The sequence below is a fragment of the Shewanella insulae genome, assembly GCF_009831655.1.
Taxonomy (GTDB): Bacteria; Pseudomonadota; Gammaproteobacteria; order Enterobacterales; family Shewanellaceae; genus Shewanella; species Shewanella insulae.
This window is the reverse complement of sequence record NZ_WRPA01000002.1, coordinates 288,357-340,558: the sequence shown is the minus strand read 5'-3', so window position 1 is coordinate 340,558 and position 52,202 is coordinate 288,357. Positions and strand designations below refer to the sequence as shown.

The 52,202-nt window shown below is 51.8% G+C and carries 36 protein-coding genes and 2 rRNA genes (1 of these 38 only partly in view); 19 read left to right on the top strand and 19 right to left on the bottom strand.

The features are described 5' to 3' along the window. Nucleotides 1–333: ribosomal RNA gene (locus GNT65_RS04415) — 23S ribosomal RNA — on the top strand; the annotation flags it as partial. A gap of 180 nt (nt 334–513) precedes the next feature. Beyond that, nucleotides 514–629 (top strand): 5S ribosomal RNA (rrf, locus tag GNT65_RS04410). A gap of 671 nt (nt 630–1,300) precedes the next feature. Here rrf and mutT read toward each other — a convergent pair. From mutT to pilB, 7 genes are read right to left on the bottom strand one after another with little or no spacing between them, the layout of a single operon-like run. After that, entirely contained in the window at nt 1,301–1,690 is a 390-nt protein-coding gene (gene mutT, locus GNT65_RS04405) for an 8-oxo-dGTP diphosphatase MutT (protein WP_160793891.1), read from the bottom strand. Continuing rightward, nucleotides 1,691–1,903 carry a DNA gyrase inhibitor YacG gene (gene yacG, locus GNT65_RS04400; protein WP_160793890.1) on the bottom strand — a complete coding sequence of 71 codons (213 nt, stop codon included), beginning with the start codon at nt 1,901–1,903 and terminating at the stop codon, nt 1,691–1,693. Between the two features lie 48 nt (nt 1,904–1,951). Next, the gene (gene zapD / locus GNT65_RS04395) at nt 1,952–2,686 is read right to left on the bottom strand and encodes a cell division protein ZapD (RefSeq protein ID WP_160793889.1); all 735 of its coding nucleotides are present in this window, start codon (nt 2,684–2,686) and stop codon (nt 1,952–1,954) included. Between the two features lie 7 nt (nt 2,687–2,693). Further along, entirely contained in the window at nt 2,694–3,299 is a 606-nt protein-coding gene (coaE, locus tag GNT65_RS04390) for a dephospho-CoA kinase (protein WP_160793888.1), read from the bottom strand. A gap of 20 nt (nt 3,300–3,319) precedes the next feature. Further along, nucleotides 3,320–4,231, bottom strand: coding sequence for a prepilin peptidase (locus GNT65_RS04385; protein WP_160793887.1), 912 nt, complete (start codon nt 4,229–4,231; stop codon nt 3,320–3,322). A 33-nt stretch (nt 4,232–4,264) separates the two neighbouring features. Further along, nucleotides 4,265–5,530, bottom strand: a complete 1,266-nt coding sequence (locus tag GNT65_RS04380) for a type II secretion system F family protein (protein WP_160793886.1) — start codon at nt 5,528–5,530, stop codon at nt 4,265–4,267. 35 nt (nt 5,531–5,565) lie between these two features. Then, a complete protein-coding gene (gene pilB, locus GNT65_RS04375) occupies nt 5,566–7,275 on the bottom strand; it encodes a type IV-A pilus assembly ATPase PilB (protein WP_160793885.1) in 1,710 nt (569 codons plus the stop codon). A 331-nt stretch (nt 7,276–7,606) separates the two neighbouring features. On the opposite strand from pilB, the gene GNT65_RS04370 reads away from it, so the two are divergent. After that, the gene (locus GNT65_RS04370) at nt 7,607–8,977 is read left to right on the top strand and encodes an O-antigen ligase family protein (protein WP_160793884.1); all 1,371 of its coding nucleotides are present in this window, start codon (nt 7,607–7,609) and stop codon (nt 8,975–8,977) included. A 167-nt stretch (nt 8,978–9,144) separates the two neighbouring features. Here GNT65_RS04370 and GNT65_RS20690 read toward each other — a convergent pair whose 3' ends face one another. Together GNT65_RS20690 and nadC are read right to left on the bottom strand one after the other, a co-directional pair. Then, nucleotides 9,145–9,498 carry a type IV pilin protein gene (locus tag GNT65_RS20690; RefSeq protein WP_160793883.1) on the bottom strand — a complete coding sequence of 118 codons (354 nt, stop codon included), beginning with the start codon at nt 9,496–9,498 and terminating at the stop codon, nt 9,145–9,147. Between the two features lie 900 nt (nt 9,499–10,398). After that, entirely contained in the window at nt 10,399–11,280 is an 882-nt protein-coding gene (gene nadC / locus GNT65_RS04360; RefSeq protein ID WP_160793882.1) for a carboxylating nicotinate-nucleotide diphosphorylase, read from the bottom strand. Nucleotides 11,281–11,565: 285 nt separating this feature from the next. Between nadC and ampD the strand changes: the two genes are divergently transcribed. The 9 genes from ampD to GNT65_RS04315 all read left to right on the top strand — a co-directional run bounded on the left by ampD (nt 11,566) and on the right by GNT65_RS04315 (nt 29,662). After that, nucleotides 11,566–12,111 carry a 1,6-anhydro-N-acetylmuramyl-L-alanine amidase AmpD gene (ampD, locus tag GNT65_RS04355; RefSeq protein ID WP_160793881.1) on the top strand — a complete coding sequence of 182 codons (546 nt, stop codon included), beginning with the start codon at nt 11,566–11,568 and terminating at the stop codon, nt 12,109–12,111. Nucleotides 12,112–12,174: 63 nt separating this feature from the next. Next, complete coding sequence (gene ampE / locus GNT65_RS04350) at nt 12,175–13,026, top strand: beta-lactamase regulator AmpE (RefSeq protein WP_160793880.1); 852 nt, start codon at nt 12,175–12,177, stop codon at nt 13,024–13,026. A 238-nt stretch (nt 13,027–13,264) separates the two neighbouring features. Continuing rightward, nucleotides 13,265–14,017, top strand: a complete 753-nt coding sequence (gene pdhR, locus GNT65_RS04345) for a pyruvate dehydrogenase complex transcriptional repressor PdhR (RefSeq protein WP_160793879.1) — start codon at nt 13,265–13,267, stop codon at nt 14,015–14,017. Nucleotides 14,018–14,087: 70 nt separating this feature from the next. Beyond that, entirely contained in the window at nt 14,088–16,754 is a 2,667-nt protein-coding gene (gene aceE, locus GNT65_RS04340; RefSeq protein ID WP_160793878.1) for a pyruvate dehydrogenase (acetyl-transferring), homodimeric type, read from the top strand. Nucleotides 16,755–16,765: 11 nt separating this feature from the next. After that, a complete protein-coding gene (aceF, locus tag GNT65_RS04335; RefSeq protein ID WP_160793877.1) occupies nt 16,766–18,727 on the top strand; it encodes a pyruvate dehydrogenase complex dihydrolipoyllysine-residue acetyltransferase in 1,962 nt (653 codons plus the stop codon). Nucleotides 18,728–18,880: 153 nt separating this feature from the next. After that, on the top strand, nt 18,881–20,308 hold the full coding sequence (gene lpdA / locus GNT65_RS04330) for a dihydrolipoyl dehydrogenase (RefSeq protein WP_160793876.1): 1,428 nt from the start codon (nt 18,881–18,883) through the stop codon (nt 20,306–20,308). A 142-nt stretch (nt 20,309–20,450) separates the two neighbouring features. Then, nucleotides 20,451–24,905, top strand: coding sequence for an EAL domain-containing protein (locus tag GNT65_RS04325; RefSeq protein ID WP_160793875.1), 4,455 nt, complete (start codon nt 20,451–20,453; stop codon nt 24,903–24,905). A gap of 359 nt (nt 24,906–25,264) precedes the next feature. Then, nucleotides 25,265–27,478, top strand: coding sequence for a patatin-like phospholipase family protein (locus tag GNT65_RS04320; RefSeq protein WP_160793874.1), 2,214 nt, complete (start codon nt 25,265–25,267; stop codon nt 27,476–27,478). A 129-nt stretch (nt 27,479–27,607) separates the two neighbouring features. Next, the gene (locus GNT65_RS04315; RefSeq protein WP_160793873.1) at nt 27,608–29,662 is read left to right on the top strand and encodes a M13 family metallopeptidase; all 2,055 of its coding nucleotides are present in this window, start codon (nt 27,608–27,610) and stop codon (nt 29,660–29,662) included. Between the two features lie 94 nt (nt 29,663–29,756). On the opposite strand, the gene hxpB is transcribed toward GNT65_RS04315, so the two are convergent. Next, a complete protein-coding gene (gene hxpB / locus GNT65_RS04310; RefSeq protein ID WP_160793872.1) occupies nt 29,757–30,416 on the bottom strand; it encodes a hexitol phosphatase HxpB in 660 nt (219 codons plus the stop codon). A 413-nt stretch (nt 30,417–30,829) separates the two neighbouring features. On the opposite strand from hxpB, the gene acnB reads away from it, so the two are divergent. Next, complete coding sequence (gene acnB / locus GNT65_RS04305; protein ID WP_160793871.1) at nt 30,830–33,427, top strand: bifunctional aconitate hydratase 2/2-methylisocitrate dehydratase; 2,598 nt, start codon at nt 30,830–30,832, stop codon at nt 33,425–33,427. Between the two features lie 98 nt (nt 33,428–33,525). Here acnB and rsd read toward each other — a convergent pair whose 3' ends face one another. After that, nucleotides 33,526–33,993, bottom strand: a complete 468-nt coding sequence (gene rsd, locus GNT65_RS04300) for a sigma D regulator (protein WP_181006147.1) — start codon at nt 33,991–33,993, stop codon at nt 33,526–33,528. Between the two features lie 479 nt (nt 33,994–34,472). Between rsd and hemE the strand changes: the two genes are divergently transcribed. After that, entirely contained in the window at nt 34,473–35,537 is a 1,065-nt protein-coding gene (gene hemE / locus GNT65_RS04295) for a uroporphyrinogen decarboxylase (RefSeq protein ID WP_041509832.1), read from the top strand. Nucleotides 35,538–35,710: 173 nt separating this feature from the next. Then, nucleotides 35,711–35,926: a hypothetical protein gene (locus GNT65_RS04290; protein ID WP_160793869.1), complete on the top strand. Its 216-nt coding sequence runs from the start codon at nt 35,711–35,713 to the stop codon at nt 35,924–35,926. A gap of 8 nt (nt 35,927–35,934) precedes the next feature. On the opposite strand, the gene GNT65_RS04285 is transcribed toward GNT65_RS04290, so the two are convergent. From GNT65_RS04285 to GNT65_RS04270, 4 genes are all read right to left on the bottom strand, one after another. Continuing rightward, a complete protein-coding gene (locus tag GNT65_RS04285) occupies nt 35,935–37,407 on the bottom strand; it encodes a sensor histidine kinase (protein ID WP_160793868.1) in 1,473 nt (490 codons plus the stop codon). A 2-nt stretch (nt 37,408–37,409) separates the two neighbouring features. Next, nucleotides 37,410–38,138: a response regulator transcription factor gene (locus tag GNT65_RS04280; protein WP_160793867.1), complete on the bottom strand. Its 729-nt coding sequence runs from the start codon at nt 38,136–38,138 to the stop codon at nt 37,410–37,412. An 84-nt stretch (nt 38,139–38,222) separates the two neighbouring features. Continuing rightward, the gene (locus tag GNT65_RS04275) at nt 38,223–38,954 is read right to left on the bottom strand and encodes a spondin domain-containing protein (protein ID WP_420853493.1); all 732 of its coding nucleotides are present in this window, start codon (nt 38,952–38,954) and stop codon (nt 38,223–38,225) included. A gap of 6 nt (nt 38,955–38,960) precedes the next feature. Continuing rightward, a complete protein-coding gene (locus GNT65_RS04270; RefSeq protein WP_160793866.1) occupies nt 38,961–39,662 on the bottom strand; it encodes a spondin domain-containing protein in 702 nt (233 codons plus the stop codon). Between the two features lie 322 nt (nt 39,663–39,984). On the opposite strand from GNT65_RS04270, the gene GNT65_RS04265 reads away from it, so the two are divergent. Both GNT65_RS04265 and GNT65_RS04260 read left to right on the top strand, forming a co-directional pair. Further along, nucleotides 39,985–42,558 (top strand): sensor domain-containing protein, encoded by a 2,574-nt coding sequence (locus GNT65_RS04265; protein ID WP_160793865.1) that lies wholly within the window; start codon nt 39,985–39,987, stop codon nt 42,556–42,558. Between the two features lie 102 nt (nt 42,559–42,660). Further along, entirely contained in the window at nt 42,661–43,467 is an 807-nt protein-coding gene (locus GNT65_RS04260) for an SDR family oxidoreductase (RefSeq protein ID WP_160793864.1), read from the top strand. 99 nt (nt 43,468–43,566) lie between these two features. Here GNT65_RS04260 and GNT65_RS04255 read toward each other — a convergent pair whose 3' ends face one another. From GNT65_RS04255 to purH, 3 genes are all read right to left on the bottom strand, one after another. Beyond that, nucleotides 43,567–46,569: a hypothetical protein gene (locus GNT65_RS04255; protein ID WP_160793863.1), complete on the bottom strand. Its 3,003-nt coding sequence runs from the start codon at nt 46,567–46,569 to the stop codon at nt 43,567–43,569. Between the two features lie 288 nt (nt 46,570–46,857). Next, on the bottom strand, nt 46,858–48,159 hold the full coding sequence (gene purD, locus GNT65_RS04250) for a phosphoribosylamine--glycine ligase (RefSeq protein WP_160793862.1): 1,302 nt from the start codon (nt 48,157–48,159) through the stop codon (nt 46,858–46,860). A gap of 51 nt (nt 48,160–48,210) precedes the next feature. Continuing rightward, nucleotides 48,211–49,824, bottom strand: a complete 1,614-nt coding sequence (purH, locus tag GNT65_RS04245) for a bifunctional phosphoribosylaminoimidazolecarboxamide formyltransferase/IMP cyclohydrolase (protein WP_160793861.1) — start codon at nt 49,822–49,824, stop codon at nt 48,211–48,213. Nucleotides 49,825–50,123: 299 nt separating this feature from the next. Here purH and zntR point away from each other — a divergent pair, with 299 nt between their 5' ends. Together zntR and GNT65_RS04235 are read left to right on the top strand one after the other, a co-directional pair. Next, complete coding sequence (zntR, locus tag GNT65_RS04240) at nt 50,124–50,600, top strand: Zn(2+)-responsive transcriptional regulator (RefSeq protein ID WP_160793860.1); 477 nt, start codon at nt 50,124–50,126, stop codon at nt 50,598–50,600. A 3-nt stretch (nt 50,601–50,603) separates the two neighbouring features. Beyond that, a complete protein-coding gene (locus GNT65_RS04235; RefSeq protein WP_160793859.1) occupies nt 50,604–52,052 on the top strand; it encodes an SO_0444 family Cu/Zn efflux transporter in 1,449 nt (482 codons plus the stop codon). 98 nt (nt 52,053–52,150) lie between these two features. Here the strand turns inward: GNT65_RS04235 and GNT65_RS04230 are convergent, their stop codons facing one another. Beyond that, nucleotides 52,151–52,202, bottom strand: the final stretch of a protein-coding gene (locus GNT65_RS04230; protein WP_160793858.1) for a DUF4382 domain-containing protein. 980 nt of this gene lie beyond the right edge of the window; 52 of the gene's 1,032 nt are visible here — the last part of the coding sequence; its start codon lies off the right edge, out of view; it ends in the stop codon at nt 52,151–52,153.

Genomic DNA, 52,202 nt, shown 5'->3' with positions numbered 1-52,202 from the left:
ACGCGAGCTGGGTTCAGAACGTCGTGAGACAGTTCGGTCCCTATCTGCCGTGGGCGTTGGATGATTGAAGGGAGCTGCTCCTAGTACGAGAGGACCGGAGTGGACGAACCGCTGGTGTTCGGGTTGTCATGCCAATGGCATTGCCCGGTAGCTACGTTCGGAATCGATAACCGCTGAAAGCATCTAAGCGGGAAGCGAGCCCTAAGATGAGTCATCCCTAGACCTTTAAGGTCTCTAAAGAGCCGTCCGAGACTAGGACGTTGATAGGCAGGGTGTGTAAGCGTTGTGAGGCGTTGAGCTAACCTGTACTAATGACTCGTGAGGCTTAACCATACAACCCAAAAGGGTTTTTACTGCAAAGTAAGTAATGGTTACTGAATCAGAAGAATACAAAGTACTTGATTGAAGTGTGGTCATAAATTGCTCCTGCATTTATGACATACAGTACATCCGTGTACTAAAACTCAAATTGACTCTTAGATAAGAGTACAGCTTTCCGAATTTCCAATTTTGTCTGGAAACCATAGCATTGTGGTACCACCTGATCCCATCCCGAACTCAGAAGTGAAACGCAATTGCGCCGATGGTAGTGTGGGGTCTCCCCATGTGAGAGTAGGTCATTTCCAGGCGCCTAATAAACGAAGAATCCCCAGCACCTAGTGTTGGGGATTTTTTCGTTTAACAGCTTTTGAAATATCAACTCGAACATGGGGAATATAAAGAGCCCGAACGTAGTGAGGTACATTTCCATGTGATTGGTCGATAATTGCATCCTGCATAATCGACACTTCCACCGTCCGTGGTGGTCGTATGGTGAAGCACTTGCGTTTATCAAACGAAGTTTGATGCAAGGGATGAACGCGGAGAGCTTTGCTCGAAGCTGGCCATGACAGGCGCATAATAAGACTCTACATGCAGCCAAAAGCTATTCATGCAGTGTGGCAGTTGAGTGCTCCATTCATTAACTGCATTTCCGCCATCCAGGCGGTCAGGCCCCTCAGCTCGCAGCTTAGCTACTTCGCGCTCCAGTCATCCATCAAGCTTCGCCTGATAAATGGATGCCTTACGCCCCCATATTAGAGCTGATTGATTGCTGAAATTAACTTAAGCAGGCCGAATAGTAAGATTTTTATCAGTCGATAATGTAAATGCTTAAGTCTTAAGGCCGTGATAGGTCGTTCATATCGCTATCAAACATATCTAGCCGATAAGATTTATGTTCGGGAGTTGGGGCAATGAAAGCGATGGATATCGGAGGGAGGGAAAGCCCGAGCTAATTTTCGGGCTTTCGGATTCGTTGTTATAAAGAGAGGAGCTTTTTTATGATGGGTGTATTGGCTTCTGGAAAGTCATAGTCTTTGAGCTCGTCGAGTCTAGCCCATTGAATCTCTTGTCCTTCAAGCCCTTGAGCTTCACCAGAAAAGGATTTTACTGTGTGGATGTCAAGATACACCTGTTTATCTGGATAATCGTGGGAAATTGCCATTAAGGGGCTTGTGGAGCTAACCTTTATTGCAACCTCCTCCCTTAACTCTCTTATCAGCGCTTCGGAGGTTGTTTCACCAGATTCGACCTTGCCACCAGGAAATTCCCACTTTCCACCTTGGTGTAGATGATCTGGGCGTTTGGCAAGTAAGATCTGCTCCTGTTCATCGAATACTATACCTACCGCGACGTGCACACGTTTCATTTACTGATCCTTAAAAAAGTCAGTTTCTTCGTAACCTAGAGAATCTAGTGTTTCTGGATCAAATTCGGGTTTTACCGGGATGGCATGCTTTTCTGATGCCCAATCGCCTAAGTCGATGAGTTTGCATCTTTCACTGCAAAATGGCTTGAATTGAGACTCTTTAGACCAAAGCACTTCTTTTTGGCAGGTAGGGCACTTAACTGTAGTTGGCATGATCATTCCCATGGGCCGATTTATAACAGTCGACTATGGTAAACCACTTTAGGTGCAGGTTGCCAACATAAAGTCTATCGATCTGTCTGAGTGTTTTTGTTGGTCAAAGAGTACGAAATGTATGGCGTAGCGGTTACGATTACCACTAATGGTTGGATAACACCCCTGAGCGGGATCAATCTTCACTCGTATTAATGAGAGGGCCTGAGTGCTTGTGCCTTGATAAAAGCCGGCGTTGGCGGTCGCTGGATTATAGACAGTTGTCTTTCGGGTCAGGTCAAGTAACAACTTGATTGGCGTAAGCAGACACTCAAATTGCTCTGTCCAGGCCTTATATTCTTGCTGGCGTATTTCCCATGGCTTCGCTAACCAGTAATGCAGCTGTGGGAGGTCGAAGTTGCAGCACGCACCAGGCATACCAAATCGCTGGCGTAAGGCGGAGAGAAATCTATCTTGTTTAAGTTTTTGCCCTGGCCGTTCACAGCGAATGAGTTTAGCTCTTGCCTCTTGCATTTGGCTTATATAGCTCTCGACCTGTTGTTCGTCGATATGGGGAAGGTGTTGCCACTTTTTCAGATTGATTAGTTGTTTGTCGATATCTTTTATGATCTCGCCGCGATAATCGCAACGTTCGGTAAGTTCACAGAGAGAAAATAGGGGATAGAAACAACGGTGTTGATGATCTTGATCTAAATTACTTTGTACCTGATTAGCAAGGTACTCGAGCCTGAGATAGCTCCGAGTCTTCTCGTTTAGAGGTTGTTCATAGATCAATTCATTCATGACGTAATTAGGTCTGTGCGGCTAATTTTATATATTTATTATGTAAAGCAGCGACCTTGTCTCTTAAGGCCGATATGTCGCCTTGATTGTCGATAACATCATCGGCTTTGGATAACTTTTCGTCTCTGCTTGCCTGGCTAGCTATTATGTTTTTTACTTGCTGAGCATCCACAGCATCTCTTTCAGTGGTTCGTTTTATTTGTAACTCTGGCGAAATATCAACCACTAAAGTGCAATTGACTAAGCTATCTAAACCGTTCTCAAATAGCAAGGGAACAACTAAAATTGCGTAGGCAGAGGTCGCATTTTGCAGTTGTGTTAACATTTCGGCACGAATTAACGGGTGGAGTAGGCCATTGAGCCATTTTCTCTCTGAAGGAGTGTTGAAAATCTTATCTCTTAAAATGGCGCGATTGAGCTCACCGTTTTCAAGTAGGGCACTAGAACCGAAATGTTCTACGATTGCCGCTAAACCTTCTGTTCCTTTTGCGACAACTTCTCTACTAACGACATCTGCGTCAACAAGATCAATTCCTAGTTCAGCAAACAAGTTGGCGACCGTGGTTTTACCACTTCCTATGCCGCCTGTGAGACCTACAACAAATTTTGACATGATGTTTTATGAATAGATGGTCATAAGGTAGATAGATACCAGTTTACTATTTTTTCGCCCCAAATCATGGCGATCCAGCCCGCTAGGGCGATATAAGGGCCAAATGGTATTGGATTACCCGAATTGATCTTCTTATTGACGATGAGCAGCAAACCAACGACGGCGCCAACAATGGAGGATAACAGGATGATTAGGGGCAGTAGTTGCCAGCCAAACCAGGCGCCAAATACGGCTAATAACTTAAAGTCGCCATAACCCATACCTTCTTTGCCGGTTAATATTTTGAATCCCCAGAATACGCTCCAAAGGCTCATATAGCCTGCTGAAGCGCCAATGACAGCATCGGTAATAGAAACGAAGGTACTGTCTAAGTTGATCAACAGGCCTAGCCATAGCAGTGGCAGTGTGATCTGGTCAGGCAACAGCATCTCATCGAGATCTATCCCTGTTAAGGCTACCAGACCAAAGGTTAGTATGGTTGCAAAGGCGAATTGCCAGCTTGGACCGAAGTGATAGGCTAAATAGGCCACCGCCAATCCAGTTATGGCTTCGATGGCTGGGTATCTGGCCGAGATGCTAGTTTTGCAATGATCGCATTTACCTCCAAGCATTAACCATCCCAGTATGGGGAGGTTATGCCAAGGCTTTATGCTGGTTTTACACTTAGGGCAGGATGAACCTGGAATGATAAGGTTGTATTTTTTCGGAAAGTCATCGATAGGCTGGGTTAGCTTATCTCTAATTCCCGAAACTACATCGTTATGGTATTCGTCGAGATATTGGTTACATTCTAGCTGCCATTCTCTTTTCATCATCACGGGAAGGCGATGAACGACTACATTTAAAAAGCTGCCAATTACGGCGGCAAAGACGAAAGAAATTGCGGCAAACAGTAAAGGGTACTGAGCCATTAATTGGATAAATTCAGTCATTGATAAAGCTTATTTATTATTTGATAGAGTCGGTTAGCCGACGACGTTACCCATTTGAAAGATCGGGAGGTACATACCAATGATTAGACCTCCAACTAACGTACCTATAACCACCATCATCATGGGTTCAATTAGGCTTGATAGGCCATCTACGGCGTCATCTACTTGCATTTCGTATATGTTCGCAATTTTATTCAGCATATCATCGAGGCCACCAGACTCTTCTCCAATCATCACCATTTGAATGAGCATATCGGGGAAAAGACCGGTGGTTCTCATCGCTACGTTCATTTGCATACCAGACATAACCTCGGTACGCACTTTTATTAATGCGCTCCGGTAGACATAGTTACCTGAGGCTCCCGCAGCAGATTCTAAACCATCTATTAGCGGTACGCCGGCAGCAAAGGTTGTTGCAAGAGTGCGAGCAAATCTTGCCATAGCGGCTTTGTGTAGAATCTCACCAATAATTGGTACTTTAAGTACTAGTTCATCTACTTTATTGCGGAACGCCTCAGATTTTAGATGAGCTCTTTTAAATGACCAAATAAATATAATGATACCGATTACAAAAAGATACCAAGAAGATTGGAGCCAGCGTGAGATGCCTACAATCATTTGTGTAAAAGCGGGAAGTTCTGCACCAAAACCTGCAAATATGTCTTCAAACTGGGGAACAACAAAAAGTAATAGTAGAGTTGTAACGGCTATAGCAACAACGACAACCGCCGCAGGATAGAACATTGCTTTTTTGATCTTGGATTTTAATGCTTCAGCCTTTTCTCTGTAGGTTGCAATTCTATCAAATACAGCATCTAAGGACCCTGAATGTTCTCCTGCGCCTACTAAATCAACATACAGGTCATCAAAGTATTGTTTATGAGGCCTTAGGGAGTCTGATAGTGGGATACCCGCTTGAACATCTGCCACAATGGTTCCAAGTAGTTCACGCATTTTGGGCTTTTCATGACCACGGCCCAACATTTCGAGAGTGGTAACAATTGGTACGCCTGCTGCCAGCATAGTCGCTATTTGACGAGTGATCATGGCGATATCCATCGCCTTGATTTTAGGATCACTCTTAAACAGAGGCTCTGCTTTCTTTTTGACAACTTTCGGGTTGACGCCTTGTGATTTTAGTTGCGCTTTAATTTCGGCTGATGACGTCCCTCTTAATTCTCCAGAGGTCTTTTTTCCGTCGCGGTTCGTTCCCTTCCATTCGAAAGTGACCACTTTCGGTTGTGATTTGGCTGCTTTTTGCTTTTTAGTTGAAGTTTTAGCAAGAGATGCAGTAGCCATTATAGTGTCCTTTATTAATCTAGTTTAACTAAGTTTTAGAAGCTAGTTACACGATTTATTTCGGCAATACTAGTTACCCCGGCAATAACCTTTCTGAGGCCGGATTGCCTAAGATCTCTCATTCCTTGCTCTTTAGCCTGATTGGCAATTTGCAAAGAATTTCCTCCTTCCATAATAGTACGGGCAATCTCATCTGACATTTTCATTACTTCATAAATCCCCACCCGGCCTTTGTACCCGCCGGAACATAGGTCACAACCAACAGGTTTATAGACGGTAAAACCCTGGTCAATTTGAGCTTGTGAAAAACCTAAGTTGAACAACTCATGTTCTGGAATATCCTCAGGCTGTCGACATTCGGTACAGAGACGCCGAGCAAGACGCTGTGCAATAATCAGGTTTACAGAACTGGCTATGTTATACCCAGGAACCCCCATATTAATAAGGCGGGTTAGGGTTTCTGCAGCAGAGTTTGTATGCAGAGTTGATAATACTAAGTGACCAGTTTGCGCTGCTTTAATCGCGATTTCAGCCGTTTCTAAATCGCGAATTTCACCTACCATTACGACATCGGGGTCCTGGCGCAGAAAGGAACGAAGCGCTGAGGCAAAAGTGAGACCAGCCTTGAGATTAATATGAACTTGGTTAATGCCTTCCAAGTTGATTTCTACAGGGTCTTCAGCGGTAGATATGTTACGTTCTTGGGTATTGAGTATGTTTAATCCTGTGTATAGAGAGACTGTTTTACCCGAACCTGTTGGACCGGTAACCAAGATCATGCCTTGAGGTTTGGCAAGCATCTCTTCGTATAGTGCTCTTTGATCTTCTTCATAACCCAGTTTTTCAATACCTAACTGGGCTGATGAGGAGTCCAAGATACGCATTACAATCTTCTCGCCCCAGATGGTGGGGAGAGTACTAACACGAAAATCAATAGACTTAGAGCGTGAAAGTTTCATCTTTATCCGGCCATCTTGGGGAACTCGACGTTCAGCTATATCAAGTTTTGACATGACCTTTAGACGTGCTGATATTCGTCCCGACAAGTTAACTGGAGGCTCGGAAACTTCATGTAAAATACCATCGATACGAAAACGAATACGGTAGCGTTTTTCGTAAGGTTCGAAATGTAAGTCAGATGCGCCTTTTCTTATAGCATCGGTAAGAATTTTATTGATATAGATGACGATGGGGGCATCGTCACTTGCATCACTAGCCTGATCCTCTTGACGTTTGTCTGTATCTGTTATTTCAATTCCAGACAACGAGTCTTCATCAATGCCGTCTAGATCCAATGCTGAAATATCTTCTTCGAGGACTTTTTCAAGAGCTTGGCTGAGTTTATCATCCTCAACAAGAATTGCTTCTGCATGTAATCCAGCACTGAATTGGAAGTCTTCTAGAGCGGCGATGTTCGTAGGATCGGATGTTCCTATATAAAGACGATTACCACGTTTGAATAGCGGTAAGCACTTGTGTTTTTCAATTAGCTTCTTATTCAGGAATGCTTCCGGAATGCTGGTGATATCAAACTCATTTAAGTCTAATAAAGGTGTGCCATACTCCTCGTAGCAGAGCTCTGCCACTTCCCTAGCAGAAAGCACTTTGGTGGCAATTAAGGTGCTGACCAGTGGTTGTTTGTTTTTACGGGATAGAGCTACGGCTTCTGACAACCGCTCTTCGCTAAGTAGTCCTTTGCGAATAAAAAGGGTCGATAATCCCAAATGTAGACCGGTTGAAGGCATGAGTGCTCCAAATGAACAGAAGTTCTAAAATAATAACGCTTTTTTAGAGACTTGTCATTTTTGTTAATATGGGAAAATGCTTTTGTCGGGATGAGTTTAGTAAAGGGCTTAGCTGTTTTCTTATTTGACAAAATTTTGACGATTGTGGCTTGTTAGTCAAGAAGTATTTCTATCTAGTAGTGCTACGATTGTAATACCTCTCTTTAGTTTTTGGCTATTTGAAATTCATATAGAACCTTAGGAGAATAAATTTAATAAAAAGCAATGGTTACTCGTTGGTTTTTCTGTATGCTAATGTCTATGCAGGTGATGTGCTATTTTAGGTAGGGAAATGACAGTAAGGGTATATGCGTTAGGAGTGTTGGTTGGTCTATTGGCCATTTTTGTTTCAGGAACACTTTTTTCCTATGACTTATATTTTTTGCTAGGGCTTGGGAATGAATATGATCTGAAAAGGTTTTTTGTTGTCGGATTCATATGGTTGTGTTCGTTAGCGCTGTGCTTTGTTAAGCAAGAACAGAATGTTTATGGATCTTATCTTGTCATTGTTGGAGTCGCTTTCTTTGTTTTATTGTCATTGGTATCTGCATTTTTTAGTAAGCATCAGTTCTGGGCATTTGTTGATGTAGTCAATATTTTCATGTTAATGATGGCGGTTTATTTCTTTGTGGTGTCATTAAGGAGTTTGCATGAAAAAGCCTTGTGCGCCATGTTGTTTTTTTGTGCATTATTCTTTTCACTATTAACTCTTTTTAAGTATTCTCTTTTTTTGATTTTCTCCTATGTTGACATTAATAGTTTCGATATTCATGGTTTGATTTCTGGTTATACCAATGTAAGATTATTCAATCAATTGCAGGTTATGATTGTTCCGTTGTTATATATTCCTGTCTGCTGCAAAGATTTAAGAAAATTTAAGGGCCTCTCTGCTGTTGCTGTGACACTGCACTGGGTAGCGCTTTTTCAATCTGAAGCCCGCGGTGCAGTTTTATCACTTTCCCTTGTTTTTATTCTGTTCTTTTTTAACTTGGAAAGAGGAAAGCGAGTTGGTTTTCTCAATGAAGTGTTGCGGCCATTGGCTTTTGGTATCTTACTGTGGTTGTTATTTATTAAGATAATTCCTTATTACCTTTTCGATAATGTAACATTTCAACTCAGAACGACTAGCTCAGGTCGATTGGATTTTTGGTTGTTTATATTAAAGGCTATTCCTGATTCTCCTTGGTTGGGGTTTGGTCCGATGAGTTTTTCATGGGCAGAAGGAAAGCCCTTACCTCATGCACACCCTCACAATATCACTATGCAAGTTTTATATGAAAATGGTGTATTGGCTTGTTTGATTTTTGTTGTGTCAGCATTGCATGTTGTATTTAAAGTTTTGAAGTCGGTAGGGGCAAACGAATCTTTTTCAAAGTTTCCATTTTATTTCTCTTTGTTGTCAGGGTTGTGTTATTCACAGTTGAGTGGGGTACTAGTCATGCCTTTTTCTCAATTATTGTTTTCTCTCGTTTTAGCTTTATCTATATCTAGCCCACAGAAAAATAACTGTGTGGATTATTATCGCATTAAACGTTGGATTATAATAATGCAGTTCTTAGTCGTTACGTTTTTTTCGGTGGTAATGTTTATTTCATACAATCATGAAGGACTCTCTGCTGCCTTCTTTCCTCGGATATGGTTAAGAGGAAATGTAATTAATTAAGTTTTTTAAAGGTGAAAGAATTGAGTTGTTTTTTTAGGTTTCATATAGATTTTTGTACCATGCAATTATTTTGCAGAGTAAAATTAAAATGGATTAGCTGAGAATTGAAAAGATTGACACAGTAAAAAAAGGCCGCGTAAGCGGCCTTTTTGACAGAGCTTTATACATTAAGATGCTTTACAGGTAGCCGTTGGCCAGTCACAAACAATAGCAGTGGTGTTTTCGTCTTGCGCGTTAGTAGTTGCTGTACCTGTCAGAGAGGCCAGATCTGTAGGCTTAGTAATAGCCCCAGAGCAAGAGGTTGGAGCGAAATCGGGAATTGTGGTTTCACCAATTACCGCAGCAGATGCAGCTTTAACATAGGCAGTCGCTTCGCCTAGGCAGGCATTGATCTTACCTTTGTTTACATACTCTTTGTAAGCAGGTAGTGCAATTGCGGCGAGAATACCGATGATTGCAACAACGATCATTAATTCAATCAGGGTGAAACCCTTAGCGTTAGTCTTCTTGATACCTTTCATTTTTACTCTCTCCGTTTGACAGAACTCTGACTCGACTCATCTCGATATTGAACAGATGGTGTGGCTGCACAATGATTCTAATACCAACTTTCTCGTTATAGTGAAAATTGTCGTGAAACACTATAACTTGGGTTACTTGCTTAGAACTAAGGTGCCAAGACCTACTGCTTAACTTGCTCCTGCGTAACTTAAGACGTCGTCCCTGGTCAAATCGTTATTGCTATCAACTAGTATTTTATGAATTCCTGAGTGAGATGAACATGACGGTTTTGTTTATCATGGTCTGCTTATCACTCTCGGTTTTCACTCTAAGTTTGATTAATCTTCAATCGGCAAACTGCACCATTTGGCAATTTAGTTTGTTGAAATCATTTGGTTACAATCAACTTGAGGTTTCTATAACTAGTTAGCCCATGGCTCTTACCTGTCCAGATAACCGTTCTTGATTAACATAGCAATGTTAACAAGGTGTTGCCTTTGACTGGTTGCTAGTCGATAAAATTCTCTGTTAACTATAATTAATGCTTTCGACTTACTAAGTCGGTCTACCTTCATGGTAAGCTGGCCGAAAGGGCCATCTCGCCTACAGCCAAAGTTAGTACAAAGTTAACAAAAAGGGAACCGTAAATCGCATCAAAGTACTAATTTAATGGTGAATTTGTCTAACAAACTTCTTTTTTTGTAATAAAAGTTATAGCGTAATTATGACTTTGACTGAAAATTTGGCGATCGGGGTAGAAGTGTCAATTTTATAGCGGTTAAAAGCCCGCCTCTGGCTGGTTGATTTATGTACAAGCTTTAGTGTTGGCTTAATTTGTTGTGCAAATGTTGCTCAATCTGGTTGGGCTCCTGTACCAGACTGAGCATTTAAGCCTTCGCCAAATTTTTCATTAAGGAAAATTAATCTTTAAGCCGTAACGACAAGTCTAACGCTTTGACATGTTTAGTGAGGGCGCCTACCGAAATATAGTCTATGCCTGTCTTGGCGAAGTCAGAGATAGTATCTAGGGTCACGTTGCCCGATACCTCGAGCTTTACCCGCTGGTTTTCGTTATAGCTGTTATTTAGCTCTACGGCCTCAATCATCATGGTGACGTCAAAATTGTCGAGCATGACGATATCGGCACCCGCATCGAGGGCCTGCTTCAGCTCATCAATACTCTCGACCTCGACTTCCACTAGCTTGTCGCTGGCTAGCTGACGGGCGGCTTTGATGGCAGAGGCGATAGAGCCACAGGCCATGATGTGATTTTCCTTGATGAGGAAGGCGTCGAATAAACCTATGCGATGGTTTTTACCGCCGCCGCAGGTAACGGCGTATTTTTGCGCCGTGCGCAGACCTGGAATGGTCTTGCGGGTGTCTAATAGCCTGCATTGGGTGCCTGCGAGCCTGTCAACATAGTGTTTGGTTAAGGTGGCAACGCCAGATAGGGTCTGAATAAAGTTCATCGCGGTACGCTCACCGGTGAGGATGGCTCGTGCCGAGCCTGACATTTCGCACAGGACTTGATTGGGGAGTACGAGGTCACCATCGTCTACATGCCAGTGCAGGGCGACTTCGCCACCTAGCTGGTTAAACACCTGCTCAGCCCAGGCCTTACCACAAAAGACGCCTTCTTCACGGGTGATCAGTGTTGCCTGTGCATATTTATCGCTAGGAATAAGCTGTGCTGTAATATCCAGGCTCAATTTTTCTTCGGCGGTAAGATTGGTGTCGGCCTGAAAACCTAAGTCTTCTTCTAGTGCGACCTTGACGGCTAATCTAATGTCATTTTCCAGCATCTTTCTATCCTCATGGCTGCTTGCAGCGCTCCGTGAGTTTATCTCAAGTGGATCGATAGTATTATCGTTTGTGTTTCTATGGCCGCAAGCACTTAGCTATATGCCGTTAATAGTAACAAATCCCAGATTGAAAAAGCAGGTATATTTGGCTGACTTAGCCGATCATCAGACCTATTTGTGCCGATTTGTATTCATTTGTTTTGCATGACTGGCGACAGTCAACCGAATTAGGTTAAAGTGCTAACAGCTTGATATTGTTTGGAGGTAGTTAGGCTCGTGGCTAACATGAGGTTGCATAAAGGGTGGATTCAAGAGTGTCGGCAGTGTGTCTCGCCGCATTTTAATGCCCGTCCCAACAATGAAGTTAGTCTATTGGTGATACACAACATCAGCCTTCCCGCTGGTCAGTTTGGCTTGCCCTATATAGATCAGCTTTTTCAGGGCTGTTTGGATGTTCAGGCTGACGAGAGTTTTTGCGACCTGCAAGGGCTAGAGGTGTCCGCTCATTTTCTGATCCGGCGAGATGGTGAGCTGGTGCAATATGTGAGCTGCGATGACCGCGCCTGGCATGCGGGGATCTCTACATTTGAGGGGCGAACGGGTTGCAATGATTTTGCTATCGGCATAGAACTGGAAGGTACGGATACTACTGATTATACCGATGCCCAATATGAGCGGCTGAAGCAATTAACCTTGGCCTTGTTTGACGCATATCCTATGCTCAATAGAAATCTTATCGTCGGCCATAGTGATATTGCGCCAGGGCGTAAGACAGACCCGGGTGAGAGTTTCGACTGGGACAGATATCGCGCGAGTTTGGATGAAGCGTAACTTACCTAAAAGCTTGGTTTACCATTAAACACAATAATTAGATGGATGTGAGAGGGGAGTGAGATGGCACTGTTTTCCTTATTGATGGCGATCATGATAGAGCGCCTCAAGCTATTACCCCAGGCATGGCAGCTGGAAACCTTATTAGCTCTATACGCCAAGAGCTTCTTTGGCCGTAAGCAGTTAACCAATGATCTTATGATGGCGGTCGCGCTGATCTTGCCGGCGATAGCCGTGCAGATCTTGGCCTGGTTTGTGGTCGGCATGTTTTGGGGGCTGTTGAGCCTCGCACTCTGGGTTGGGGTGTCGATTCTCTGTTTTAGCCACCTCAAACAGCGGCAGATCTTCAAGCAATATATTCAGGCCGCTTGTCGCGGCGATGCTCAGGCTTGCTATCATTTTGCCGACGAGCTCGATCCCTACGTTTCACTCAATGCCGTATCGGAGCAGGAACTTGGTGAGAAGGTTGGCCAGGCGGTTGCGTGGCTCAATTACCGCTTCTATGGTGCTGTGGCCTTATACCTTATCTTCTTCGGGCCAGCCGGGGCTGTGCTCTACTGTACCGTGCGCTATTTCTCTGACGATGCCAAGAGCCGAGGGGTAGAGCTTCCGCTAGTAGACACCGCCTTGATGTTGTTGGACTGGCTACCGAGCCGCCTGATCGCCCTGGGCTATGTGCTCAGCGGTCATTTTTCGCTGGCATTTGCTCGTTGGCGACAACAGGCTTTGTGCTGGCGTTGCCCGGCAAGGGAGGTGATCTCAGAGGTTGCGTTGGCGGCGGAGACCATAGAATTTAGTTCCCCGGCACCTATTTGCGTCCAATCAACCATCTCTTTGCTACAGTTGAGTAAGCGAAACTTTATCTTACTCGTGATCGGTCTCTCTTTGCTGACGATCTTCGGGGTAGTAGTGTAGGAGCTTGGTGAAGCCGGTGGTTATTTTGTGGTTTACTCGTCTAGTTTCCTCTACTCAAGGCTAGCCCTGAGGGTCTGGTGCAATGGTCAGACCCCTTAGTCATAAATATAAGCTATTCTCACAAATCGTGAGTTTACATGAAGCAGATCACGAACTGGACATCTGAAATGTGATTTGATAAAGTGCGCTCAGTCAATTAAATTGGTAAGACCAATTTACAATAGGAGCTGAGGGCCATATGGCTTATAGCAAAATCAACCAGCCAAAAATTTCTGACGTGATCATGAATCAGCTGGAGCAGATGATCCTAGAGGGGAGTCTGCAACCGGGTCAGAAGTTACCACCAGAGCGTGAATTGGCACTGCAATTCGAAGTCTCTCGACCATCTCTTCGTGAAGCAATTCAAAAGTTAGAAGCAAAAGGCCTGCTGCTGCGTCGTCAAGGCGGTGGTACCTATGTCAAAGAGCAACTTTGGCAGAGCCTTGCCGATCCTATTGTGGAGCTGATGCACAGCGATTCCGAGAGTCAATATGATCTCCTCGAGTTTCGTCACGCCACTGAAGGCATGATGGCTTATTTTGCGGCGCTTCGGGGTACCGATGCCGACATGCAAAACATCAAAGAAAAAATCCAAGCGGTAGAAGCTGCGTCTGACATTGAGGCGAAAGCTGAGGCGATCGTGTGCTTTTATCGCGCCATTGCGGAAGCCTCACACAACGTGGCTATGCTGCACTTGGTACTGAGTTTATCTCCAGTGCTACATGAGAATGTGGCGCAAAACTTAGAGTTGCTAAAGCGCAGAGCTGATGCCTCTAAGATGGCAAACGAGCATAGGCAAGATCTTCTTGCCGCCATCGTGCGTCGTGACCCTGAAGCAGCAAGAGAAGCCTCAAACGAGCATCTAAGCTACATTGAGGAAGTGATGTTGTCTGTGAGGGAAGAAGATAGCCGGTTGCAGCGTAGTCTGCGCCGATTGAAGAGTGGCGCATAGGCAGTCTGTCTAGTCGCCACTTTTTATTATTCAATTCATACAATTAATGTATATAGGGAAGGACTGCGAAATGTCTGAACATATGCTGCAAGATTTAGATCCGTTAGAGACTCAAGAGTGGGTCGATTCATTACAAGCCGTATTAGAGCAAGAAGGTCCGGAACGTGCTCATTTTCTTCTTGAGAAACTAATCGACAAGGCTCGTCGTAACGGTACTCATCTGCCTTATAAGGCGACCACCGCCTACCTCAACACGATTCCTGCCGGTCAGGAACCTCATATGCCTGGTAACCAAGAGATGGAGCGTCGCATTCGCGCCATCATTCGTTGGAATGCCCTGGCCATGGTGCTGCGTGGTTCGAAGAAAGATCTTGAGCTGGGTGGTCACATTTCCAGTTTCGCTTCAAGCGCAACCATTTATGATGTTTGCTTTAACCACTTCTTCCGTGCGCCAAACGAGAAGGATGGCGGCGACCTGGTTTACTTCCAGGGTCATATCGCACCAGGTATCTATGCGCGCTCTTTCCTCGAAGGTCGTCTAACTGAAGAGCAACTGGCTAACTTCCGTCAGGAAGTGGACGGTAAGGGGCTATCTTCTTACCCACACCCTAAGTTGATGCCAGACTACTGGCAGTTCCCAACGGTTTCTATGGGTCTGGGCCCTATCCAGGCTATCTATCAGGCGCGTTTCCTGAAATACCTGACCGACCGTGGTTTGAAAGATTGCTCTGAGCAAACCGTATACTGTTTCCTGGGTGACGGTGAGTGTGACGAGCCAGAAACCCTAGGTGCTATCGGTCTGGCCGCTCGTGAAGAGTTGGACAACCTAGTCTTCATCGTTAACTGTAACCTGCAGCGTCTTGATGGTCCTGTACGTGGTAACGGCAAGATCATTCAAGAACTTGAAGGTGAATTCCGCGGCGCAGGCTGGGAAGTGGCTAAGGTTATCTGGGGTCGCTACTGGGATCCGCTATTGGCTCGCGACACCAGCGGTAAGCTGCTGCAGCTGATGGAAGAAACCGTCGATGGTGAATACCAAAACTGTAAGGCCAAAGGTGGCGCTTACACCCGTGAGCACTTCTTCGGTAAGTACCCTGAGACGGCCGAGATGGTGGCCAACATGTCCGACGATGACATCTGGCGCCTCAACCGTGGTGGTCACGATCCAGTGAAGATCTATGCCGCGCTGCAACATGCTAAGAACACTAAGGGCCGTCCAACCGTTATCCTGGCCAAGACAGTTAAAGGTTATGGCCTTGGTGATGCCGGTGAAGGTAAGAACATCGCGCACAACGTTAAGAAGATGGACATCAGCGCCGTACGTTACTTCCGCGATCGCTTCAATATCCCGATCCCTGACGACAAGCTAGAAGAGATTCCTTTCTATCACCCAGGTCCAGATTCGGAAGAGGTGAAGTACCTTCAGGAACGCCGCGCCGCGCTGCACGGTTCTATGCCGGCTCGCCGTCAGAAGTTCTCTGAAGATCTTGAAGTGCCATCACTGAAGATCTTCGACTCTATCCTCAAGGGCTCTAATGGCCGTGAGATCTCGAGCACCATGGCGTTTGTCCGTATTCTGACTGCGCTGCTGAAAGATAAGAAGATAGGTAAGAACATCGTGCCTATCATCCCGGATGAGGCGCGTACCTTCGGTATGGAAGGTCTGTTCCGTCAGGTGGGTATCTATGCTCACGAAGGACAGAAGTATGTGCCACAAGACTCGGATCAGGTGGCTTACTACCGTGAAGACAAGTCAGGCCAGGTACTGCAAGAAGGTATCAACGAGCTTGGCGCCATGTCTTCTTGGGTATCTGCGGCGACCAGCTACTCGGTTAACGATACGCCAATGATTCCATTCTACATCTACTACTCTATGTTCGGTTTCCAGCGTATTGGCGACATGGCATGGGCGGCAGGTGATATGCGTGCTCGCGGCTTCATGGTCGGTGGCACCTCGGGCCGTACCACCCTGAACGGTGAAGGTCTGCAGCATCAGGATGGTCACAGCCATGTATTGGCGAACACGATTCCAAACTGTATCTCTTACGACCCAACCTATGGTTATGAGATTGCGGTAATCGTTCAAGACGGTATCCGTCGCATGTATGGCGACAATCAGGAAGATATCTTCTACTACCTGACGACTATGAACGAAAACTATGTTCAGCCTGAGATGCCAGAGGGTGCCGAGGAAGGTATCGTCAAGGGCATCTACAAGCTGGAATCTGTCTCTGGCAGCGGCAAGGGTAAGGTACAGCTAATGGGCTGTGGCACCATCCTAGAACAAGTTCGCAAGGCTGCGCAGGCGCTGGCGAAAGACTTCGGTATCTCGTCTGACGTATTTAGCGTGACAAGCTTCAACGAGCTGACTCGCGACGGTCAGGCGGCAGAGCGTTACAACATGCTCAACCCAACCGAGGCGCCTAAGCAGGCTTATATCAGCCAGGTGCTGTCTAGCGATTCACCGGCCATCGTAGCGACCGACTATATGAAGATATATGGCGAGCAGCTGCGTGCCTATGTTCCTACCGACTACAAGGTGCTGGGTACCGACGGTTTCGGCCGCAGTGACAGCCGCGAGAACCTGCGTCATCACTTCGAAGTGGACGCTAAGTTCATTGTGATCGCCGCACTGAAGTCGCTGGTTGACCGCAACGAGTTGCCTGTTGAAGTGCTTACGCAAGCGATTGCCGAGTACGGCATCGATGCCGACAAGATCAACCCACAGTTCGCGTAAGGGGATAGAGAATGGCTGAATTAAAAGAAGTTTTAGTCCCCGATATCGGTGGGGATGAAGTACAGGTTATCGAGATCTGTGCTGCGGCGGGCGATACTCTGGCCGCCGAAGAATCGATCATTACCGTTGAAAGCGACAAGGCGACCATGGATATTCCTGCGCCTTTCGCCGGTAAACTTGCCGAGATCAAGGTCGCCGTGGGCGATACCGTGTCTGAAGGCACACTTATCGCAATGATGGAAGCGGGTGAGGCGCAAGCTGCCGAGCCTGCACCAGCAACCGAAGCGACTTCTGCAGCGGCTCCGGCTGCGCCAGTAGAGACCGCACCAGTTGCCGCTGCGCCAGCGTCTGCACAAGTCATCGAAGTGACAGTACCAGATATCGGTGATGCCTCAGATGTCGACGTTATCGAGGTGCTGGTGGCCGTGGGCGACAGCATAGATGTCGACACAGGGCTTATCACCCTTGAAACCGACAAGGCAACCATGGAAGTTCCAGCTCCGGCTGCGGGCGTGGTGAAAGAGATGAAAGTGGCCGTTGGCGACAAGGTCTCTCAAGGATCTCTGGTATTGATGCTTGAGGTGAGCGGCGGTGAAGCCGCGGCTCCTGCACCGACAGCAGCCCCTGCGGCGAGCGCGCCTGTAGCAGAAGCTGCGCCAGCGACAGCTGCCAGCATCGAAGTGAAAGAGATTAGCGTACCCGATATCGGCGACGCGTCTGACGTCGATGTTATCGAGGTCTTGGTTGCTGCCGGTGATGTGATCGAGGCCGACCAAGGCCTGATCACCCTAGAAACCGACAAGGCCACCATGGAAGTACCAGCACCGTTTGCCGGTAAGCTGGTTTCTGTAACCGTTAAGGTGGGCGACAAGGTATCTCAAGGCAGCGTCATCGCGACCATAGAAACACAGTCGAGCGCCCCAGCGGCGGCTCCTGCTCCGGCAGCTGCTGCTCCCGAGCCTGCCGCACAAGCCAGTGCGCCTGCACCTGCGGCGAAGCCGCCAGTGCCACATCATCCGAGTGCCGGTAGTAAGCCTGCTACAGGTGCCGTGCACGCCTCGCCAGCGGTTCGCCGTATGGCCCGTGAGTTTGGTGCAGATCTGACACAGGTAACGGGTAGTGGCCGTAAGGGACGTATTCTGAAGGAAGACGTTCAGGCCTTTATCAAGTATGAGATGTCTCGTCCTAAAGCCTCTGCGGCCACTAGCGTGGGCGCCGGTGAAGGTGGTCTGCAGGTGATTGCTGCGCCTAAGGTTGATTTCGCTAAGTTTGGTGAAGTGGAAGAGGTGCCGCTGAGCCGTATCCAGAAGATCTCTGGACCTAACCTGCACCGTAACTGGGTTACCATTCCACACGTGACTCAGTTCGATGAAGCGGACATCACGGAGATGGAAGCCTTCCGTAAGCAGCAAAATGAGCTTGCGGCTAAGCAGAAGTCTGGCGTGAAGATCACTCCTCTGGTCTTCATGATGAAGGCGGTTGCCAAGACACTGCAGCAGTTCCCGGTGTTTAACGCCAGCCTGAGTGCCGACGGTGAGTCACTGATCAAGAAGAAGTACTACCACATTGGTGTGGCGGTCGATACGCCAAACGGCCTGGTAGTGCCTGTGGTGCGTGACGTCGACAAGAAAGGCATCATAGAGCTGTCAGCCGAGCTGATGGAGATCTCGGTTAAGGCACGTGAAGGCAAGCTTAAGGCGGCCGACATGCAGGGCAGCTGTTTCACCATCTCTAGTCTGGGTGGCATAGGCGGTACGGCATTTACGCCTATCGTCAACTACCCTGACGTGGCGATCTTAGGGGTTTCCAAGTCTGAAATTAAACCTAAGTGGAATGGTAAAGAGTTCGAACCTAAGTTAATGTTGCCGCTCTCTTTATCTTACGACCACCGTGTGATCGATGGCGCCATGGCGGCACGCTTCAGCGTGACCCTGTCAAGTATGCTGTCCGACATACGCACACTTATTTTGTAATGATGAAGGCTACTCAACATGAGTAGCCTTTTGTTTAACTCCTTGAAAGGTTAAAATGCGGCCACCTTACAAGAACTAACGTTCAAAAAGCTGGCGTCATAATGGGTTGGGCCGGAATTCCTCCCAACACAATGAGAAAGAATAGAGGAAAACATGAGTAACGAAATCAAAACTCAGGTAGTGGTTTTAGGTGCAGGCCCTGCAGGTTATTCAGCAGCATTCCGTGCTGCCGACTTAGGTCTGGAGACCGTTATCGTAGAACGTTTCAGCACCCTAGGTGGTGTGTGTCTGAACGTGGGTTGTATCCCATCTAAGGCACTGCTGCACGTGTCGAAAGTGATTGAAGAAGCTAAGGCCATCTCTAGCCACGGTGTGGTATTTGGCGAGCCACAGATCGATCTCGATAAGCTACGTGAGTTTAAGCAGAGTGTTATTAGCCAGCTGACTGGCGGTCTTGGCGGCATGTCTAAGATGCGTAAAGTGAACGTGGTTAACGGTCTGGGTAAGTTTACCGGTCCAAACACCATCGAAGTCGCCGGTGAAGATGGCGTGAAAGTGGTTCACTTCGAGCAGGCGATCATTGCTGCGGGTTCTCGCCCAATTCAACTGCCTTTCATTCCTCATGAAGATCCACGTATCTGGGATTCGACCGATGCACTTGAGCTGAAAGAAGTTCCTGGCAAGTTGCTGGTAATGGGCGGCGGTATTATCGGTCTTGAGATGGGTACTGTGTACTCGTCACTAGGAAGTGAGATCGACGTGGTTGAGATGTTCGACCAGGTGATCCCTGCTGCCGATAAAGATATCGTTCGTGTCTACACCAAGAAGATCAAGAAGAAGTTCAACCTGATCCTAGAGACCAAGGTGACTGCCGTTGAAGCGAAAGAAGACGGTATCTATGTTTCTATGGAAGGCAAGAAGGCACCGACCGAGCCAGTACGCTATGACGCCGTATTGGTTGCCATCGGCCGTACGCCAAACGGTAAGCTGATCGACGCCGACAAGGCTGGCGTAAACATCGATGAGCGCGGCTTCATCAATGTCGACAAGCAGATGCGCACCAATGTGCCACACATCTATGCAATCGGTGACATAGTGGGCCAGCCAATGCTGGCGCACAAAGGCGTGCATGAAGGCCACGTTGCTGCCGAGGTGATTGCGGGCATGAAGCATTACTTCGATCCTAAGGTGATCCCATCAATCGCCTACACAGATCCTGAAGTGGCTTGGGTTGGTCTGACCGAGAAAGAAGCTAAAGAGCAAGGCATTGCCTACGAAACGGCAACCTTCCCATGGGCTGCAAGTGGTCGTGCTATCGCCTCTGACTGTTCAGACGGTATGACTAAGCTGATCTTCGACAAGGAAACTCATCGTGTGATCGGTGGTGCCATCGTGGGTGTTAACGGTGGTGAACTACTAGGCGAGATCGGCTTAGCCATCGAGATGGGCTGTGATGCCGAAGATCTGGCGCTAACTGTTCATGCTCACCCGACGTTACATGAGTCTGTCGGTCTTGCGGCTGAGATCTACGAAGGTTCAATTACCGATCTGCCAAACCCTAAGGCAAAGAAGAAAAAGTAATTCCTTCTCAAATCAGAAAAAGCGCTCATTGAGCGCTTTTTTTTTGGTTGGCTAACTTATATATTATATTTTTGTAACAATTATAAGTTTTCCGCGCTATGCCCGAACCTCGTTGTGCTGTTTGTCTGAGATGGGATCCTCTATGAGCTTTGCCAAGGCGTTACGTTTACTAAGCCTTTTCGTGCTGATGTTCGGTTTTACCTTTCCGAGCGTGGCAGGCGATCTGGTGCAGAGGGTCTTTAGTGCTCGGGATGGCCTTAACAATGCCACGGTAAACGATATCAGCTTCGACGAATACGGTTATACCTGGCTCTCCACCGAGCAGGGACTTTACCGCATCAGCGATACCAAGGCCCGGCGCATAGATAAAGACGCCAATCATATTCGTCTCTCCGATGAGTATATCTACCTTGCCGAGTCTCTAAGCAAGCAACATCTCTTGGTCAGCAGCTACGCCAACACTTACCTGTATGACATAGTCAAAGATGAGTTCGTTCAGCTGGGGGGGCCGGCACTGTTTCCCGAGTTTAATCCCAGCGGACTACAGGCGGTCACCCGGCAAAAAGATGGTAGCTATGTGCTGCTCAGCTATTTTGGCGAACTGTATCGGCTCGACTATGAGGCGATGTCGCTTACCTTCATCAGCGCCCTGCCAAGCGATCCCGATATGCCCTGGTTTGTGTTGTCGCAATTTGGCGATGCCCAGCTGATAGTGGGTAAGAGTTATGAGTTACAGCTCAGAGACAGCCTAGGTATGCTCAGAGGCCTCTTTCCTTGGAGCGAGGAACAGGGACAGATCAAGAGCCTGTTCGAAGACAGGGCGGGGCGCTTGTGGCTGGGCTCGAGCAATGGCTTGTATCGTGTCTATCCCGACTCCCTGACTCTGGAGAAGGTGGAGCAGATCCCCTTCTATGTCACTCAGATGGCTCAGGACAAGCTAGGTTTTCTCTGGCTGTCGGGGCGAGAAGGCCTGATCAAATGGAACCCAGACACCCTGGAGATTAAACGCTTCACCAATGAGCTTAAGTTGGCGGCGGATCTGGATTATATCTACGATCTGGCGGTGGATGACAACGACTTGGTCTGGGTCGGTGGTTCGGGAGACGGTCTGGCGATCATCGCCGACGATCCCGATTTCGTGCTGGATAATTTTACGCGCAATGCCCCCTACCGCCTGAGCGATGAGATGATATGGAGTATCTTTGCCGACCAAAATTATCTTTGGCTAGGTACAGATAAGGGCCTTATCGAGGTCGAACGAATGGCCCAGAAGAGTCAGACCTATCTGCCCGATGAGATGGAAGTCAACGATAGCGTCTATACGGTGAGTGAGCTTGACCCGCAGCGCCTGTTGGTTGGCACCACTAATGGCTTATTTGTCTATGACAGGCAAACGCGTGAGATGCAGCGCTTCAACGAGTTTACAGGTGGGCGCACCTCGCTCGAAAATAAGATGGTCTATTTCAGCTATAAGGACCCCTTGATCACCTCTCGCTGGTGGTTTGTTACCGCAACTGGTCTGTTTTACTGGGACAAGGGCAGCCTGGAGCCGAGCCGTATGCAGGTCAAGGGGGTAGATGGCACCTTGCATCAAATCCCGCTGCGTTCAATTTACCGTGCGGCCGATGGCAAGCTGTGGATCGGCGGCGAAAATCTATTTGGTTATATCGATAGCAAGGGGCGCTTCTATTCCCGCATCGATATCTTTGCCGATGACCATATATCTATCGATGTCAGTTATATCAAGGAAGTGGATTCTGGTGTGCTCTGGTTGGGTACCTCTCCCAAGGGCCTAGTGGAATATCACCCCAAGACGGGACTGACCTATTTTCTCACCGACAACTGGCAGGTGGAGTGTAGCTCTGTCTATTTCATCGAGCAGCTCCCCGGCTATCGTGTGCTCGGCTGTGCCAACTCTCTGGTGAGGCAAGATCTCACCACAGGTGGGATCACGGTTATTGAGAAGCAAGATGGGCTTATCAGCCACGAGCTCAACGATGGCGCCTCCTTCTATCAACCCGGTACCGGACTGTTTGTCGGTAGCCCAGATGGGGTTTCCCTGGTGGATGTGCCTCAGATGCGTAATCGCCTGGCGGAAGATGGCATCATGATGGAGTCTGTCTCTGTATTCTATGAGGACAACACCGAAACCAAGCTGGTACCTGAGGCGGGCATGTTGATCGAACCCGGTGCGCGCCTTATCAGTTTCCAGCTGACCAGCCTCGACTATCTGACCGACATTCCGTTTCAGCTGCAGTATCGTCTGCGTCGCGGCAAGGCCTCTCAGGAGAGCAAGTACTTACAGCTGATGGGCCAGTCTCAGGTAAACGTCTCCGGTCTCAAGGAGGGTCATTACACCTTAGACATTCTCAGTGAGGAAAACGGTGTCTGGTCGCAGACCCCTTATTCATTCAACTTCGTGGTCGAGGATTACTGGTGGAACTACGACTGGTTCAGAGGCTTGCTGCTGCTTTCGCTCTTACTGGTGGGGCTCTACTTCCTGCTGCTGCGTCAGAAGCAGATAGGCGCCTTCAGACGGGTCAACAAGAAGCTCAAGGAGAGCGAGGACAGGCTGCGACAATCACTGCGGGGAAGTGACTCAGAGTTGTGGGAGTGGCATAGCGAGAGCGAAACCTTCCTGTTGGAAAACCGGGGTCGCTACTTCCCGGACAAGGGCGATGCCTTCGAGCTCAAGATGGAGGAGTTCCCCATATTTGCCGATGACCAGGATAAGGTCTTCACCGCCTGGAAACGTCTGCTTTCCAAGCAGGATGACAGGTTGGATGTGGATTATCGTTACCGCCGCCCCGACGAATCCTGGGGCTGGACCCGGGTGCGCGGCCGTGCATTGGAGTTCGACCCGATCAGCGGCCGGGTGAAGAAGGTCGCCGGTATCTACACCGACATCACCACCCAGCGAATGCTGGAAGATGACGTTAAGCTGCTGGCCCAGGCGTTTGCCAACACCTCCGAAGGGGTGCTTATCTTAGACGCCGATGAGCGGGTGAGGGTCTCCAATAAGGCGGCGCAGAGCATCTTGGGGATGACGGCCGAAGAGTTGAAAGACAGATACTTTGCCCAGCTAGTTCACAGCAGCGAAGACAGAAGCGATGAGATTAACATTTTGCTGGAACAGGGGATCACCTGGACCGGTGAGCATGAGTTTCAGTGTAGTGAGGGGCTTATCTGTCCCGTGTGGCTCAACCTGTCGACCATGAGAGATGAACGCGGCGCCATCAGCCATTATGTGGCGGTATTCTCCGATATCACAGAGCGTAAACAGACAGAGGCGGATCTACGTCGTCTGGCCAACTATGATGTGCTCACCGGCCTGCCGAATCGCTCCCTGTTTGCCTCGCGTCTGGCCAAGTGTATCCACCGCGCCGAGCAGACCCAGGATAAGCTGGCATTAATCTTCCTCGATCTGGATCGTTTCAAGAACGTCAACGACTCCTATGGTCACTCCATGGGGGACGCCTTGCTGGTAGAGGCCGCCAGCCGCTTGCAGTCCTGTGTGAGTGAGAACCATACGCTCTGCCGTTTCGGTGGCGACGAGTTTGTGATCCTGATGCGAGACATGGTCGATATCGATGAAGTTAATCATCTGTGCGAGGCATTGATCCGCCAGATAGAGAAGCCATTCGAGCTCTATGGCCGCGAGTTTTTCATCTCCACCAGTATCGGGGTCAGCCTGTGGCCCGACGATGCCAAGGAGCCGGAGGTGCTGATTAAGAACGCCGATCAGGCCATGTACCATGCCAAGGAAGAGGGCCGGGGTAACTTCCAGTACTTCTCTGCCGAGCGTAATGCCGAGGCCCTGTATCACCTTAAGCTGGAGGCCGAGCTGCGTAGGGCGATGGACCGACAGGAGTTTGAGCTCTACTTCCAGCCGCAGATCGATATACTTAAAGACGACAAGGTGGTTGGGATGGAGGCATTGCTGCGCTGGCATCATCCCAAGGAGGGTTACATACGTCCCGATATCTTTATCAGGGTGGCCGAGTCCTGTGGTCTGATCATCGATATCGATCGTTGGGTGATCAACCAGGCATGTATACAGGGCGCCAAGTGGGCCAAGCATTTCGGCGATGATCTCAAGCTGTCGGTTAACGTCTCGGCGGTGCATTTCAGACAACCCGATTTTATCCAAGATGTACAGCAGGCGCTCAAAGAATCTGGCATGCCGGCCAAGATGTTAGGACTTGAGATCACCGAAGGCGTCTTGATGAAGGAGCTGCATGTGGCCAAGGATCACCTAAAGGCGCTGCGGGAGATAGGTATAGAGGTGGCCATCGATGACTTCGGTACAGGCTATTCGTCGCTCGCCTATCTGCGCAGCTTCGATGTGAGCACCCTCAAGATCGACCGCTCCTTCCTGATCGATATTGCCAACAACGAGGCGGATCAGGCTATCGCCAGCAGTATCATAGAGCTGGCCCGTAACCTTAAGCTCAAGGTGGTGGCCGAAGGCGTCGAGACCCAGGAGCAGTTAGAACAGGTCTTCAGCCGCGGCTGTTACGTCATACAGGGCTACTATTTTGCCAAGCCGATGGGCATAGATGAGTTCGAGAAATATCTCTATATTCAGTCTCAATAGCCGCCTTGTCATCGCGTGATAGTGCAAACTTTCTTGTTTGCTAGGGTCTGTTTATCTTTCTGGTTTTATTTTTGTTCAATTTAAACGCGTTATGCGCTAGGCGTGAGCGTTGAAGCATAGTGCACTATGTGAATTGTGAACAACATAGGGCAGGGCGCGTTTAGATGAACCCTTTGGGCAGCGTTTGTAGGCCATTTCTACTGCGTTATCGCCAGTTTGTGTAGAATCACTACACGACACAGGCTCGGCCTTGTATAAATCACCTGCAAACTGCTGCAAAAACAAACAGGAAAGGTCAACAGGCCCTAGAAGTTTGCTAGAATATCTTGTCCCTTTTTTCATAGGAAGAAAAACCGCCGATGATCAAGCCTTTTCTACTCTCTTTGCTGTTGGTAAGCTTTACCTTCGCTGCCGCGAGCGAGGAACGTCCCAAGATCGGTCTGGCCCTCAGTGGCGGCGGCGCCAAAGGGGCGGCCCATATTGCCGTGCTCAAGGCGTTGGAGGCGGAACACGTGCCCGTCGACTATATTGCCGGTACCAGCATAGGTGCCTATGTGGGCGGCATGTATGCCCTAGGCTATAGCGCCGAAGAGATCGAAGAGATCATGATGGGTTCCAACTGGAACGCCGGCTATTCAGATACCATTCCCCGTGCGGCCCTAAGCTATCGTGGCAAGCAGCAGCGGGACAGATTCAATATTCCCATCAACATAGGTTACAGCGACAAAGAGGTGAAAGTCCCTAACGGCCTGCTGCGCGGCCAGTCCATGTCTATGTTGCTGCAACACTCTACGGATCTGGTGCATAAGTTCGAACATTTCGATGAACTGCCAATTCCCTATCGTGCCGTGGCGACCGATCTCGAGACCAGTGGCGCCGTAGTGATCGACAGCGGCAGTTTGGTGGATGCCATGCAGGCCTCGGCCACGGTTCCCGGAGCGTTGCAGGCGGCCCAGTACAAGGGACGTATTATCGTCGATGGTGGCATCGCCAACAACATGCCGGTCGATGTGGTCAAGGCCATGGGCGCCGATATCGTCATCGCCGTGGATATCGGCTCCTCTCTGGTGAAGCGGGATCAATTGGAGAGTACGGTAGCCGTGCTCAATCAGCTATCGACCATGCTGACCAATGCCAGTACCGAGCGGCAGAAACAGCTGCTCACCGAACAAGATATCCTGATCCGTCCCGAGGTGGGGGAGCTCAGTACCACAGATTTTGCCATCATGCCGGAGGCCTACCGTCTGGGTGAGGTGGCGGTAAAGGGAAAGCTGGATAGGCTTAAACGGCTCGCCGTGACCAATGAGCAGTATGCTGCCTATCAGGCCCATAAAGATGCCGTCAGTGTCGGTTGGCTCTACAACCTGTCTCGCCCCGTAGTGGCCATACGTTTTGACAACAACTCTAAGGTGAGCGAGAAGCTACTGGCGGAGACTCTGGGCATAGAGCCTGGTGAGGTGGTCGATAGGGCTAAGCTGGAGCAGGGAATCAATAATGTCTACGCCTTGGATAAGTTCGAGCGGGTCAACGCCGAGTTTATCGACACAGATGAGGGGCGGATACTGATTTTGCAGACCCGAGCCAAGTCCTGGGGGCCAAACTATTTCCAACTCGGCTTTAGCTGGGAAGATGACTTTACCTTAGACTCTGTGGTGGCGTTGGATATGGCCTACACCATGACAGACCTCACCGCTTACGGCGGCGAGTGGCGTAATGAGCTACGTCTGGGCTATGAGAAGCTACTCTCTTCCGAGTTGTATCTACCCATGGACAGCGACCAGCGCTTCTTTTCCCGCGCCCAGATAGGCTATGAGAAGAAAGATTGGACCCTGTACGAGGAGAATAATCGTTTCTTAGAGCTCAATCAGGTTAAGTATCGTACCGAGCTGGGCGTTGGCTTTAACTACATTAAGGAAGGGCTGGTGGAGCTTGGGGTGATGGGGGAGACCGGCTATCTCGAAAATGCCGCGCTAGAGGGGCAGGCGGATTTTAGCTCCTATGGCGCCTACCTCAAGTTTGGCTTCGATGACCTGGACAGCATCAGTTTTCCGACCTCGGGTAACCGTGTCACTGTCAACATGTACTATCGTCATGAGCAATCTCCCGACATCTTGGGCGAAGATCCTTCCGAGACCTCCTTTCAGATCACGGCCGATTGGCGCGGTGCCCTGAGTGTGGGCAACCATGCCTTCGTAGGAAAGGCCTCGCTGGCGACCGTGGATAAGGAGCAGGGCTTCAGCGTGAATGTCTCCGAACTGGGTGGCTTCCTTAACCTTTCTGGCTACCATAAGAACTCCCTGGTAGGGCCCCATAAGGTGTTCGGCGCCTTCATCTATCAATACGATCTGGGTCGAGACGTACTGGGGATGACAGACTATCCCCTATATCTAGGTGCCAGTATCGAGGCGGGTAATGTTTGGTCGATCCGCGATAGCGTGAGCCTAAGCGATCTTATCTATGGTGGCAGTCTCTATCTGGGGACGGATACCGCTATAGGGCCGGCGGCAATCGGTTATGGCTGGACTGACGATGGCGAAAATACCGTCTTCCTCTTCCTGGGCAAGAACTGGTAGGCAGGCTAAAGCGTCATACAAAGTTACAAAATCGCCCTACAGTCCAACAGGCTGGGGTGTTAGTGTGTCATTCGCAATGGTTTCTAACCAAACAATAAACAAATAAGAGTAAGAATCGGGGATTTCGAGATGAAAAAAGTCAGTCATTTGGCATTAGCCGTGGCATTGGGCTTGGGCCTGGGCGCCTGTGGTAGTCATGACGCCAGTCAGGTTGAGAGTGTACAAGCGGCGAAGGTATCGGGCGTTGAGAAAGAAAATTTCGATCCTCAGGTGCGTCACCAGGATGACTTCTATTACAGCGTCAACGGCCACTGGTTGGCGACCACGCCTATCCCTGCCGACAAGTCTAACTACGGCGCCTTCTCTGTGTTGTATGAACAGAGCCAGAATGCTCTGAAAGAGATCATCGATGAAGTAGCGGCTAAGCCAAACAAGGCCGAAGGCTCTAGCGAACAGAAGGTGGGCGACTTCTACGCCAGCTACATGAATACCGAGCTGGCCGAGCAGTTGGGCGTGACCCCAATCAAGACGCCGATGGCTGAGATCCAGGGTCTTAAGAGCCACCAGGATGTAGCCAGCCAGATGGGTAAGCTGCTGGTCTCAGGCGTACAGATGCCATTGGGCTTCTATGTCAACAACGATGCCAAGAAGTCGACTCAATATGGCGTCTATTTCTACCAGTCAGGCCTGACTCTGCCGGATCGTGACTATTACCTGAAAGACGATGCAAAATTTGTCGCCAATCGCGCTGCGCTACAAAGCTATGTGACAGATCTGCTGGCCAATGCGGGTTATGCCCACGCAAAACGCGCCGCTAAGAACGTTGCCGAGATCGAGCACTTCCTAGCAGAGAGCCAGTGGACGCGCACCCAGTCTCGTGACGCCAACAAGAGTTACAACAAGATGGATATCGCTGGCCTGCAGAAAACGGTCAGTAACTTCGATTATTCACAGTTTGCCAATGGCGCCGACATGAATAAGGTCACCGAGGTGATCGTGCGTCAGCCCTCTTTCTTCGAGAAGTTTGGTAAGCAATTTAATCAGTTTAGCGTCGAGCAGTGGCAGGACTACCTGATGTTCCACCTAGTGGATAGCTACGCCGAGTTGCTAAACAAGGAGATGGTGGATCTACACTTCGCCTTCCATAGCAAGACGCTGATGGGCATCGAAGAGCAGAAGCCGCGCTGGAAGAAGGCGGTCGACGCGGCGGATCAGGTGATCGGTGAGCTGGTGGGTAAAGAGTACGTTAAGCGTCACTTCAAGCCGGAAGCCAAGGCCCGTATGGAGAAGATGATCCATAACCTGATCAAGGGCTTCGAGGTAAGTATCAACGAGCTTGAGTGGATGACTCCTGAGACTAAGGTAGCAGCGCAAGAGAAGCTGTCTAAGTTCAACTACAAGATTGGCTACCCAGACAAGTGGAAAGACTATACAGATCTGAGCATCAAGGCAGACGATCTGGTGGGTAACTACAAGCGTTATGCCCACTTCGAGTATAAGACCATGCTGGACAAGCTAGGCAAGCCAATCGATCGCACCGAGTGGCACATGACGCCGCAGACGGTGAATGCCTACTACAGCCCTGTGATGAATGAAATCGTCTTCCCGGCCGCTATCCTGCAGCCACCATTCTTTAACATGGATGCCGACGATGCAATCAACTATGGCGGCATCGGCGCCGTGATCGGCCACGAGATCAGCCATGGTTTCGACGACCAAGGCGCCAAGTATGACGGTGACGGTAACCTGAGAGACTGGTGGTCAGACAAAGACAGAGAAGAGTTCAAGAAGCGCGGTGCTCAGCTCAGCGCCCAATACTCAGGCTATGAAGCCCTACCGGGTAAGTTTGTTAACGGCGACCTCACCCTGGGCGAAAACATAGGTGATCTGGGCGGTCTGACCGTGGCGGCTCGCTCCTACAAGCTGAGCCTTAATGGTAAAGAGGCACCTGTGATCGATGGCCTGACCGGCGAGCAGCGTCTGTTTATCGGCTGGTCACAGGTATGGCGTCGTAACTATCGCGACGAAGAGCTTGGCCGTCGTCTGCTGACCGACTCACATTCCCCAAGCCACTTCCGCGCCATGGGTACGCCGCGTAACATCCCAGCCTTCTACGAGGCATTCGATGTGAAGGCGGGCGACAAGATGTACTTGAGCGAAGAAGAGCGTGTGAAGATCTGGTAAGCCCAGAGCTCTGTTAAATATAAATAAACAAAAGCCCATCCTAGGATGGGCTTTTTACTACCTGAGCTTTGAGGATTATCGCCCGCTTGGGGGCTCACTGTGCCAGATAGTCGGCGAACTCCTCGAGACTCTTGAGCTGCTGATGGGCGGCGGCCCACCTGGCCTGGCTTGCCTCATGGGGCGCCGGAATGACGACAGTGTGCATGTTGGCGGCTCTGGCGGCGATCAGGCCGTTGAAGGAGTCTTCGATTGCCAGGCAGTGCGAAGGCGCGACATCCAGAGCCTTGGCACAGTTGAGGTACACCTCTGGGTGTGGCTTGCCCAGGGCCAGCGTCTCGGCGCTCTCTATGGCATCGAACTTATCAGCAATGGCCAATTTTTGCATCACGGCATCGATCAAAAGCGTCGGTGATGAGGTCGCCAGGCCAATCTTGAGCCCCCTCTGTTTGCAGGCCTCTAGGGCCTGTTTGACGCCGGGCATCGCCTCGCCGCTACGTATTATCTCATCGGCCACCTGCTGGACAATGGCCTCGGCGGTCGCCGCATTGTCATAGCCTTCCCAAGGGTGGCGTTTATACCAGTAGTCGACTACCTGGTCGATGCGCAGCCCTGTGGTCTGCTGGGTATCGCTGAGGCTGATGGGTAGCCCCAGCTGGCTCAGCACCTTGTATTCTGCCGCCTGCCAACTTGGCTCGGAATCAATAAGCACGCCATCCATATCGAAGATGACTGCGGCGAAATTTATTTGGCTCATAGGTAAGTCTTTTGCTGGTTCATTTTGATTGAGAAAGTGGAATATTATGCGATTTCTTCGGGTATTTACGAGCCCTCAGGGAAATTTTTTCTCCGGCTTTTTTCCTGGTTGTCTTCGAGTTTGGTCGTTTGGAATGAATTTTCGCGGTTTGTTAAAATCAATTAATTTCAATTGGTTAACTTGTTATTCAAACTATCGTCTAATTTCCTTTGTTTCAGCGCTGCGCTAATTTGCTGGGCACCCTAGGAAATCCCGGTAATTTCTCACTTCTAAGAGTGTGATCTGATTCATACTTTTGCAAAGCTGTAGTATAATGCGGCCGGAAATACGGGTTGAGCCTGCTTGACTGTGAGCTTCAGAATTGAAGACGTGCAGTTTCGCTGTTAGAACGCCAAACAAAGAGGAATGTTGCCGTGCTAGAAGCATATCGTAAACACGTCGCAGAACGTGCTGCAGAGGGCGTAGTCCCTAAGCCACTAGATGCCCATCAAGTGGCCGAATTAGTCGAATTAGTAAAGAATCCACCTGCGGGTGAAGAGGAGTTTATCCTCGACCTGCTCGAGAACAGAATTCCACCGGGTGTTGACGAAGCGGCCTATGTGAAAGCCGGTTTCCTCGATGCGGTTGCTAAAGGTGAGGCAACATCTCCTATCCTGTCTGCGACGCGCGCCGTCGAGCTACTGGGAACCATGCAGGGCGGTTACAACATCGAGCCCCTGATCGCTCAGCTCGACGATGACGCTCAGGCGCCATTGGCGGTTAAGGCACTGTCAAATACCCTGCTGATGTTCGATGCCTACCACGATGTGGTCGAGAAGATGCAAGCGGGCAACGCCCACGCTAAGCAAGTGGTTGAGTCTTGGGCCAACGCCGAGTGGTTCCTGAACCGCCCTAAGCTGGCTGAAAAAGTGACTCTCACTGTATTCAAGGTTACAGGTGAAACCAACACAGACGATCTGTCACCAGCACCGGACGCCTGGTCTCGTCCAGATATCCCGCTGCACGCCCTGGCGATGCTGAAAAACGCACGCGACGGCATAGTGCCAGATGAAGCGGGCGTGAAAGGCCCAATCCAAGAGATCGAAGCCCTGAAACAGAAGGGTCATCCACTGGTTTATGTGGGCGACGTTGTGGGTACAGGTTCTTCACGTAAGTCTGCGACCAACTCTGTGCTTTGGTTCATGGGCGATGACATCCCATTTGTACCTAACAAGCGTGCCGGTGGTTTCTGTCTAGGCGGCAAGATAGCCCCTATCTTCTTCAACACCATGGAAGATGCCGGTGCACTGCCAATCGAGCTAGACGTGAGCAAGATGAACATGGGCGATGTGATCGACATCTACCCATACGAAGGCGTGGTTAAGCTACACGGCACTGACGAAGTGATCTCTGAGTTCAAGCTCAAGACTGAGGTGCTGCTTGACGAAGTACGTGCCGGTGGCCGTATTCCGCTGATCATCGGTCGTGGTCTGACCGATCGCGCTCGTGAGACCTTAGGTCTGCCTGCCTCTGATGTATTCGTGCGTCCACAAGATGTAGCCGATTCTGGCAAGGGTTTCACCCTGGCGCAGAAGATGGTGGGTAAGGCATGTGGCGTTACCGGTGTGCGTCCTGGCCAATACTGCGAGCCTAAGATGACCTCTGTGGGGTCACAAGACACCACGGGTCCAATGACCCGTGACGAGTTGAAAGACTTGGCATGTCTTGGCTTCAGTGCCGACCTGACCATGCAGTCATTCTGTCACACGGCAGCTTATCCTAAGCCTGTAGACGTGAACACTCACCATACGCTACCTGATTTCATCATGAACCGTGGCGGTGTATCGCTGCGTCCTGGTGACGGTGTTATCCACTCTTGGTTAAACCGTATGCTGCTGCCTGATACCGTAGGTACGGGCGGTGACTCTCATACTCGTTTCCCAATCGGTATCTCTTTCCCTGCGGGTTCTGGTCTGGTGGCTTTCGCCGCTGCGACTGGTGTGATGCCACTGGATATGCCTGAGTCTATATTGGTTCGCTTCAAGGGCGAGATGCAGCCTGGTATCACGCTACGTGACCTGGTACATGCTATTCCGCACAAGGCGATCGAGATGGGTCTGCTGACCGTTGAGAAGAAGGGCAAGATCAACGCCTTCTCTGGTCGCATCCTGGAGATCGAGGGTCTTGAGAAGCTGAAGGTTGAACAGGCATTCGAACTGTCTGATGCGTCGGCCGAGCGTAGTGCCGCCGGTTGTACCATCAAGCTGGACAAAGAGCCTATCATCGAATACCTCAATTCTAACATAGTGATGTTGAAGTGGATGATCGCCGAAGGTTACGGTGACCGTCGTACCATCGAGCGTCGTATCGCCGCGATGGAAGAGTGGTTGGCTAACCCTGAGCTGATGGAAGCAGACAGCGATGCAGAATACGCCGAAGTGATCGAGATCGATCTGAACGAGATCAAAGAGCCTATTCTGTGTGCGCCAAACGATCCAGATGATGCCGTGCTCCTGTCTCAGGTGAAAGGCACCCAGATCGACGAGGTGTTCGTTGGTTCTTGTATGACTAACATCGGCCACTTCCGTGCTACCGGTAAGATGCTGGACAAGTTCGCCAAGACGCTACCAACCCGTCTGTGGATCGCACCGCCAACTAAGATGGACCGTGATCAGCTGACGGAAGAAGGTTACTACGCCATCTTCGGTCGTGTCGGTGCGCGCATCGAGATCCCTGGTTGTTCTCTGTGTATGGGTAACCAGGCACGTGTTGCCGAAGGCGCGACCGTAGTGTCTACCTCTACCCGTAACTTCCCGAACCGTCTGGGTACAGGTGCCAACGTCTACCTGGCATCTGCTGAGCTGGCCGCGGTAGCCTCGCTCTTAGGTCGTCTGCCAAGCGTTGAAGAGTATCAAGAGTATGCGAAAGAGATCGATGCGACTGCAGCCGATACTTACCGTTACCTGAACTTCGACCAGATCGATTCATACACACAAAAAGCGGGCGAAGTGATCTTCCAGTCTGCCGTGTAATCAGGATTGATAACGCAAAAAGGCCAGCTGATTAGCTGGCCTTTTTTGTGTCTGCTCTTTCACTTAGGGAAAATGTGCTTACCGACTGTGCTTGTCGATTAGGAGTACTTGCTGTGCAGCACTTCCAGTAGTTGATCTTCTAGTTGGAAGCGTGTCTCCATGGCGTCGCCTAAAGAGGAGAGATCTTTGTCCAGCTGATAGAGGATCTTATCGTCGCTGGCACTGGTGTACTTGTCGTTGAAGTCTAGGGCGAGATCTGTGGTTTCGCTGATCTTAGGCACTATGGTCTGCGCCAGCGTCTGACTGGATTCACCGTTTTTCTCGCAGGCGGTAACCACGCGATCATAGACCTCGAAGTGGCCTTCGGAGACATAATCGACCAGGAGATCACAGAACTCTTTTACCGATTTGAAGGCGGGAAGCGACTGATCCATCGCCTCATAGGGCGGTAGCCCGGCGATTTGGCAGTAGTTAATCAGTAGCTTACGACGGTGGTTTAGCCATTGATCAATCAGTGTATTGGCGCCACCCCATTTCTGTTCGGCCCGTTCCAATTGCTTTAGCATGATGATCCCCATCGCAAGTTATTCTATGACTTCTAATGTAGGTGAGAACTACTGCTTTGATCAACCATTTTTTAGTCGAACGAGACGATCTTTCAGCTGGTCGAATCTGCTTGTTTTGTATACAAAATGACGGGGGAGGCGCTGGTAAGAGAGGCGGAAATAAAATGCCCAGCGATAGAAATCTATCGCTGGGCGAGTAAAGTTTTTGCGGGCTCGATGCGACGAGCTTCTTGATTGTTCTTGCTAGCGCAGACTTTTTATACCAAAGGCAAAGAGGGGGTGCAACTTTTTTCTAACGAATTGCGGGTTGAGGCAGGCAATTTGCGGCACAGGCGAAACCTTGGGTGAAGGGGGCGTCGGGGTAACAAAATAATCAAGCGGTGTTTGTCACATAAATGCGCCGATGGAGGTTACTTTACTCGCGTAAATGCTAAACTACTGTCCCAGCGAAAAATCAATAAGCGTAGGAATAGAGCCTTATGGCAGAACTAAAAAATGATCGTTATTTACGTGCCTTACTAAAACAGCCTGTTGATGTGACTCCTGTGTGGATGATGCGTCAGGCGGGTCGTTACCTTCCTGAATATAAAGCAACCCGCGCACAAGCCGGCGACTTCATGTCACTGTGCCGCAATGCCGAGTTGGCTTGTGAGGTGACGTTGCAACCGCTTCGTCGTTACGATCTCGATGCTGCGATCTTATTCTCTGATATTTTGACCGTGCCTGATGCCATGGGCCTGGGTCTCTATTTCGAAACCGGTGAGGGTCCTCGTTTCGAGCGTCCAACCGATACGCTAGATGCCATCAAGAAGCTGGCGGTGCCGGATCCAGAAGATGAGCTTGGCTATGTGATGAATGCCGTTAGCACCATTCGTCGCGAATTGAAGGGCGAAGTGCCACTGATCGGCTTCTCTGGTTCACCTTGGACGCTGGCGACCTATATGGTCGAGGGCGGCTCGAGCAAGACCTTCGAAAAGATCAAGAAGATGGCCTATGCTGAGCCTGCGGCACTACACATGCTGCTAGACAAGTTGGCCGATTCTGTGACTCTGTACCTGAACGCTCAGGTAGCGAACGGTGCTCAGTCGTTGATGATTTTCGATTCATGGGGTGGTGCGCTGTCGCACACCGCTTACCGTGAGTTCTCGCTGCGCTATATGCAGAAGATCGTCGACGGTCTGACTCGTCATGCGGACGGTCGTCAAGTGCCTGTGACCCTATTTACTAAGGGCGGCGGACTCTGGTTAGAAGCCATGGCCGAGACTGGCTGTGATGCACTGGGTCTTGACTGGACTGTGGATATTGCCGATGCGCGTCGTCGCGTAGGCCACAAGGTTGCCCTGCAGGGTAACATGGATCCATCTATGCTTTACGCCTCGCCAGAGCGCATCCATGAAGAGGTGCGTCAGATCCTGGCCGGTTACGGCGAAGGTTCGGGCCATGTGTTCAACCTGGGTCATGGTATTCACCAGCATGTGGATCCAGAGCATGCGGGCGCCTTTATCAAGTCGGTTCACGAACTGTCGGCGCAATACCATAAGTAAGAGGCAGTAACCTCTAAGCTAGCCAGTCGGGGTAACTCGACTGGCTTTTTTTTGCCTGTGATTCCTGGTTAATGCTGTCCTTACTACCTATTAAAAAATCGAATAGTAACTAATGTGTATTATCGGAGAACATCTGCTAACCTGAAATTAGTCAGAAAAACAAGGATTTCGATATGAAAAAGTTTATAGCAATCAGTGTGATATGTTTCGCGGTCTTCTTGGGTCTGCTCAACGGCATTCACCATATCTATGTTGCTAATGCAGACACCATGGCGGGCCAATATATGGTTGCCGCGCTGGTGGTGGTCATGTGGGCCAGCCTCTTCGCCTCGCTGGCTAGCCTGGCGTATCCCTTCCTTCGTCGCCATCTGGTGATCTCCCCGCAATAACTCCCGCCTCATCGATATCGGGGCAGTGCGATCATGAATCGGCTGCCCCGGTCGGTTGCACTTTGCACCTCGATACGACAGCCGAGTCTGGCCAATAGCTGCCTGACGATCGCCAGGCCGACCCCCAACTGGGGTAGGGCCTCGCCCTGGCAATAGTAGAGTGCTGGTTGGCTCGGGCTAGGCGCCTGCTGCAGGGCGGCAATGGCCTCTGGCTGCATGCCGCTGCCCGAGTCCTGGATCACCAGATAAGATCCCGAGGCCAGCCGCTGGGGATAGACGGCTATCTCGCCGCCAGGCGGTGTGTGGCGTAGGGCGTTGTCCAGCAGGTTGTTGAGCACCCGCCCCATCAGCTGGGGATCGGTATACAGGTATTCATCTTCATCGCCTCGATGGATTCTGAGGCTGACCTCTGTTTGTTTCGCCTTGGGGGTGAAGGTTTGGGTGAGTTCATCGAGAATCGACTGCAGCGAGACGCGGCGCATGTTTGCCTTGAACTGGCCGTTCTCCAGCGCCGCCAATTCGAGCATCTGTGCCAGCAATCGCTGTAGCCTCTGCCCCGAGGCTGCTGCGTACTGCAGCAGGCTGTCGTCGCGTTCATCGACCGGGCTCACCAGCCAGGTATCCAGGTATCCCAGCAGTGTGGTGAGCGGCGTCTTGAGATCGTGGGACAGGTGCAGCAGGAACTCCTGCTTGGCGGCCTGCTGCGCCGTCACCTGACGTTGTTTCTGCGCCACCTCTTGCAGCAAATGATTGATCTGCCCATTGAGCTGAGCCATCTCCTGGCTGCGACTCGGCGCCAGTGGCAGGGTGAGGGGCTGGTCTATCGGCTGGTGTTCCAGTTCGCCGAGAGCCTGGGTGAGGCGGTTGAGCGGCCGCGTCAGGTAGCGCAGCAGCAGGGCAAACAAGATCAGGGTAAACAGGGCCCAGCTCCCTAGGGCGACGCCCCAGCGTTCGGGCAGGTCTTTGGCCTGAATAAGTGACTGCCAACTATCGAAGGCCTCGCCGCCGATGATCACATAGAGATAGCCATTGAGGGCTCCACCCGGAGCTTTAAGTGGGCTGGCAGAGAAGATCTTCTGTTGGCTATCGCTCCTGGGATCTGTACCTAGGATAGGCAGGGGCTCGCCTCCCAAGAAGGCTCGAATCTTAGCAGTGTCCACCCTGTGGGTCCTTATCTGCTGCTCCTTGGCGTCGAAGGCGATCACCTTTCCCTGAGGGTCTAGGGTGTAGATCTCAAAGCTGGGGCCCAGCAGCATGAGATCGTGAAAGGCTTCCTTGAGGGCGGCATCTGAGGTGATCCCCTGGGACAGTAGCGGGTTGATCTCGGTCATGTGGGTCGCCAGCTCCCTGTGCAGGGATTGCTGTACTAGGCGTTGACTGTGTTGCTGACTCAGGCTAAACCACTGCCAGAAACCGATAAACAACAGCAGGACACAGGCGCTGGCAAGCAGCAGGATGCGGCCGAACAGGCTATTGACCATGGCTAGTGCGCCGCCGGTGGGGCGAACTTATAGCCCACCCCCCATACCGTCTGCACCAGCTCATTGCTGGTGGGGCTGCTGGCCAGCTTGGCCCTGAGGCGATTGATGTGGCTGTTGACCGTGTGCTCGTAGCCTGCGTAGGAGTAACCCCATACGGCCTCCAGCAGTTGCATGCGGCTGAACACCTGGCGCGGATGCTGGGCCAGGTAGTAGAGGAGATCGAACTCCCTGGCGGTGAGGGCAAGGGGTTGGTTGGCGGCGGTGACCTCCCGCGTCTTGCTGTCGATCACCAGTTCGTCGAAGGTGAGGGCATACTGGTCGCTGGCCTGCTGGGCGGAGCGTCTGAGCAGCGCCTTGACCCTGGCCCTGAGTTCCAACACGCTGAAGGGTTTGACCAAGTAGTCGTCGGCGCCAGACTCCAGGCCGAGGACGATATCCGCCTCGCTGTCTCTGGCGGTGATCATCATACAGGGCAGGCACTTGCCCTCCTGACGGAGTTGCTGGCACAGGGTCAGGCCGTCGCCGTCGCTGAGCATGCGATCCAGCAGTAGGAGATCGAAGTGCTTAGTCTGCATCTGTTGTCTGGCCTGGGTCAGGCTAGTTACCTGTGTCACCTCATGTTGCAAGGACTCAAGGTTCAGGCGTATCAGTCTGGCGAGGTCTGGCTCATCTTCGACTAGCAAGATGCGCCGCCTTTCATCTAGCGTCCTGTCGCTGTTTATCACAGACATAGCAAACTCCCTCTAGTTGGCCTACATCCAGTAGACCCAGCCCAGAGGGAATTTATTTCGTCAAAGGTGAATATTCGCTATCTATCAGCGGGTACGCTGTATGGTCACCTTGAGTACTGGGTTGTCGAATCTGTGGCTCGCCATGAGGACAGAGTCGTTGAGGCCATCTTCTTGGCCGATCACCCCTGGGTGAAGATGTACACGATCCACATCATCACGGCTGCCATTAAAGCCTTCGCCGCCATCTGCAGGCCCTGGGATAGAGCCCTTGAGCTCGCTGTTGGCTTCTGTGCCAGCATCATAGGCGGGCGTGTAGAAGCTCTGGGTCTGATCCACTGCCATCTGGCTGATATCTATTTCGTCCAGGCCGCTAAAGGCGTCGTTGGTGTTGACCAGCATGGTCAGCAGTGACAGGGAGGCAGTTGCCTCCTCGGTTTGGGTCAGGGTCAGGCTTTCACTCGCCCCGGGAGGGAGTATGCCTGCGCCGCTCACCACCAGGTTGACGCCGTCCATCTCGGCGCTATAGCCCGACTGATCGCCGCCCTCGGCCAGTTGCTCCAGCGCCAGGCTGGCAGGCTCGCCGCTTTGCCAGGCATGGTAACCATTGGAGGTTGCCAACAGGGCCAGAGGAGACATAGGTTGGTTCGCCGTCAGGTTGGTCACCGTCAGGGTAAAGCTGCGCTCCACGGGCGGAGTTGGCGGCTCGGGCATATTGGCATCGTGGTCGTTGTCCGAGCAGGCGCTGAGTATTAGTCCCGCGCTGAGTGCCATCGCCGACAGGGGGAGGCTGGTCTTGAACTGTTGCCATTTCATCATAACCTCCTACTTAACAGTGACTGTGACGCGGGCGACCGGATTGAGCCAGCGATGTACCCGGCTGTCGAGATCGCTCATGCCGCCAGCCGGATCTGTGTCACCAAGGATGCCGGGGTGGATATGCACCTTGTCGTTGGGGCTGGTATCGGCCACGCCGCTAGCATTGTTGCCGCCATCACCGCCCGGTGCCGCGGGGATCCCCGGTACGCCAGGCATGCCGCCGCCATTGATGATCTCATCGTTGGCCTCAGTACCGGCGTCATAGGCGTTCAGGTTCAGGGTATAGGTGCCGGGCGTGGTCGGGATCTCCCAGCCGTCCAGGCCGATGAAGGCGTCGTTGGTGGGCAGTATCATGGCGACCAGTGACATATGGGTCATCGCCTGAGAGTCTAGGCTAATGCCAGTGACATTTTGCCCTGGGACCATCAGGCCGCCTGCGGGATTAGACTGGGTGACCCCATTGGCTGCATCGACCATGGCGGCGAGATCCGCGATGTCGCCGCCCTCTGCCATCTTTTGCAGTGCGCTGGTGGCAGGTTCGCCCGCCTGGAACAGATGCATCTGTGCATCATGGGCGGCGATGAGGACAGGGGTAAAATGGTTGCCATGGGTGAGGTTGCTGACGCTGATGGTAAGCTCGGCCGCGCCGATTGGTGTGGCAACTAAGCCAGCTAGAATTAGGCTGGCGCTGATTTTGCGTAGGGTCATGGGGTTCTCCTGATTGACATGATCGAATCCTAGCTTCAAGCATGGCTTTCGGAGATCACCTAAGTATCGCCAAATTATCACAAAAGATTCACAACTCACGCTTGGCGGTGAACTGGCTCCCAATTTGACCCAAGAGTTATGCCTCAATCGCCAATACCTGCGCTAAGTCAATGCAGCGGTGATTAGCCGAAGGCAGGCTATTGGCTAGTTTTGCAACGGGCAGTCACCAGGCGGTTTAAACCCTAGGGTAAATAGGGTATTTTCCTCGCCGATTCGAATACTTCCCCTAAAAGCGACCCTAGTAGGATGGCTCTGAGACAAGATGCGCATTAGCAAGAAAATCCTGGTTTTTGTGGCCGGCTTCTGCCTACCCGCCATCATGGCCACCTCCTACGGGTTAAATGCCTGGTACGAGTTGCGCCTGAGCGATCTTAGTCAGGACGTTGAGCAGCGGGCGCTGCAGAATATTGCCCAGCATCTTGAGGAAGATCTCCGGCAGTTCGAGCTGTTTGCCCAGCTCTATGGGGTTCCCATGGTGCTATTACCCGCAGAGCAGCGCCAGACACTGTCGGTGACCTGGCACGCCATGGCCCTGTCGAGTCATGCCAGCCTCTACTCCATCCAAGCCGATGGCATCATCTCCTTTACCGATCCCAGTCCGGAAACCCAAGGGCTGGATCTCGACTCCTTACGTTCTGAGTTACTAGCGCTAGAGGGAAGCCGCACAGGTTTTCTGCTGCAGGACAAGCAAGGTTATCTGGCCTGCGTGATCCCTCTCTCCGATAACAGGCGCCTGTTGATGGTCAGACGGGTCGACAACCGGTTATTTGAACATTATCAGGCCCATGCTTCGCTGGCGGAGCTGAGACTCGCCGCCACCGCGCCTAACTTGTTAGGTCTGCCCTCAAAGGAGCGTGTGACCCTGGAGGTGCCCAGCCTGCTTGGTGACCATTCGCTGCTACTGGATATCGCGCTCACGCAGCAGAAGAGCCTGCAGCAGAGTGGCCCGGCGACCCTGGTCTATCTTATCGGTGGCATCAGTCTGTTACTCCTGTTGCTGGGCTACCTCTGGTTGCGCCATGGGGTGGTCGATCCCCTCAAGCAGCTATTGCGTCAGCTCTCCCTGGTGGATCCGACGGCGAAGACCTATCAGCCGATTCGTGCCAAGGGCACCTCGGAATTTATGGTGATCTCCGAACAGGTCAATAGCCTGCTGGCGCGTATCTTTCAGCAGAAGGAGCGCTCCAAGATCACCCTGGAGGCGATTGCCGAGGCGGTGATCCTCACCGACAGCTGGGCCAAGGTTATCTATCTCAATCCCCAGGCGGAGCGGCTGCTCAAGGTGAAGGCAGAGTCTGCGGTGGGGATGAACCTGGACAAGGTGTTTCGCAGCGAGCCCGAGCTGAATCAGTCGCTGTTTGCCTTCATGGCGAGCGGCACGCCGACGCCCATGCTGAGCAAGGTTAAGTTTACCAGCCATACCCCTAGGCTGATGGAGCGTAGCATCAGCAACCTCAAGGGGCCGAACAACAAGATCATCGGCACTGTGATAGTGCTGCGGGACATCACCCAGGAGGAGCTGCTCAAGCATCAGCTTAGACGCAGGGCGAACTTTGATAATGTTACGGGTTTGCTCAATCGCTGCGCCTTCGAGGAGCGTGTTCAGGCCTTTGCCGAGGACGCCCAAACTCTGGCGATCTGCTATTTCGACCTAGAGCAGTTTAAGTTGATCAACGACTCCTGCGGTCACAACGCCGGCGATGCCATGTTGAAGATGGTGGCTAAGGCGATTCAAGCTAGCCTAGAGGGGCAGGGCTTGTTGGCCCGCCTGGGTGGTGATGAGTTTGGCCTGGCGCTGAAAGACTTAGAGGTGGTGGCGCTGGCTCAGCAGGTGAAACAGATCATCAATGCCGTCGGTAAACAGGTGATGGAGCATCACGGCTGTCATTATCATGTGGGGATCAGCGCCGGGGTGGCACTGGCCAGAGCGCCATACATCAATGCGCTGGAGCTGCTCAAAGATGCCGATATCGCCTGTATCGCCGCCAAGCGCAAGGGCAGCAATCAGGTGCATTTCTATGATGATAAGGACAAGGAACTCACCTATCAGCGCAACGCCCCCAAATGGGCGGTGCGTATCGCCCAGGCGATAGAACACAACGAGCTGCTGCTCTACTATCAGCCAATCAAGGCGCTGGGGCTACAGGGCAAGCAGCGCATGGAAGTGCTGCTGAGGATCCAGGAACCCTGTGGGCGTATCCTGGCTCCGGCGCAGTTTATCGCTGCGGCGGAACGCTTCAAGCTGATGACAGATGTGGATAAAGAGGTGATACGTAAGACCTTCCTCTGGCTTTCCCTGCACGAGGAGCTGTGGGCGGATCATTGCCTGTCTATCAACCTCTCGGCCAACAGCCTGGGGGCCGAGGGCATGGTGGATTATATCATCGCCCAGCTAAAACGATTCGCCATCCCCAGTCAGTGTATCTGTTTTGAGATCACCGAGACCAGTGCGATTCAGAATCGTAACCGGGCGATGGAGATGCTCAATCAGTTGAAAAAGCAGGGCTTCTCCTTCGCCTTGGACGACTTCGGCACCGGGTTCGCCTCCTACGGTTATCTGCGGGAGTTGCCGGTGAACTATGTGAAGATCGACGGCTGCTTCATCAAGTCCCTGGCCAGCAACGCCAAGGACTATGCCATCGTCAAATCGATACACGACGTCTGCCGCGTGATGGGCATAGAGACGGTGGCTGAGTTCGTGGAAAACCAGGAGATCATCGAGCGCCTTGAGTCGATCGGTATCAACTATGCCCAGGGCTATGCCATCGGCCGTCCCAAGAGCCTGGATCAATACCTCAGCGCGCCGACCGACAATGTGCATCGGCTGATGGCCTAGTTCTAATGCCGTATAGCCTGGTCGCCTGGCCTTAAGGCTTGTACTTTGGACTTAAGTGTGTGAATTTGGACACTATCCATTCATTCACACCTTAGGTTTTCGATGCAAGCTTTAGCCGGTAAGGTCGTTATCATCACGGGCGCCTCCGAGGGCATAGGCCGCGCCTTGGCCAAGGCGATGGCGCCCCTGGGTTGTCGTCTGGTACTCACCGCCCGCAGTCAGGGGCGACTGCACTCCTTGGAGCAGGAGCTCTCATCCATCGCCAGCGTGCCGCCCTTAGTGATCCCCGCCGATGTGACAGACGCCACCGCCTGCCAAGGCCTCATCGATGCCTGCGTGGCTCACTTTGGTCGCCTGGATATTCTGGTCAACAATGCCGGCATGACCATGTGGTCGCGCTTCGATGATCTTGAAGATCTCTCCATTCTCGAACGTGTGATGCAGGTTAACTACCTGGCTCCGGCCATGCTGACCCATTTTGCCCTGCCGCATCTTAAGGCCAGTCGCGGGCAGATAGTGGTGGTGGCCTCGGTGGCGGGCCTAACCGGCGTGCCCACCCGCAGTGGTTACAGCGCCTCTAAGCATGCCGTGATGGGTTTCTTCGACTCGCTGCGTATCGAGCTGGTGGAGCACGATGTGGCCGTTACTCATATCTGTCCCGACTTCGTGGTGTCTGAGATCCATAAACGCGCCTTGGATGGCCAGGGGAATCCTCTCGGTAAGAGTCCGATGCAGGAGGCTAAGATCATCACTGCCGAGCAGTGCGCCCAGATGATGCTGCCGGCTATTGCCGGGCGTAAGCGACTGCTTATTACCTCAACGCGTGGCCGCTTGGGCCGCTGGTTTAAGCTTATCGCTCCAAGCCTGATTGACAAGATCGCCCGCAAGGCGATCGCCTCAGGGCATTGATTGTCCTAACTAAAGCCCGTTGCTAGCGAGCAGGGAGAGAATGCCTGATAAAAAGCCCAGTGAAAACTGGGCTTTTTAGTCTAATGAGCTAAGGGGAGCTTACTCCTTGGTGATATCCAGGTTAATCAGCCACCAGGCTCTGGCCTCAATGTCACCCGCCTCGACCACGTCGCCACTGCGATATGGCTTGGCAAAATGAGTCACCACAATCGGTTTGATGGTTTGGAAACGTCCCGGGTTGACGAACCAGGCGTTGTAAGGATCCTCTTCATTCATGCTGACTGTGACCTCAGAGCTGACCGGCTGGCTTAAGCCTGGGCAGGTGTAGCGGCTTTTGGAGGCAATCGGATAGGCTACTCGGCTACCATCGCTACACAGGCTGGTGTTTTGCAGCCTGAGGGTGATGAAGGTGCAGCCCTTGTAATTGTCAGGGTCGGTACATACCTGTGTCACCATAGTGGTGTAGCCGCCTCTCAGTTCATCGTCCTCATCCTTACTGAGCGCATCACCACGCCCGCCGATGGCGGTGAAGTAGGAGACGTCCCCGGCGCCAACCTCTGCCGGCGAGACCATCTGCAGCTCGCTACCATCGAAGGTCAGGCTGGCTTCTTCGCCAAGGCCTGGCTCGATATCCCTGAGGAACAGCTTGTAGTTCAGGCTGGCACTCTGATAGTTGTTGCCGCCATCGTCGGTGACTATGATATCGAAGTAGTCGTTATCGCCTGAACGCGGATAGGCGTGCAGGGTGAGTTCGCCCGTCGAGGTGAGCTCGGCATACTCGGGTGATACTTGGAGGCCGAAGGCATAGGTGAGGTTACCAAAGGCGTTGGTAAACTCTGGTGGTAACACCTTGCGATCCGGGTAGTAGACCACTGATTGAGTGATCTCATCCAGGCTGAGGCCGGGGTGAGCAGCCTTGGCTATGCTAACGTTGAAGTCGCGTCGGGTACGTTCATAGTTACGGCTCTGCTCGATCACAGTAACCTCGGCGATGCCCGCCGCCTTCACTGTCATCTCACCTGTCGTCTCGTTCAGGCTAATCACCTTGCTGGATGCAGTATCCGCATAGTAGCTGAGCTCACTGTCGATTCCGCGACCGCTGATACCAGGGACATTTAGGCTGGCACCAGGGCTATACACACTGCTGACCAAAGCGCTAGAGAGTGCCAGTTCTGGGTTTTCGCTACCCTTGTCGATCACTACATTCAGCTCGGCCTTTTGCGACAGGTGACCGGCATCGCCGCTGTCTGTCACTATGTAGGTGACGCTGCCCGTGTTCTTGACCGTCAGCGTCTTATTGGCCAGGTCGACACTGACCACATCACTCTGACCGCTATGTAGCTTCATACTCAGGTTGCCGATGGCACCCGACATAGGGATTTCGATGGTCTTGCCCGGCGCGTATTGGCTGCGCACGGACGATATCTGCAGGCTACCGTATAGCGGCGCCACATCGACGAAGAAACGGCTGCTGGCGGGGTGGTAGAAGTCGTTGCCGGCATCGGTTGCGGTGATCCAGCCGCGCCCTGCACCGACAATGGTGATCGCCTTGGTATCGGCATCCTGGCTGAAGACGCCGTCGCCGCCATTCTCTACCTGATAGCTTACCTGGCCCTGATTGTTGCTAGGCTGGGGGGTGAAGAGGGCGTTAGCGGCATAGTCCACACGGCTATTTTCCACCACGAACAAGTTGTTGTCTTGTTTGGTTATGGTGACGCTAAATTGCTGCTCTTGAGCCGTCCACAGTTCGCCGCCATCGTCTTTAACGATCACCTCGACCGTGCCGGGTTTGAGCACCTGCATTTGGCCGGTTGTCGCATCCAGTGTAACCACATCGGTGGCGCTGGTGGGAGCTAGACTATAGCTCAGGCTGCCATTGGCACCGACGATCTGTGGCGTCAGGGTTTGATTAGCCTGATATTGGGTGTCCAGGCTGATTGCCTGCAGTGAACTGGCGATCATGGCCTCGACCTTGACCTTAAAGGTGCGGCTGGCGTTCAGGTAGTTATCGTTACCCGTATCTGTTACCTCAACCTCTGTCTCACCTACGCCCTGGAAATTAAACTCTCCCTGCTCGGCATCTGTGATGCTGATGATATCCTCGGCTGCACCCGCCTTGATAGCGAAATGCAGTGTGCCCTGGACGCCAGTGACATCGAAGCTAGCCGTCTTATCGGCGTCGAAACGTGTGGTCACATCGCTCGCCTTTAAGGCAAGGTTCTGCGCCTTGTCGATCTGAACGCTAAAGCGTTGAACTGGCACCTGAGTATGGTTGGCCGGCGCGACTTGTTGCACCTCAACCTGGGTCTCACCTGCACCAAGTATGTTCATCGCCCCAGTGGTGGGATGCACCTGAACCACCTGAGTATTGGCGCCCGCGGCCAGCTGGTAGTGGACCTCACTGGTGGGCATGCCGCTATAGACTGGCAGTAGCTTACCGCCAAAGATCAGTGGCTTGCCTGCGATATTCTGATAGGTGGCAAAGGCGGTCTCGGCCGGAGCAATGTTTATGTTGAACTCACGGGTATCTGCCTCGAAGTTACGGCCACCATCGTCCTTGGCCAGCAGCTTCACGCTGCCGCTGCCTAGCACGTTGATCTTACCCTGAGCATCGATCGCTACTACGTTAGCAGGCTGATCCTCGGCCAGCGTCAGGCTGAGGGTGCCTTTGACACCGCTGATGCTTGGGGACAGCTGGGCGCCGGCAACATAGCTCTGACTGATATCATTGGTCAGTAGCGGTGAACGGGCGGCCTTACTGATGCTGATGCTAAAGCGTTGGCTGGCCGATTTAGTCTGGCTGTTGCCGCTATCTGTGGCGACAAGTTCTGTAGTGCCGGCATTTAGGATAGAGAGATACTGCTTGTCGGCAGAGATCTTGACCACATCGGTCGGGGCGCCATCAACCAATTGATAGCTGATGCTGCCTAACTTGCCCGTGATGGCGGGGCTGAGACGCTGATCTGGTGCATAGGCTTGTACTAAAGCCTGAATTTGAATGCCAGGGTGCGCTTGTTTTTCGGGTTGCGGTGCAGGACTGTCCGAGTCGCCTCCGCCGCAAGCGGTGAGTAAAAGGGTGAATAACAGGGGTAAGTATCTCATTAAGCCTCCAGCTTAAAAAACAGAGGCGGCGAGTATACATATGTGAATAATCTGCTGCAATACGAGGGTAAAATATTGAATTATGCTAATATTGTGGTTTTTATTGTAGATAAATAATGTATTCAGGCTATTTCTAATACATGATTCGAAAGTAGCGCTTAACTTATTGAGTCGTATAAAAAAGCACCTAATACCCTTGTAGAGTATAGGTGCTTTTATGCGATTTTATTGCATGAAAACTGAGCGTGATCCAGATCTCAACTTCTCATGAATATCCCTTTGTGGGTATTAGGCCTGCTCGCCTTCCCGGGCGATAGCGCGATAGGCGATATCGGTACGGAAATAGACGTCATCCCAGTGGATCTCGTTGACCAACTGATAGGCACATTGCTGCGCCTGGGTCACATTTTCACCCAGTGCTGTGGCGCACAGTACGCGGCCGCCATTGGTGACCACATGGTCATCCTTCATGCTGGTGCCCGCGTGGAATACCTTGGCATCATCGCCGCCCAGGTTCAGTCCCTGAATCACATCGTGCTTGCGATAGGCATCTGGGTAGCCACCGGCGGCCATCACCACACCCACGGCGGCGCGGCTGTCGAACTCGGCGCTCACCTTGTCCAGCTCGCCACGGGTGGCGGCCAGGCAGAGCTCGACCAGATCTGACTTGAGACGCATCATGATTGGCTGGGTCTCTGGGTCGCCGAAACGGCAGTTATATTCCAGTACCTTGGCGCTGCCATCTGGCGCGATCATCAGGCCGGCATAGAGGAAACCTGTGTAGACATTGCCCTCGGCGGCCATGCCATCTACGGTTGGACGAATGACGTTTTCCACTGTCCAGTCATGAACTTCTTGTGTTACCACAGGTGCTGGAGAGTAGGCACCCATGCCGCCTGTGTTCGGGCCGTTGTCGCCATTGTCTCTGGCCTTATGGTCCTGGCTGCTGGCCATGGCCAGAATGTTTTTGCCGTCGACCATGACGATGAAGCTGGCTTCTTCGCCCTTGAGGAACTCCTCGATCACTACGCGAGAACCCGCCTCGCCAAACTTGTTACCGGCCAGCATATCTTCGATAGCCGCATCGGCCTCGGTCTGATCCTGGGCGATGATCACCCCTTTACCCGCCGCCAGGCCGTCGGCCTTGATGACGATAGGGAAGCCAGTGTTGGCAGTGACTTCTGTGACATAAGCCTTGGCTGGCTCGATCTCGGTGAAGTTCGAATAGGCTGCGGTCGGAATATTGTGGCGAGCCAGGAAGTCCTTGGTGAACGCCTTAGAAGACTCTAGCTGCGCCGCACCTTGGGTCGGGCCGAAGATAGGCAGCTTGGCCTCGTTGAAAGCATCGACCACGCCTAGGGATAGCGGCACTTCAGGGCCGACGATAGTCAGCTCGATCGCCTGCTCCTTGGCGAAGCTTACCAGCTCAGAGATGGCTTCGACGGCAATCGAAACGTTCTCAAGCTTAGGCTCCAGCGCTGTGCCGGCGTTGCCCGGCGCCACGAAGACTTTCTCGACCAACGGCGATTTGGCGGCCTTCCAGGCCAGGGCGTGCTCGCGTCCGCCGCTACCTATTACTAATACGTTCATGCTATATCCTTAAAACGGCGCCCGGGCTTGTGACCCAGGCGCGAAAGCAAATTAATGACGGAAGTGGCGCATGCCGGTGAAGACCATGGCCATGCCATGCTCGTCGGCCGCTGCGATGATCTCTTCATCGCGAATCGAACCGCCCGGCTGGATGATGCAGCTGATACCGGCGGCTGCGGCCGCGTCTATACCATCGCGGAAGGGGAAGAAGGCATCGGATGCCATGACAGAACCTACGACTTCCAGATTCTCATCGGCGGCCTTGATACCTGCCACCTTGGCGCTGTAGACGCGGCTCATCTGGCCCGCACCCACGCCGATTGTCATGCTGTCTTTGGCGTAGACGATGGCGTTAGACTTAACGAACTTGGCCACCTTCCAGCAGAACATGAGGTCTTTCATCTCGGCTTCGGTAGGCTGACGCTTGGTCACCACCTTGATGTCGCTCATCTCGACCATGCCTTGGTCTCTGTCTTGGAGCAGCAGGCCGCCGTTGACGCGCTTGTAGTCCAGGCTGCGGGTCTTGGTGGTCCATTGACCACACTCCAACAGACGCACGTTAGCCTTGGCCGCCACTACGTCGCGTGCCGCCTGGCTGACGACTGGCGCGATGATCACCTCGACAAACTGACGCTCGACGATGGCGCTGGCGGTCTCGGCATCCAACTCACCGTTGAAGGCGATGATGCCGCCGAAGGCTGAGGTTGGGTCGGTTTGGTAGGCACGGTTGTAGGCCTCGAGCAGGTCCTTGCCGATGGCAACACCACAAGGGTTGGCGTGCTTGACGATAACACAGGCCGGCTCGCTGAACTCTTTGACGCATTCCAGCGCCGCATCGGTATCGGCGATGTTGTTGTAAGACAGTGCCTTACCTTGTAGCTGAGTCGCGCTGGCAACCGAGGCTTCGTCGATATTGAGGTCCACATAGAAGGCGGCGTTCTGGTGGCTGTTCTCGCCGTAACGCAGATCTTGCTTCTTCACCAACTGAGTGTTGTAGGTGCGTGGGAACTTGGAATCCTGGTGGCATTCGTCCTGGCTGTGCGCCGGTACCCCATTCACCGCGTGCGGTGGCACTTGGGTGCCGAAGTAGTTGGCGATCATGCCATCATAGGCGGCCGTGTGTTCGAAGGCGGCGATAGCCAGATCGAAACGTGTCTCCAGCGTGGTGCTGCCCTGGTTGGCCTGCATCTCTTGGATCACGCGATCGTAGTCTTTGGCGTTAACAATAATGGTGGTGTCTTTGTGGTTCTTAGCGGTAGAGCGCACCATGGTTGGACCGCCGATGTCGATGTTTTCCACGGCGTCGGCCAGGGTGCAGCCTTCTTTGGCCACAGTTTCGGCAAATGGGTAGAGGTTAACGGCAACCAGATCGATAGGCTTAATGGCGTTCTGTTCCATCACGATCTCATCGATACCGCGACGGCCGAGGATGCCGCCGTGCACTTTAGGGTGCAGGGTCTTTACGCGGCCGTCCATGATCTCAGGATGGCCCGTGTAGTCAGAGACCTCAATGACAGGCACACCGTTGTCTGCTAGCAGACGGGCGGTGCCGCCGGTAGATAGCAGTTCAACACCTTGAGCGTGCAGGGCTTGTGCAAACTCCAGGATTCCGGTTTTATCAGAAACGCTTAACAGCGCGCGACGAATAGGTCTGGCATTATTCATTTTAGGTACAGGGTCCAGTGGTTATTTTAAGGATCTTTCGGAAAGCAGAACAGTTAGCACTTGCTAACCATAGGCGTATTGCTTTCCAAAAGCCCCTCAAAACTGTGTACTCCCATCGCGGCGCGCATATTTTAACGTAAAACTGTGTGCCATGCCGTTTTTTTCTGTGCGATTTCACAATACGCCATAGCGAACAAGCAACAGATTAGGATTTACGGCAGAATAACCCTTGACCTTAGATTTAACTCTAAGGTTTATACTGGCACTATCGCAATGAACAAAGGCTCCGTGGAGGCAATATGTATCGTATTGGAGAGTTAGCCAAGCAGTGTGAGGTCAAGGCCGATACTCTGCGTTTCTATGAGAAACATGGCCTGTTGTCACCGTCGATGCGCAGCGACTCGGGTTATCGCCTCTACAGCGAACAAGACGCCGAAAGGCTGCGCTTCATCCTGCGGGCCAAGGCGGTGGGCTTTACCCTGTCGGAGATCACCGAGCTGCTATCTATCGATCTGGACAAGTCCAACTGGGCCTGCGCCGATGTGAAGGGGATGGTGGATATCAAGCTGGCCAATGTGGAAGAGAAGATCGCCGAGCTGAATCATTTTCGCGTTTCTCTGCAGCGGCTATCCGATGCCTGCTGCGGCGGGCCGGAAAGCGCCGAGCACTGCTCCATCCTGGAGGCGCTCGAGTCCAACGTCGAGGTGAAGTGTGAGAACCACAGCCATGATCACGGCGAAACCGAATATAAAACCAGTTGTAAGCTAAAGGGTTAACCTATGTTGTTATCTAATTTTATCGATCTCTTTCTCGATTCCGCGCCCTGGCTGTTGTTGGGTCTGGTGCTTGCCGGTATGTTGAAGATGTTTGTGCCCATGACCTGGATGCAGAAGCAGCTGGGCGGTCATGGGGTGAAGACCACTATCAAGGCCGCCGTATTAGGCGCGCCCCTGCCACTCTGCTCCTGCGGCGTGATCCCTGCCGCAGTCGGTCTGCGCCGCTCGGGTGCCTCAAAGGCGGCAACTACCTCATTTCTGGTGTCGACCCCTGAGACGGGCATCGACTCGGTGAGCGTCTCCTATGTGCTGCTCGGCCCCTTCATGGCGGTTGTCAGGCCCATAGCCGCTGTCACCAGCGCCATAGTCGCCGGCCTGTTGGTGGGGCGTGATGATGACGAAGCCAAGACAGAGGAAGTGGCACAATCGGCCACTTCTAAGCAAAACGGGGCGGACAAGGCTGAGGCGAGCAGCTGCTGTAGCAGTAAGGCTGCCGAAAAGCCTGATGAGAGGTCGCTCGATAAGGCTGAGTCATCGAGCTGCTGCGGCGATAAGCCCAGTGCACCTGTGCGCATGACGGCGGATGCCTCTCCCATGATGATGCGCCCTTTGAGTCCTGATGCCGTGGTTAAGCCAGAAGCTTTGGTTAAACCAGAGACGGTTAAACCAGAGGCGGTTAAGCCCGCAAGCGGTTCATGTTGTGCGAGCAAGGCGGTCCCCGAGCCGAAGCCGGTCAGCTCATGTTGTAGCAGCAAGCAAGAGATGAAGGCGGCTAGCTCGTGCTGTTCGACGAGTGCTAAAGCGGAAGATCAGAGTGCTAGCCAAGGTGAGAGCTGCTGTGAGTCCACCAAAGATGTGGCCAGCGAACTCAAGGGCACCTCGGTACTGGCGCGCATGGGCAAGGGCCTGCACTATGCGGCGACAGACCTGGTACGTGACACCACCATCTGGCTGCTGATCGGTCTCTTCTTTGCGGCCCTGGTGCAGACTTATGTGCCGGGGGATTTCATGGCCAAGTGGGGCGATGGCATCTTGGCTATGCTGGTGATGGTGCTTATCTCTGTTCCCATGTATATCTGCGCCACGGCATCTACACCGATTGCGGCGGGTCTGTTGCTGGCCGGAGTATCGCCGGGTGCCGTGCTGGTCTTCATGTTGGCGGGTCCGGCGACCAATATCGCTACCCTAGGGGTGGTGACCAAGGAGCTGGGTAAGCGCGCCCTCTATGGCTATCTGGGTGGCGTCTTGGGGGTGGCCTTGGTATCGGGCGTCTTGGTGAACTACCTGGTGGCGACCTTTGGGTTCGAGGTGATGCCACAGGTGGGTGAGCAGCATAACCTGTTGCCCTCTGTGGTGGTGAATGCCTCGGGGATCATACTGGCGATACTGATGCTCAAGGTCTTGCTGGCCAAGCTACCGAAGAACTGGTGGCGCCGGGATTGCTGCTCTTAAGAGCCAGCTTCAACCAATAAAAAAGGCACTCAATAGAGTGCCTTTTTACTGTCTGTGTTGTGAGTTATTTCACAAGCCGGAAGATAGGCAAGGACCGCTTAAGTCGCAGGGGCTTCGGCTGCGTTGAAGTCACGCTCTGTGGTGGTGCCT

Coding starts and splice junctions, on each gene's coding strand:
- rsd (WP_181006147.1), bottom strand. CDS start 33,993: ATGCTAAAGCAATTGGAACGGGCCGAACAGAAATGGGGTGGCGCCAAT.
- coaE (WP_160793888.1), bottom strand. CDS start 3,299: ATGTCAAAATTTGTTGTAGGTCTCACAGGCGGCATAGGAAGTGGTAAA.
- GNT65_RS04275 (WP_420853493.1), bottom strand. CDS start 38,954: ATGATGAAATGGCAACAGTTCAAGACCAGCCTCCCCCTGTCGGCGATG.
- ampE (WP_160793880.1), top strand. CDS start 12,175: ATGGCACTGTTTTCCTTATTGATGGCGATCATGATAGAGCGCCTCAAG.
- GNT65_RS04280 (WP_160793867.1), bottom strand. CDS start 38,138: ATGTCTGTGATAAACAGCGACAGGACGCTAGATGAAAGGCGGCGCATC.
- zapD (WP_160793889.1), bottom strand. CDS start 2,686: ATGAATGAATTGATCTATGAACAACCTCTAAACGAGAAGACTCGGAGC.
- aceE (WP_160793878.1), top strand. CDS start 14,088: ATGTCTGAACATATGCTGCAAGATTTAGATCCGTTAGAGACTCAAGAG.
- mutT (WP_160793891.1), bottom strand. CDS start 1,690: ATGAAACGTGTGCACGTCGCGGTAGGTATAGTATTCGATGAACAGGAG.
- nadC (WP_160793882.1), bottom strand. CDS start 11,280: ATGCTGGAAAATGACATTAGATTAGCCGTCAAGGTCGCACTAGAAGAA.
- GNT65_RS04320 (WP_160793874.1), top strand. CDS start 25,265: ATGATCAAGCCTTTTCTACTCTCTTTGCTGTTGGTAAGCTTTACCTTC.
- pilB (WP_160793885.1), bottom strand. CDS start 7,275: ATGCCTTCAACCGGTCTACATTTGGGATTATCGACCCTTTTTATTCGC.
- purD (WP_160793862.1), bottom strand. CDS start 48,159: ATGAACGTATTAGTAATAGGTAGCGGCGGACGCGAGCACGCCCTGGCC.
- purH (WP_160793861.1), bottom strand. CDS start 49,824: ATGAATAATGCCAGACCTATTCGTCGCGCGCTGTTAAGCGTTTCTGAT.
- GNT65_RS04290 (WP_160793869.1), top strand. CDS start 35,711: ATGAAAAAGTTTATAGCAATCAGTGTGATATGTTTCGCGGTCTTCTTG.
- GNT65_RS04385 (WP_160793887.1), bottom strand. CDS start 4,231: ATGACTGAATTTATCCAATTAATGGCTCAGTACCCTTTACTGTTTGCC.
- pdhR (WP_160793879.1), top strand. CDS start 13,265: ATGGCTTATAGCAAAATCAACCAGCCAAAAATTTCTGACGTGATCATG.
- ampD (WP_160793881.1), top strand. CDS start 11,566: ATGAGGTTGCATAAAGGGTGGATTCAAGAGTGTCGGCAGTGTGTCTCG.
- hxpB (WP_160793872.1), bottom strand. CDS start 30,416: ATGAGCCAAATAAATTTCGCCGCAGTCATCTTCGATATGGATGGCGTG.
- GNT65_RS04370 (WP_160793884.1), top strand. CDS start 7,607: ATGACAGTAAGGGTATATGCGTTAGGAGTGTTGGTTGGTCTATTGGCC.
- GNT65_RS04315 (WP_160793873.1), top strand. CDS start 27,608: ATGAAAAAAGTCAGTCATTTGGCATTAGCCGTGGCATTGGGCTTGGGC.
- zntR (WP_160793860.1), top strand. CDS start 50,124: ATGTATCGTATTGGAGAGTTAGCCAAGCAGTGTGAGGTCAAGGCCGAT.
- GNT65_RS04235 (WP_160793859.1), top strand. CDS start 50,604: ATGTTGTTATCTAATTTTATCGATCTCTTTCTCGATTCCGCGCCCTGG.
- GNT65_RS04260 (WP_160793864.1), top strand. CDS start 42,661: ATGCAAGCTTTAGCCGGTAAGGTCGTTATCATCACGGGCGCCTCCGAG.
- GNT65_RS04325 (WP_160793875.1), top strand. CDS start 20,451: ATGAGCTTTGCCAAGGCGTTACGTTTACTAAGCCTTTTCGTGCTGATG.
- lpdA (WP_160793876.1), top strand. CDS start 18,881: ATGAGTAACGAAATCAAAACTCAGGTAGTGGTTTTAGGTGCAGGCCCT.
- hemE (WP_041509832.1), top strand. CDS start 34,473: ATGGCAGAACTAAAAAATGATCGTTATTTACGTGCCTTACTAAAACAG.
- aceF (WP_160793877.1), top strand. CDS start 16,766: ATGGCTGAATTAAAAGAAGTTTTAGTCCCCGATATCGGTGGGGATGAA.
- GNT65_RS04270 (WP_160793866.1), bottom strand. CDS start 39,662: ATGACCCTACGCAAAATCAGCGCCAGCCTAATTCTAGCTGGCTTAGTT.
- GNT65_RS04285 (WP_160793868.1), bottom strand. CDS start 37,407: ATGGTCAATAGCCTGTTCGGCCGCATCCTGCTGCTTGCCAGCGCCTGT.
- GNT65_RS04255 (WP_160793863.1), bottom strand. CDS start 46,569: ATGAGATACTTACCCCTGTTATTCACCCTTTTACTCACCGCTTGCGGC.
- yacG (WP_160793890.1), bottom strand. CDS start 1,903: ATGCCAACTACAGTTAAGTGCCCTACCTGCCAAAAAGAAGTGCTTTGG.
- GNT65_RS04380 (WP_160793886.1), bottom strand. CDS start 5,530: ATGGCTACTGCATCTCTTGCTAAAACTTCAACTAAAAAGCAAAAAGCA.
- GNT65_RS20690 (WP_160793883.1), bottom strand. CDS start 9,498: ATGAAAGGTATCAAGAAGACTAACGCTAAGGGTTTCACCCTGATTGAA.
- GNT65_RS04265 (WP_160793865.1), top strand. CDS start 39,985: ATGCGCATTAGCAAGAAAATCCTGGTTTTTGTGGCCGGCTTCTGCCTA.